General features: G+C 63.8%; 52 protein-coding genes and 6 tRNA genes (1 of these 58 cut by a window edge). 21 read left to right on the top strand and 37 right to left on the bottom strand.

The window, feature by feature from the left end; genetic code table 11:
* From AAC640_RS00290 to aroA, 7 genes are all read right to left on the bottom strand, one after another.
* A protein-coding gene (locus AAC640_RS00290) for a cation:proton antiporter domain-containing protein (protein ID WP_340264078.1) crosses the window boundary here: on the bottom strand, window positions 1-1286 show its 5' portion. 496 nt of this gene lie to the left of the window's left edge; only the first 1286 of its 1782 coding nucleotides appear in the window; it begins with the start codon at window positions 1284-1286; its stop codon lies off the left edge, out of view.
* A 71-nt stretch (window positions 1287-1357) separates the two neighbouring features.
* Window positions 1358-1443: transfer RNA gene (locus AAC640_RS00285), tRNA-Leu, on the bottom strand.
* A 55-nt stretch (window positions 1444-1498) separates the two neighbouring features.
* Window positions 1499-1786, bottom strand: a complete 288-nt coding sequence (locus AAC640_RS00280; protein ID WP_340264077.1) for an integration host factor subunit beta — start codon at window positions 1784-1786, stop codon at window positions 1499-1501.
* 164 nt (window positions 1787-1950) lie between these two features.
* Window positions 1951-3663, bottom strand: a complete 1713-nt coding sequence (rpsA, locus tag AAC640_RS00275; protein ID WP_340264076.1) for a 30S ribosomal protein S1 — start codon at window positions 3661-3663, stop codon at window positions 1951-1953.
* A gap of 172 nt (window positions 3664-3835) precedes the next feature.
* Window positions 3836-4471 (bottom strand): (d)CMP kinase, encoded by a 636-nt coding sequence (locus AAC640_RS00270; protein WP_340264075.1) that lies wholly within the window; start codon window positions 4469-4471, stop codon window positions 3836-3838.
* On the bottom strand, window positions 4468-4719 hold the full coding sequence (locus AAC640_RS00265; RefSeq protein WP_340264074.1) for a CBU_0592 family membrane protein: 252 nt from the start codon (window positions 4717-4719) through the stop codon (window positions 4468-4470). Before AAC640_RS00265 ends, AAC640_RS00270 begins: the two co-directional genes overlap by 4 nt.
* A complete protein-coding gene (aroA, locus tag AAC640_RS00260) occupies window positions 4716-6056 on the bottom strand; it encodes a 3-phosphoshikimate 1-carboxyvinyltransferase (protein ID WP_340264073.1) in 1341 nt (446 codons plus the stop codon). Before aroA ends, AAC640_RS00265 begins: the two co-directional genes overlap by 4 nt.
* Window positions 6057-6204: 148 nt before the next feature.
* Between aroA and AAC640_RS00255 the strand changes: the two genes are divergently transcribed.
* The 3 genes from AAC640_RS00255 to AAC640_RS00245 all read left to right on the top strand — a co-directional run bounded on the left by AAC640_RS00255 (window position 6205) and on the right by AAC640_RS00245 (window position 6854).
* The gene (locus AAC640_RS00255; RefSeq protein WP_340264072.1) at window positions 6205-6540 is read left to right on the top strand and encodes a TIGR02300 family protein; all 336 of its coding nucleotides are present in this window, start codon (window positions 6205-6207) and stop codon (window positions 6538-6540) included.
* 90 nt (window positions 6541-6630) lie between these two features.
* Window positions 6631-6706, top strand: a tRNA-Ala gene (locus AAC640_RS00250).
* Window positions 6707-6778: 72 nt separating this feature from the next.
* A tRNA-Ala gene (locus AAC640_RS00245) sits at window positions 6779-6854 on the top strand.
* Between the two features lie 107 nt (window positions 6855-6961).
* Here AAC640_RS00245 and AAC640_RS00240 read toward each other — a convergent pair.
* Window positions 6962-7435, bottom strand: a complete 474-nt coding sequence (locus tag AAC640_RS00240) for an Lrp/AsnC family transcriptional regulator (protein WP_340264071.1) — start codon at window positions 7433-7435, stop codon at window positions 6962-6964.
* A 184-nt stretch (window positions 7436-7619) separates the two neighbouring features.
* On the opposite strand from AAC640_RS00240, the gene AAC640_RS00235 reads away from it, so the two are divergent.
* The 4 genes from AAC640_RS00235 to AAC640_RS00220 all read left to right on the top strand — a co-directional run bounded on the left by AAC640_RS00235 (window position 7620) and on the right by AAC640_RS00220 (window position 12746).
* A complete protein-coding gene (locus tag AAC640_RS00235; RefSeq protein ID WP_340264070.1) occupies window positions 7620-9398 on the top strand; it encodes a histidine kinase dimerization/phospho-acceptor domain-containing protein in 1779 nt (592 codons plus the stop codon).
* Window positions 9399-9454: 56 nt separating this feature from the next.
* Entirely contained in the window at window positions 9455-10492 is a 1038-nt protein-coding gene (locus AAC640_RS00230) for a polysaccharide deacetylase family protein (protein ID WP_340264069.1), read from the top strand.
* Between the two features lie 25 nt (window positions 10493-10517).
* Window positions 10518-10593, top strand: a tRNA-Ile gene (locus AAC640_RS00225).
* Between the two features lie 734 nt (window positions 10594-11327).
* Window positions 11328-12746, top strand: a complete 1419-nt coding sequence (locus tag AAC640_RS00220; protein ID WP_340264068.1) for an FAD-binding oxidoreductase — start codon at window positions 11328-11330, stop codon at window positions 12744-12746.
* 16 nt (window positions 12747-12762) lie between these two features.
* On the opposite strand, the gene AAC640_RS00215 is transcribed toward AAC640_RS00220, so the two are convergent.
* Window positions 12763-12939 (bottom strand): hypothetical protein, encoded by a 177-nt coding sequence (locus AAC640_RS00215; RefSeq protein WP_340264067.1) that lies wholly within the window; start codon window positions 12937-12939, stop codon window positions 12763-12765.
* 552 nt (window positions 12940-13491) lie between these two features.
* Here AAC640_RS00215 and AAC640_RS00210 point away from each other — a divergent pair.
* Both AAC640_RS00210 and AAC640_RS00205 read left to right on the top strand, forming a co-directional pair.
* Entirely contained in the window at window positions 13492-14763 is a 1272-nt protein-coding gene (locus tag AAC640_RS00210) for an alginate export family protein (RefSeq protein WP_340264066.1), read from the top strand.
* A gap of 251 nt (window positions 14764-15014) precedes the next feature.
* A tRNA-Pro gene (locus AAC640_RS00205) sits at window positions 15015-15091 on the top strand.
* A 326-nt stretch (window positions 15092-15417) separates the two neighbouring features.
* On the opposite strand, the gene AAC640_RS00200 is transcribed toward AAC640_RS00205, so the two are convergent.
* Both AAC640_RS00200 and AAC640_RS00195 read right to left on the bottom strand, forming a co-directional pair.
* Window positions 15418-15642, bottom strand: a complete 225-nt coding sequence (locus AAC640_RS00200) for a hypothetical protein (protein ID WP_340264065.1) — start codon at window positions 15640-15642, stop codon at window positions 15418-15420.
* Between the two features lie 158 nt (window positions 15643-15800).
* Complete coding sequence (locus tag AAC640_RS00195) at window positions 15801-17141, bottom strand: M28 family peptidase (RefSeq protein ID WP_340264064.1); 1341 nt, start codon at window positions 17139-17141, stop codon at window positions 15801-15803.
* 98 nt (window positions 17142-17239) lie between these two features.
* Here AAC640_RS00195 and ettA point away from each other — a divergent pair, with 98 nt between their 5' ends.
* Window positions 17240-18925, top strand: coding sequence for an energy-dependent translational throttle protein EttA (gene ettA / locus AAC640_RS00190; RefSeq protein ID WP_340264063.1), 1686 nt, complete (start codon window positions 17240-17242; stop codon window positions 18923-18925).
* 163 nt (window positions 18926-19088) lie between these two features.
* Here the strand turns inward: ettA and AAC640_RS00185 are convergent, their stop codons facing one another.
* Window positions 19089-21365: an ATP-dependent helicase gene (locus AAC640_RS00185; RefSeq protein ID WP_340264062.1), complete on the bottom strand. Its 2277-nt coding sequence runs from the start codon at window positions 21363-21365 to the stop codon at window positions 19089-19091.
* A gap of 274 nt (window positions 21366-21639) precedes the next feature.
* Here AAC640_RS00185 and AAC640_RS00180 point away from each other — a divergent pair, with 274 nt between their 5' ends.
* The gene (locus AAC640_RS00180) at window positions 21640-22047 is read left to right on the top strand and encodes a Fe-S oxidoreductase (protein WP_340264061.1); all 408 of its coding nucleotides are present in this window, start codon (window positions 21640-21642) and stop codon (window positions 22045-22047) included.
* Here AAC640_RS00180 and AAC640_RS00175 read toward each other — a convergent pair.
* Window positions 21992-22483 (bottom strand): RrF2 family transcriptional regulator, encoded by a 492-nt coding sequence (locus AAC640_RS00175; protein ID WP_340264060.1) that lies wholly within the window; start codon window positions 22481-22483, stop codon window positions 21992-21994. The genes AAC640_RS00180 and AAC640_RS00175 overlap by 56 nt on opposite strands.
* A 116-nt stretch (window positions 22484-22599) precedes the next feature.
* On the opposite strand from AAC640_RS00175, the gene AAC640_RS00170 reads away from it, so the two are divergent.
* Window positions 22600-23049, top strand: coding sequence for a globin domain-containing protein (locus AAC640_RS00170; RefSeq protein ID WP_340264059.1), 450 nt, complete (start codon window positions 22600-22602; stop codon window positions 23047-23049).
* A 48-nt stretch (window positions 23050-23097) separates the two neighbouring features.
* Here the strand turns inward: AAC640_RS00170 and rsmD are convergent, their stop codons facing one another.
* Both rsmD and AAC640_RS00160 read right to left on the bottom strand, forming a co-directional pair.
* Window positions 23098-23637, bottom strand: coding sequence for a 16S rRNA (guanine(966)-N(2))-methyltransferase RsmD (gene rsmD, locus AAC640_RS00165; RefSeq protein ID WP_340264058.1), 540 nt, complete (start codon window positions 23635-23637; stop codon window positions 23098-23100).
* A 60-nt stretch (window positions 23638-23697) separates the two neighbouring features.
* Window positions 23698-24624 carry a pseudouridine synthase gene (locus AAC640_RS00160; RefSeq protein ID WP_340264057.1) on the bottom strand — a complete coding sequence of 309 codons (927 nt, stop codon included), beginning with the start codon at window positions 24622-24624 and terminating at the stop codon, window positions 23698-23700.
* A gap of 170 nt (window positions 24625-24794) precedes the next feature.
* On the opposite strand from AAC640_RS00160, the gene AAC640_RS00155 reads away from it, so the two are divergent.
* Complete coding sequence (locus AAC640_RS00155) at window positions 24795-25262, top strand: response regulator (RefSeq protein WP_340264056.1); 468 nt, start codon at window positions 24795-24797, stop codon at window positions 25260-25262.
* A gap of 49 nt (window positions 25263-25311) precedes the next feature.
* Here the strand turns inward: AAC640_RS00155 and AAC640_RS00150 are convergent, their stop codons facing one another.
* The gene (locus tag AAC640_RS00150) at window positions 25312-26004 is read right to left on the bottom strand and encodes an energy transducer TonB (protein WP_340264848.1); all 693 of its coding nucleotides are present in this window, start codon (window positions 26002-26004) and stop codon (window positions 25312-25314) included.
* A 222-nt stretch (window positions 26005-26226) separates the two neighbouring features.
* Window positions 26227-26514, bottom strand: coding sequence for a YMGG-like glycine zipper-containing protein (locus AAC640_RS00145; protein ID WP_340264055.1), 288 nt, complete (start codon window positions 26512-26514; stop codon window positions 26227-26229).
* Window positions 26515-26716: 202 nt separating this feature from the next.
* On the opposite strand from AAC640_RS00145, the gene AAC640_RS00140 reads away from it, so the two are divergent.
* Window positions 26717-28039, top strand: a complete 1323-nt coding sequence (locus AAC640_RS00140; protein WP_340264054.1) for an AmpG family muropeptide MFS transporter — start codon at window positions 26717-26719, stop codon at window positions 28037-28039.
* Here the strand turns inward: AAC640_RS00140 and AAC640_RS00135 are convergent.
* From AAC640_RS00135 to gyrA, 8 genes are all read right to left on the bottom strand, one after another.
* A complete protein-coding gene (locus AAC640_RS00135; protein ID WP_340264053.1) occupies window positions 28027-28467 on the bottom strand; it encodes a DUF6628 family protein in 441 nt (146 codons plus the stop codon). The genes AAC640_RS00140 and AAC640_RS00135 overlap by 13 nt on opposite strands.
* A gap of 73 nt (window positions 28468-28540) precedes the next feature.
* Window positions 28541-29866: a bifunctional folylpolyglutamate synthase/dihydrofolate synthase gene (locus tag AAC640_RS00130; protein WP_340264052.1), complete on the bottom strand. Its 1326-nt coding sequence runs from the start codon at window positions 29864-29866 to the stop codon at window positions 28541-28543.
* A gap of 28 nt (window positions 29867-29894) precedes the next feature.
* Window positions 29895-30746 carry an acetyl-CoA carboxylase, carboxyltransferase subunit beta gene (accD, locus tag AAC640_RS00125; protein ID WP_340264051.1) on the bottom strand — a complete coding sequence of 284 codons (852 nt, stop codon included), beginning with the start codon at window positions 30744-30746 and terminating at the stop codon, window positions 29895-29897.
* The gene (gene trpA / locus AAC640_RS00120; RefSeq protein ID WP_340264050.1) at window positions 30743-31573 is read right to left on the bottom strand and encodes a tryptophan synthase subunit alpha; all 831 of its coding nucleotides are present in this window, start codon (window positions 31571-31573) and stop codon (window positions 30743-30745) included. The genes accD and trpA overlap by 4 nt, the downstream gene beginning before the upstream one ends.
* Window positions 31570-32811 carry a tryptophan synthase subunit beta gene (trpB, locus tag AAC640_RS00115; protein WP_340264847.1) on the bottom strand — a complete coding sequence of 414 codons (1242 nt, stop codon included), beginning with the start codon at window positions 32809-32811 and terminating at the stop codon, window positions 31570-31572. Before trpB ends, trpA begins: the two co-directional genes overlap by 4 nt.
* Before the next feature lie 89 nt (window positions 32812-32900).
* On the bottom strand, window positions 32901-33545 hold the full coding sequence (locus AAC640_RS00110; protein ID WP_340264049.1) for a phosphoribosylanthranilate isomerase: 645 nt from the start codon (window positions 33543-33545) through the stop codon (window positions 32901-32903).
* Window positions 33546-33696: 151 nt separating this feature from the next.
* Window positions 33697-34044 (bottom strand): DUF952 domain-containing protein, encoded by a 348-nt coding sequence (locus AAC640_RS00105; protein WP_340264048.1) that lies wholly within the window; start codon window positions 34042-34044, stop codon window positions 33697-33699.
* Window positions 34041-36740 (bottom strand): DNA gyrase subunit A, encoded by a 2700-nt coding sequence (gene gyrA / locus AAC640_RS00100; protein ID WP_340264047.1) that lies wholly within the window; start codon window positions 36738-36740, stop codon window positions 34041-34043. The genes AAC640_RS00105 and gyrA overlap by 4 nt, the downstream gene beginning before the upstream one ends.
* Window positions 36741-36972: 232 nt before the next feature.
* Between gyrA and AAC640_RS00095 the strand changes: the two genes are divergently transcribed.
* The 3 genes from AAC640_RS00095 (at window position 36973) to AAC640_RS00085 (ending at window position 40255) form a co-directional block, all read left to right on the top strand.
* Complete coding sequence (locus AAC640_RS00095) at window positions 36973-38238, top strand: hypothetical protein (protein ID WP_422794935.1); 1266 nt, start codon at window positions 36973-36975, stop codon at window positions 38236-38238.
* 117 nt (window positions 38239-38355) lie between these two features.
* The gene (locus tag AAC640_RS00090) at window positions 38356-39630 is read left to right on the top strand and encodes a tetratricopeptide repeat protein (protein ID WP_340264045.1); all 1275 of its coding nucleotides are present in this window, start codon (window positions 38356-38358) and stop codon (window positions 39628-39630) included.
* A gap of 79 nt (window positions 39631-39709) precedes the next feature.
* Window positions 39710-40255 (top strand): hypothetical protein, encoded by a 546-nt coding sequence (locus tag AAC640_RS00085; protein WP_340264044.1) that lies wholly within the window; start codon window positions 39710-39712, stop codon window positions 40253-40255.
* Window positions 40256-40267: 12 nt separating this feature from the next.
* On the opposite strand, the gene AAC640_RS00080 is transcribed toward AAC640_RS00085, so the two are convergent.
* The 10 genes from AAC640_RS00080 to AAC640_RS00035 all read right to left on the bottom strand — a co-directional run bounded on the left by AAC640_RS00080 (window position 40268) and on the right by AAC640_RS00035 (window position 48807).
* A complete protein-coding gene (locus tag AAC640_RS00080) occupies window positions 40268-40732 on the bottom strand; it encodes a MaoC family dehydratase (protein WP_340264043.1) in 465 nt (154 codons plus the stop codon).
* Window positions 40733-40776: 44 nt separating this feature from the next.
* Entirely contained in the window at window positions 40777-41124 is a 348-nt protein-coding gene (locus tag AAC640_RS00075; RefSeq protein ID WP_340264042.1) for an alkaline phosphatase D family protein, read from the bottom strand.
* A 191-nt stretch (window positions 41125-41315) separates the two neighbouring features.
* On the bottom strand, window positions 41316-41813 hold the full coding sequence (locus AAC640_RS00070; RefSeq protein ID WP_340264041.1) for a DNA-deoxyinosine glycosylase: 498 nt from the start codon (window positions 41811-41813) through the stop codon (window positions 41316-41318).
* A 61-nt stretch (window positions 41814-41874) separates the two neighbouring features.
* Window positions 41875-42975, bottom strand: a complete 1101-nt coding sequence (gene ychF, locus AAC640_RS00065) for a redox-regulated ATPase YchF (protein WP_340264040.1) — start codon at window positions 42973-42975, stop codon at window positions 41875-41877.
* A 70-nt stretch (window positions 42976-43045) separates the two neighbouring features.
* Window positions 43046-43720, bottom strand: coding sequence for a DUF2490 domain-containing protein (locus AAC640_RS00060; protein WP_340264039.1), 675 nt, complete (start codon window positions 43718-43720; stop codon window positions 43046-43048).
* A gap of 107 nt (window positions 43721-43827) precedes the next feature.
* Entirely contained in the window at window positions 43828-45456 is a 1629-nt protein-coding gene (locus AAC640_RS00055; RefSeq protein ID WP_340264038.1) for an alpha-D-glucose phosphate-specific phosphoglucomutase, read from the bottom strand.
* Window positions 45457-45568: 112 nt separating this feature from the next.
* Window positions 45569-46144 (bottom strand): aminoacyl-tRNA hydrolase, encoded by a 576-nt coding sequence (pth, locus tag AAC640_RS00050; protein WP_340264037.1) that lies wholly within the window; start codon window positions 46142-46144, stop codon window positions 45569-45571.
* 139 nt (window positions 46145-46283) lie between these two features.
* Complete coding sequence (locus AAC640_RS00045) at window positions 46284-46898, bottom strand: 50S ribosomal protein L25/general stress protein Ctc (protein WP_340264036.1); 615 nt, start codon at window positions 46896-46898, stop codon at window positions 46284-46286.
* Between the two features lie 113 nt (window positions 46899-47011).
* Complete coding sequence (locus AAC640_RS00040; RefSeq protein WP_340264035.1) at window positions 47012-47896, bottom strand: TraB/GumN family protein; 885 nt, start codon at window positions 47894-47896, stop codon at window positions 47012-47014.
* Window positions 47893-48807: a TraB/GumN family protein gene (locus AAC640_RS00035; protein WP_340264034.1), complete on the bottom strand. Its 915-nt coding sequence runs from the start codon at window positions 48805-48807 to the stop codon at window positions 47893-47895. Before AAC640_RS00035 ends, AAC640_RS00040 begins: the two co-directional genes overlap by 4 nt.
* A 164-nt stretch (window positions 48808-48971) precedes the next feature.
* Between AAC640_RS00035 and AAC640_RS00030 the strand changes: the two genes are divergently transcribed.
* The 3 genes from AAC640_RS00030 (at window position 48972) to ppdK (ending at window position 54702) form a co-directional block, all read left to right on the top strand.
* Entirely contained in the window at window positions 48972-49844 is an 873-nt protein-coding gene (locus AAC640_RS00030; protein ID WP_340264033.1) for a glycine--tRNA ligase subunit alpha, read from the top strand.
* Window positions 49844-51901, top strand: coding sequence for a glycine--tRNA ligase subunit beta (gene glyS, locus AAC640_RS00025; RefSeq protein WP_340264846.1), 2058 nt, complete (start codon window positions 49844-49846; stop codon window positions 51899-51901). The genes AAC640_RS00030 and glyS overlap by 1 nt, the downstream gene beginning before the upstream one ends.
* A 101-nt stretch (window positions 51902-52002) precedes the next feature.
* On the top strand, window positions 52003-54702 hold the full coding sequence (gene ppdK / locus AAC640_RS00020; RefSeq protein ID WP_340264032.1) for a pyruvate, phosphate dikinase: 2700 nt from the start codon (window positions 52003-52005) through the stop codon (window positions 54700-54702).
* Window positions 54703-54748: 46 nt separating this feature from the next.
* Here the strand turns inward: ppdK and AAC640_RS00015 are convergent, their stop codons facing one another.
* Window positions 54749-55189: a hypothetical protein gene (locus AAC640_RS00015; RefSeq protein ID WP_340264031.1), complete on the bottom strand. Its 441-nt coding sequence runs from the start codon at window positions 55187-55189 to the stop codon at window positions 54749-54751.
* Window positions 55190-55328: 139 nt separating this feature from the next.
* On the opposite strand from AAC640_RS00015, the gene AAC640_RS00010 reads away from it, so the two are divergent.
* A tRNA-Arg gene (locus AAC640_RS00010) sits at window positions 55329-55405 on the top strand.
* Between the two features lie 405 nt (window positions 55406-55810).
* Here AAC640_RS00010 and AAC640_RS00005 read toward each other — a convergent pair.
* A partial coding sequence (locus AAC640_RS00005; protein WP_340264030.1) for an IS3 family transposase occupies window positions 55811-56041 on the bottom strand: 231 nt, incomplete at its 5' end.

The raw sequence follows: 56041 nt of genomic DNA, 5'->3' as shown, positions 1-56041 counted from the left end.
CGTCCCACCCGGCCGAAACCGATGACGACTGCTGCCGCCTCGGTGCTTTCCGGTTCTCCCTCGGCCTCTTCGCCCAACGCCATTTCCAACCGTCGCGCGAAGTCGTGGCCGATGCGCGCGAGCAGCGGGGTTATGGTAAGTCCGATTGCGGTCACGATCTGCCAGAAAGCAGCGGTCGAAGGGAGGATCAGCTTGGCCGCCGCCGCCGTCGACAGCACGATGAGGGTGGTTTCCGAGGGGCTGGACATCAACACCCCGACTTCCAGCGCCAGGCCCTTGCGCGCTCCGGAGAAATAAAGAAGCGCAGCGGTAACCAGCGTCTTGGCCAGGACGACGCCGACTACCGCAAGAACGAGGCCGGGCCAGTTGGCCAGGATAACGCGGACATCCAGGCTCATCCCCACCGTGATAAGGAAGACGCCCAAAGCCAGGCCCTTGAACGGCGACGTCATCACCTCCACCTCGCCGTGATAGTCGGTCTCGGCGATCAAAAGTCCGGCCAGCAGCGCACCCACTATCGGAGACAATCCCGCGAGCGAAGTCGCGAGGCTCGAGATGATGACCACAAGCAGGCTTGCGGCCAGGAAGACTTCCGGGCTTTTGGTGCGCGCGGCCTGGCTGAAGATATGCGGCAGGAATATCCGGCCCAGCACCAGCATGACGGCGATGGTGATGCCGCCCTTGAGCAAGGTGCTCGCCAGTTCGGCCCAGGCGCCGTCCGGACTCGTCGCGACGGAAGGCGCGAGAGCCCCAAGCATGAAGATGATCGGAACCAGCGCCAGGTCCTCGAACAGCAGCATGGAAAATGCCGCTCGCCCCACGGCGCTTTGGGTGCCGACCATTGGTAGCACGACGGCCGTCGAGGAAAGGGCCAGCGCGAGCCCCAGTCCGAAGGCGCCGGAGGGCAGTTGCCCCAAGAGGTAGAGCCCGCCGCCGATCAGGGCCGCGCTACCGATCAGTTCGGCAGCGCCAACGCCGAACACCTGCGCGCGCATCGTCCACAGCCGGCGGAAGCTCAGTTCCAGGCCGATCGAAAACAGCAGCAATATGACGCCCAGTTCGGCGAAGGGTTCGATCGCGGCTCTGTTCGATATCGTGACATGATAAAGCCAGGGATATTCGCTGACGAGCGCCCCGAGCCCCGACGGGCCGACGGCCAGCCCGACGAGGATGAAGCCGATCACCGGACTGATTCGGAAGCGCGCGAAACCCGGTATGACCAAGCCGGCCGCCCCCAGGATCACGAGGGAATCGCTGAAACTCGAAGGATTGATCGCGCCGGCCATCGCGTATCATTGCGGGATATTGGGCCGCCGCGCCAGCCTTATGCTGCCGCACGATTCCTTCCGCTGATCTTTGGTGCGGACGGCGGGACTTGAACCCGCATTCCCAGGGGGAGGCGGATTTTAAGTCCGCTGCGTCTACCGATTTCGCCACGTCCGCTCGCAGCCGCTATCCCCTGACGGCTAAGGCGGCGCAGGTCAAGGAAGCGCGCTGCTCAATGCGCCTTGTCGTTGAGGCGCTCGCGCATTTCCTTCCCCGGCTTGAAATAGGGCACCCGCTTGGCCGATACCGGCACCTGTTCCCCCGTTCGCGGATTGCGCCCCGTCCTCGCATCCCGCGCGCGCGTGGTGAATGCGCCGAAGCCGCGCAGTTCTACTCGGCCGCCACTGGACAGGCGGTCGACAATTTCCTTGAAGAAGAGGTCGACAATTCTTTCGACCTCCTGAAGCCCCAACTCCGGATTTTCCGCAGCCAGAGTCTGAATCAACTCAGAGCGTATCATTGGTCCTCCAGCTCCCCCTTCTGGTTCCCAACTGATTTTATACTGACTTAACCGTCTCCTGACAATTATCCAATATCGGTATTCGGTTCTCATTTTGGGAATTAAAAAGCCCACCGGAAAGTGTTCCGGTGGGCTCTATTACTTTAGTTAGGTGTCGAAGAGGATTAACCCTCGCTCTTCGCCTTCAGCGCTTCGCCCAGGATGTCGCCCAGCGATGCGCCGCTGTCGGACGAGCCATATTGCGCCACGGCCTGCTTCTCTTCGGCGATCTGCATCGCCTTGACCGAGAAGGTCGGCTTCTTGGCACGGTCGAAGCCGGTGACCATGGCGTCGAACTTCTGGCCGATCTGGAAGCGTTCCGAACGCTGTTCGTCGCGGTCGCGGCCAAGGTCGCTGCGCTTGATGAAGCCGGTGGCGCCATCTTCGCCGGCCTGGACTTCCAGACCGCCGTCGCGAACTTCCAGAACGGTCACGGTGACGATCGCGTTCTTGTTCAGGCCAGCAGCAGCGGCAGTGGTGCCGCCGGCGGCCGGGCCGCCACGCTCAAGCTGCTTCATGCCGAGGCTGATGCGCTCCTTCTCGACGTCGATGTCAAGAACGACGGCCTGAACCGTCTCGCCCTTGCGGTGCAATGCCAGCGCGTCTTCGCCCGAAATGCCCCAGGCGATGTCCGACATGTGGACCATGCCGTCGACGTCGCCGTCCAGGCCGATGAACAGGCCGAACTCGGTCGCGTTCTTGACTTCGCCTTCGACGGTCGACCCGATCGGGTGACGTTCGGCAAAGCTGTCCCAGGGGTTGTTCTGGGCCTGCTTGAGGCCGAGCGAGATGCGGCGCTTCTCGGGATCCACTTCGAGGACGATGACGTCGACTTCCTGGCTGGTCGAAACGATCTTGCCAGGGTGGACGTTCTTTTTGGTCCAGGACATTTCCGAAACGTGGACCAGGCCTTCGATGCCCGGCTCCAGTTCGACGAACGCACCATATTCGGTGATGTTCGTGACGCGGCCCGACAGCTTCGCGCCGACCGGATATTTGGCGGCGGCGCCTTCCCACGGATCGCTTTCCAGCTGCTTCATGCCGAGGCTGATGCGCTGCGTGTCGCGGTTGATGCGGATGATCTGGACACGGACGGTGTCGCCGATGTTGATCATCTCGTTCGGGTGATTGATGCGCTTGTAGCTGAGGTCGGTGACGTGCAGCAGGCCGTCGATGCCGCCCAGATCAACGAACGCACCGTAATCGGTGATGTTCTTGACGACGCCCTCGATGATCTGGCCTTCGGCCAGCGTCTGGATGAGACCGCTGCGCTGTTCTGCGCGGGTTTCTTCCAGGATGGCGCGGCGCGACACGACGATGTTGCCGCGGCGGCGATCCATCTTGAGGATCTGGAAGGGCTGCGGAATGTCCATCAGCGGGGTGACGTCGCGCACGGGGCGGATGTCGACCTGCGAACCCGGGAGGAACGCGACGGCGCCGTCGAGATCAACGGTGAAACCACCCTTGACGCGGCCGAAGATGACGCCTTCGACGCGGGCGTTTTCGGTGAATTCGCTTTCCAGCTTGTCCCAGGCGGCTTCGCGGCGCGCGCGGTCGCGCGACAACATGGCTTCACCATGGGCGTTTTCGACGCGGTCGACATAGACTTCGACTTCGTCGCCGACCTTGAGGTCAGCCTTTTGACCCGGCGCGGCGAATTCACGCAGCGGCACGCGGCCTTCCGACTTCAGGCCGACGTCGATCAGCGCCATGTCGTTTTCGATGCCGGTAACGGTGCCCTTTACGACGCGGCCTTCAAAGCCGCCGTCTTCGCCACCGAGAGATTCATTGAGAAGCGCGGCGAAATCGTCGCGCGAGGGGAATGCCGTAGAGGCCATGTCTAAGTCCTTCACTCGTCATTGCTGGCCTACCGGTTGTATCCGGTGGTCTTTCAGGCCAAACCGTCCGCAGGGCCGAATACCCATGCGAACATCCGTTCGGCCACGACGAGTCGACGCCCGCATGGTTAAGCGAAAAGGGCGCCTGGGAATCCCAAGCGCCGCCACCGCGTCAGGCCTGTCGCCGACGTTCCAACTGGGCGTCCACCAGTGCAATGGCCTGCTGGACGGCGGCGTCTATAGTCAAATTGCTGGTATCGAGCAAGTCCGCTCCGTCCGCCACGCGCAGCGGCGCGTGGTCGCGGCTCATGTCCCGCGTGTCCCGCGCCTGGATGTCCGCGATCAGGCTGTCCATGTCTGGGTGGCCGCCGTGGCTCATCGCGTCCTGATAGCGACGCTGGGCGCGAACATGCACGCTTGCGGTGACGAAGATCTTGGCGTCGGCATCGGGCGCGATGACCGTCGCGATGTCGCGGCCGTCGAGTATGGCGCCGCCCGGCCGGCTGGCGAAGTCGCGCTGGCGCTTGACCAAGGCCTGGCGGACGCTCGGGTGGACCGAGACGCGCGAGGCGAGCGAGCCGACCGCTTCGTTGCGCAGCGCGGGGTCGCGAAGCATCCCCTCGTCGAAATCGCAAGCAGCGAGGGCGTCCTCTTCATGGTCCGGATCGCCGCTGGCCTTGAGAACGGCGAGTCCGACCGCTCGATAGAGCAGGCCCGTGTCAAGCACAGGCAAGTTGTAATGATGGCCAAGCGCCTTGGCGATGGTGCCCTTGCCTGACGCGGCGGGGCCGTCGACGGCGATGATCATGATGCTTTGCCTTTCCGCAAGGCCTTGGCGAGGCCGATGAGGGCGATGAAGGCCCAGGCGGTTTCCAGTGCCATGGCGGCGACGTTGAAATGAATCGTGAGAGAATAGATCAACAGCAGCGCGCCGAGGAGGTTAAGCAGGTTGAAGAGCGCGAAATTCAGCACTTGCGCCATGTTGCTGTATGCATAGGCGATGACCATCAGTCCGCTTCCGATAAGTCCGGCGGTGTTGGCCAGGTCGAATGTCATGCGATTGCTCCGAGCGATCGAAGTAGAGTGGTGAAGCCGGGGAGGCTGGTAGCGACAGGACGCATGTCATCGATGGTGACGCCATTTTTGGACATGAGGCCCGCCACGGCGAAGCTCATGGCGATGCGGTGATCGAGCCTGGTGGCTATTGGGCCGCCCCCCGGCAGGAGCGCGCCGCCGCTGCCTTCGACAATGATGCCATCTTCGAGTTCCTGAACGGTCACGCCGATGGCGCGCAGGCCCGCCACCATGGTGGCGATGCGGTCGGATTCCTTGACGCGCAGTTCCTCAAGGCCACGGAAGATGCTGCGTCCCTCGGCGAGAGCGGCGGCGATGAAGGCCACCGGATATTCGTCGATCATCGAAGGGGCGCGGGCCGGATCTGGTTCCACGCCTCTGAGCGCGGAGGCAGTGATGACAAGGTCGCCCACGGGTTCGCCACCCACTTCGCGCGGCTTTTCGACAACGATATCGCCGCCCATTTCCCGCAAAAGGTCGATAAGCCCCGCGCGGGTCGTGTTCAAGCCGACATTGGCGATGGTCACCTGCGATCCGGGCACGATCAAGGCGGCGACCATCGGGAAGGCTGCGGACGAGGGATCGCCGGGCACCACGATCGATTGCGGCCGGAGTTCGGCCTCGCCCCTTAGCGTGATGACGCGCGTTCCGTCGTCTTCGACCGCGACCTCAAGATCCGCGCCGAAGCCCTTCAGCATTTTTTCGCTATGGTCGCGTGTCGGGATCGGTTCGACCACGCGGGTGACGCCCGGGGCGTTGAGACCAGCGAGAAGGACGGCGGACTTGACCTGCGCCGAGGCGACAGGGAGTCGATAGTCGAGCGGTACGGCAGGGTACAGCCCGCGCATCGTGAGGGGAAGTCGATCGCCGGGGCTGGTCATGAAGCTCGCGCCCATACGGGACAGGGGTTCGGTCACGCGCGCCATGGGGCGCTTGCTCAGCGAAGCGTCGCCGACGAAGGTGGCAGTGATCGGATGACTGGCGACCAGCCCCATCAGCAGGCGGGTGGACGTTCCACTATTGCCCATGTCGAGCGCTGTCTGGGGCTGTAGCAGGCTGCCGACGCCGACACCGTTGATATGCCAGATGCCTTCATCGTCCCGCCGTATATCCGCGCCCATCGCGCGCATGGCGGCTGCGGTCGCCAGGACATCCTCGCCCTCCAGCAGCCCTTCGACACGGCTTTCCCCGATGGCGAGAGCGGAAAGCATGAGCGCGCGGTGCGAGATGCTCTTGTCCCCCGGAACGGTGACGCAGCCCCGCATTGGCGGAGCGCTGGTAAAGGTCATCGGGCGGGGCTGATCTGAAGAAGCGGTCACAGTGCGATCCGGTGCAAAGAAGCTGAAAAAATGCGCCCGGCTTTTGACAGGGCGGCCATGCTATGGCAAGGCGCCCGACGCTTCGCGGACGACGATGTCGTGCCGCGTGATTTTCGTTTGAGCACTCGCAAGAAGGACAAGGCCGGACATGGTCAAGGCTGAATGGGGCACGAAGCGTACCTGCCCGAAATGCGCCACGCGCTTCTATGACCTGGGCAAGGACGACCCGGTTACCTGCATCAACTGCAGCACGGCCTGGGAACCTGAGCCGGTGCTGAAGTCCAAGCAGCCGCTGCCTTATGAAGAGGCGCCCAAGAAGGTGATCGAAACCGCCGATGGCGAGATCGAGACGGCGGACGACGATCTGGACCTCGATCTGGACGTGGATGATGACGGCGATTCGCCGGATAATGACGTCGATCTGGGGGGCGATGACGACCTCGGTGTCGACGCGGCCGGAGATGATGATGGCGACGATAGCTAACTGAATTTTCTGCTTGCCAGCGAGGTCGCCGCCGCCTAATGGCAGCGACCTCGCGAGGCGCCGGACCCAAACGGCGCCTGCACTGGATACGGGGCCTTAGCTCAGCTGGGAGAGCGCCTGCATGGCATGCAGGAGGTCAGCGGTTCGATCCCGCTAGGCTCCACCATATATAAGGCCGATGGCATCACGCCGGACATGGTCTGATCCATTGGGGTGCGGTATGATGCCGCCCGACGATGGGGCCTTAGCTCAGCTGGGAGAGCGCCTGCATGGCATGCAGGAGGTCAGCGGTTCGATCCCGCTAGGCTCCACCATTTTCCTGTTTCCGGTATAAGCTGGCGACGCGGCCAGCATGCCCTTCCGAGCACCGCCATCCCAATCCTTGCATAAGGATAATTCGGGCGACATTTTCCCGCGAACCTCAGATCGGCAGGGGGACGCCAGGCAGATTCTTGGACATGCGGATGGTCAGCGATGTCTTGACGCTTACCACATTAGGGGCCGGGGTCAGCTTGGAAGTCAGGAACTGCTGGAAGCTCTGCAGGTCCCTGGCGACGACCTTCAGGATGAAGTCGATCTCTCCATTCAGCATGTAGCATTCCCGTACTTCGGGCAGTGTCGCCACATGGTCTTCGAAGGCCTTGAGATCGGCTTCGGCCTGGCTTTTGAGGCTCACCATCGCGAAGACCGTGATCGTATAACCCAGTATCGCTGGATTGACGACGGCGTGATAGGAACTGATGGCGCCGCTTTCCTCCAGGGCGCGCACGCGGCGCAGGCAGGGCGGGGCGGTCAGCCCCACCTTGCGGGCCAATTCCACATTGGTCATCCGCCCGTCCTGTTGCAGTTCGCCCAGGATGTGCATGTCGATATCGTCAATGTTGGGGCCAGCCACAGTCCGCTTATTTCCTTTCTCATCTTAGGCCCGATAGCATAATATTATTTCAGGCCAATGCAATTGTCCCACTATGCGACGTTCCGAAATGACAGACCCGGCCCCCTTTCCCTTCGACCGGGGAAGGCTTATTCCAAAGGCATGATCCTCCCGAGATGAGATGCTGGGCGTCGCGGGAATCCTGATGGGGAATAGGGTGCGCTTCAACGATCTGATGCAGACGGTCCTGGCCGCGGAAAACCGGAGCGGCCTTGGCGCGGTGACGCTATGGCGACAGTGCGTGGACCTGCTGGCGCAGAATGATCGGACCGACAGGAGCAGCCTGCCCGTCGAGGAGCGGTCTATGCTGCTCGACAGACTGGCGGGGCTGCGGACGCAGTTGTCCGAAACGCAGCGGATCGCAACCGTGGTTGAACTGGGTGGACGGCTGCGTTCCCCCACCCTCGTCGAATTCTTCGCCAATGATCGGCCGTCGATCGCGGCGGCGGCGATGTCACGCGCCCGGCTACCGGACGACGCCTGGATCGGGCTGTTGCCGCGCCTCACGCCTACCGCCCGCGGCGTGCTGCGCGGCCGCCGAGATTTGGGACTGACCGTGCAGCAGGCGCTGGAGACCTTCGGGCCGGCCGATTTCGTGCTGACCACAGACCGCGATGACGCGTTCGCCGTTGAAGATGCCGGTGGAATGCTGTTGACGCCGGACATGGTAGCGCCCGACGCCCCGGCGGGCCAACAGGACGAATATGACGCCGGCTCAGGTCCGGAGCATCAGAAAAACGAAGACCGGGGCGAAGAGGAGACGGTCGGGGACGACCAGATCCGCAACCTGGTCGACCGCATCGAGCGCTTCACCAGTTCGCGCCGGATACCGGACGTCGTCGCGCCGCGTCCCGAGTCGAAGGACGAGGCGCATGTCCGTTCCTTCGCTTTCGAAACCGACGCGACCGGGATGATCATCTGGATCGACCAGGGACCGCGTGCCGCGTTGATAGGTCTTTCGCTGGGCGAAACGGCCTTGACCGGAATCAGTGGTCCCGATGGCAGCGTCGCCGGCGCCTTCATGCGGCGCAGCGGCTTCCAGAATGGCCGCTATACGATCGTGGGAGGGGCCATGGCCGGAGAATGGCGGCTGTCGGCGACGCCTTTCTTCGATCAACGATCCGGCCGTTTCCAAGGCTATCGGGGACAGGCGCGCAGGCCATATCTGCACGAGGTGGCCGCGCCTCCTCAAGCAGAGCCGGTGTCCGTCGCGGGCCTGTCGGCAGATTCCTTGCGACAATTGGTGCATGAACTGCGCACGCCATTGAACGCGATTCTGGGTTTCGCCGACATCATAGAGCAGGAGCTTTTCGGCCCGAGCAGCCCCGAATATCGGGAGATGGCCGGCAAGATCGCGCTGGATGCACGGCATCTGCTGGCGGCGTTCGACGATCTGGACCTGGCGGCCCGCGTTTCGCGTGGGGAGGGGGCGGAAGCACCGACGGCCGTTGATCCGGCGCTGCTGATTGCGCAGGTTTCCGCGCGCTTTCGGGAGCAGGGCGAAGGCAATGGCGCACAGATCGATATCAACATTGCGCGCAACTTGCCGCTGGTGCGGATCGACCCAATCCAGGGTGAACGCATGGTCCAGCACCTTATGCGCACCGTCGTGTCGGTCGGGGCGCCTGGCGAGGAGCTGACAGGGGTCTGCTGGTTCCAGTCCGACGCGGGGCAGGGCATGGTCATGCTGGCCGTCGACCGGCCGGCCACCCTGGCCGGCATGGACGAGGAACGGATGCTCGACCCTGGTTATACGGCTGAGGGCGATTGGGCTGACGGGCCGTTGTTGGGTCTTGGTTTTTCGCTGCGGTTGATACGGAGCCTGGCCTCTGGATGTGGCGGCGCCCTTTTGATTGAGCCGGATCGTTTCCTGCTCTCGATGCCCGCGATGACGCTGGCCGAGGATGTGGCAGGCAGCGTCTGACGTGCCCGAGGCGCCGGGGCAACCTTATCGCAACCTTATCGCGATAGGCGGCAGATATGACCTCATCCTCGAATGACGACAGCCTGCTTCGCCCGCCGACCTCCGCGGACCGGATAGTTCTCAATCCTGCATTCGGCACGCGTTTCATGCTGTTCGTCGATACCGAGGAGGAATTCGACTGGGCTGCCCCCTTCAGCCGCAGCGGTCACGCGGTCAGTGCCTTGGCCGGCATGGCAAGAGGTCAGGCTTATTTCGCGGCGGCAGGCGTTAAGCCGGTCTATGTCACTGATTATCCGGTTGTGGATAGCGATGCGGCGGCGGACATGATGGGGCGCTGGGCCGCTGACGGCGCGGCTGATATCGGCGCGCATCTTCACCCGTGGGTCAATCCGCCGCATGTCGAGGAAGTGACGGACCGAAACAGCTATGCAGGCTTCCTGCCGGAGCCGGTAGAGCGCGCCAAGCTGGAGGCCTTGTGCCAGCGCATCGCTGAACGCTTCGGGCGGCGGCCCGTCGCTTATCGAGCCGGTCGCTATGGCGTGGGGCCAAACAGTGGCCGCCTGCTCGAAGAGGCGGGATTCCGGCTGGACAGCTCGGTGCGTAGTCGCTTCGACTATAGCGGCCAGCATGGACCCGACTTCACGGGCATGCCGCTGCACCCCTACTGGGTGGGGCCGCGCCGTTCGCTGGTCGAACTGCCGCTGTCTACAGCTTTTGTGGGGCTGCTGCGCGGGGCCGGCGAAGGACTGTATCGGGCGGTGCACGGCAAGGGCGCGCTGACTGGCGCGCTGGCTCGGGCACGGGTGCTCAGCCGCGTGCCGCTAACGCCCGAGGGTGTGCCTCTCCGCGACGCTATCCGTGCGATCGATGCGCTCGTCGAAGAGCGTGTGCGGGTACTGAATTTCAGCTTCCATTCCCCGACCCTGGAGCCGGGGCATACGCCCTATGTGCGGACGGAGGAGGACAGGAAGGCCTTTTATCGCTGGTGGGATGGAGTGTTGGCACATCTCGCGCGGCGGGACATCCGTTCCGCCACCCTTGAGGACTTGCTGGCAGCCGTGCCGGAGCGTCGAGAGGCTTGCCAAGCGGCGTGATGCTGCCTATCCGGACCAGCAGGTGGGGCCTGTAGCTCAATGGTTAGAGCTGGCCGCTCATAACGGCTAGGTTGCGGGTTCGAGTCCTGCCGGGCCCACCAGTTCTTCAATTCATCGCGCTTGCTTTGCTCGACGGAATAAGATCCCCTTCTTGAGAAGAAGCGGGACAAGCCGCGCAGGCGCGAAGCGGCCGGAGCGACATTCCGCACACTTGCCGATGAGTGGCTGGTTGATAACGCGTCCCTCTGTCCACCCCTTGAACCGGCGCACGATCATCTTGGCCGCGGACGCAGAGGCCTTTTCGGATCATACAGCGCTGTAACCCAAGGGGTTTGCCACGAAGTCGTCATCAACTGTTCGCGCTTCGGAAACTCGTCGCGCAGCTCGCGGCGATAGATCGTGGTCCTCGACCACCCAGCGCGCGCGATTACGGGATGGATCAAAAAGTCTGCCCGCGTCAGTCCGCTCGCATTCGAAGCCAGGGTGACAAAGGAGATAGGTGAACGGCGCAAAACCGTGACAAGCCCACGGAGACATAAGCGACCCCGTCGTGAAAGGGCTGATTGCTGACATGTACGAGACCATGCATGGTGCCACCCATGTCCGCTATCGCCGCGCGGGAGGACAGCCGCAGGATCGAGCGGGGGGCATGGCTCTCACGCCCGGGTCTTTCAGGATGAGTTCGATCACCTATATGGCATGCCATACCCGGAGCGAATCAGGGACATGACGCAATTCGGCTTCCTCGGGGCCTTGTTGCCGACAGCAAACTGGCGACGCTCGAAGGGGAACGATACAAATCCATGCGGCGCGCAGGCAGGAGCGGAGCGAATTGATGGCGAGGAGAGCGGCGCAGGAACGAACCGAAGGGCGCTCCACCGGGCTGGATGTATCCGCTGCCCAGGCGCTGGTCCAGCTGCTCGGCGATCGTTTCACGACGTCCGCCGCGGTTCGTGCGCAATATGGCCGGGGCGAATCCTACCCGATTCTGCTACCGCCCGATGCCGTGGCGTTCCCGAAAACCACCGATGAGGTCAGCCGCGTCGCCGCGATCTGTTCCGCTTATGACGTCCCGATGGTGCCGAGCGGCGCCGCTACCTCGCTGGAAGGGCATATTGCCGCGCCGAGCGGCGGGCTCGCCATCAACCTGATGCGCATGGACCGCGTCGTCGAGGTAAACGACGCCGATCTTGACTGCGTCGTCGAAGCGGGCATCACGCGCGAACAGCTCAATCATCATCTTCGCGACAGTGGCCTCTTCTTTCCGATCGATCCGGGCGCAAATGCCAGCATCGGCGGCATGGCGTCGACCCGCGCCTCGGGCACCAACGCCGTGCGCTACGGCACGATGGCGCATAATGTGCTGGGGCTGACGGTCGTGCAGCCAGACGGCACCGTGATCCACACCGGTGGCCGGGCGCGGAAGTCGGCAGCGGGCTATGACTTGACGCGCCTTTATGTCGGGTCGGAAGGGACGCTGGGGATCGTTACCGAAATCCGTCTGCGCCTTTACGGCATTCCCGAGACCATGGCTGCAGCAACCTGCGCATTTGACGATCTGGCCGGCGCGGTGAACACCGTCACGCAGCTGATCCAGATCGGCGTGCCGGTTGCGCGGGTGGAACTGCTCGACGAGGTTCAGGTGCGCGCCTGCAACGCTTATTCGGGCCTCGGTCTGCCGGAAAAGCCGCATCTCTTCTTCGAATTTCACGGATCGCAGGCGGGCGCGCAGGAACAGGCTGAAACCGCGCTGGTGATAGCGGCCGGAGAGGGCGGTTCCGGATTCGAATGGGCGACCGCGACCGAGGACCGCAACCGGTTATGGAAAGCGCGTCACAACGCCTATTTCGCGTCGGTCGCACTTCGCCCGGGCGCTGAAGTCTGGTCGTCCGACGTCTGCGTGCCGGTGTCGCGCCTTGCCGACGCGGTGCTGGCGGTGCGCGCCGACATCGATCGCAACGGGCTCACCGCGCCAATCGTCGGTCACGTAGGCGACGGCAATTTCCATGTCCTGTTCGCAATCGATCCTTCCGATCCGACCGAGCGTGAGCGCGCCGAAGCGGTCTACGAGGCGATGATCGAACGCGCTATCGCCGCGGGCGGCAGCTGCACCGGCGAACATGGCATCGGCATGGTTAAACGCGAACATCTTCTCACCGAGCATGGCGCGTCGGCCGTCGGCACGATGCGGGCGATCAAGAAGGCGCTCGATCCCAAGGGCCTCATGAACCCCGGCAAGATCTTTCTTGAGTGACCGAAGGGCGCGCCGGTCAAGCCTGAAACGCTGTGACCTGTCCATCGGTCCGGCGCTGCACGGCGTCCTGCGGGACGGGCAATGCCAGGGCCTTGTCGGGCGGCAAAGCGAGATAGATACCGCGAATGATCCGGCTGGGGAGCCCGTGCGAAATCGCGATGACGGCACGCTCCAGAGCCGATAGCCGGGCCATCGCGTCATCATCGCTTTCTCCGTCGGGCGAGCGAAAATACCAGCCGAAAGGGGAAGTGCCGTCAAGCCGTCCCCGATATCGATGTCGGTTAGACCATCCCAGGCGCCCAAGGAGACTTCGCGCAAGCTGCGCTTTCATTGCGCATGGGGACAGCCTCGGGACAAGGCGTGGGCCACGGCGGCGAGCGATTGCATTTTGTGCAACGCAATAATTTTGCTTGCGCCTCGGTCAAATCGATGACAGCTTCATTTCAGTCGAAGCAGGGTCGCTTCGGCACATAGGTCGGAACCCGTCGCTGACGGCGGGAACTGGCTGCGGTCGATCACCGATCGCATGGCAAAGACGCCGCCCGGACAGGTCTTAAACGACCTTTGTTCAGGCGGCTTTTTTATTGGTTTTCTGCCGTGGGTGCGAAGATGTGCTCCGGCTTGCCATCATCGCATCACGCACGCCGCGGCGCGCTTTCGGCGAGGGCTGGCTGCGCGCCGTCGCGGCGGGACCAAGGATGCCCAGAATGGCCCAAGCCATCGGGTACACAAGAAAGGGGAATTCATGAAGAAGCTTTGTTGTCTGTTGTCCGCATCAGCTCTGTCGACGTTCGCGGCACCGGTTCTGGCGCAGGATGTTACGCTGAAACCCATTATCGAGGCACGGCTTCGTTATGAAACGGTAGAGCAGGACGGACCCTTGCCATTGACCAAAGACAGGGACGCCGAGGCCCTGACGATCCGTCTGCGCGCCGGCGGCGAGTTGTCCAGCGGGCCCTTCGCCTTTCTGGCCGAGGCGGAAGGCACGCTGGCGATCGACGGAGGGTATAACAGCGGCGTCAATGGAAAGGCGCTCTATCCGATCATCGCCGACCCGGAGAATGTTGAAGCCAATCGCGTTCAGCTTCAGTATCGGACCAAGCCTTTGATAGTCACGGTAGGTCGTCAGCGCATAAACCTGGACGACCAGCGCTTTGTCGGCTCCGTCGGATGGCGCCAGAATGAACAGACGTTCGATGCGGTGCGCGTCGAATATATGGGCATTAAGAATTTGAAGGTCGACATGACCTACGCCATATCCGCCCGCACTATCTGGGGCATCGACGGCGGCAAGTTCGGGGCCAGCAATCGGCCGACCCAGATCGACGGCGACGATGTCTTCGCTAACATTTCATACAAGACAAAATATGGGACGCTGACGGGCTTTGCGTATCTGGTCGATGAGGACGAAGCAGTTGTTGCCCTGCGTCGCAACAGCAGCCAAACCTATGGCGCGCGCTTTGCCGGCGTTCTGCCGCTGAACAAGATGGTCAAGGTCAGCTATCTCGCGAGCTATGCGCACCAGAGCGACTATGCCAAGAACCCGGTCGCTTATTCCGCAGACTATGCTGCCGCAGAACTGGGCGTGGACGTTTCGGCTTTTAGGCTGAACGCAGGCTACGAACTTCTGGGATCGGACTCACATGCGACCGGGATCGCCGGGGGCTATGCCTTCCAGACTCCCTTCGCGACGCTGCATAAGTTCAACGGTTGGGCAGACAAGTTTCTGATCACCCCGGCCACGGGCATTCAGGACTATTATGCGGGCGCGGCATATACGGTGCCGAAGGTCGGCAAGATGGGGCCGCTGGTGGCGTCTTTTACCTTCCACCATTTCAGCAGCGACCGGCTGTCGATCCACTATGGCGACGAATATGATGCGCAGGTGACGCTCAAGATCGACAAGCGGTTGAGCGGGCTCATCAAATATGCCGACTATGAACGCAAGGGTATCGCCAGCTTTGCGGGAGACGCCGACACGAAGAAATTCTGGGCGCAGATCGACTATTCGCTCTGACATTCCCGTAGAGGAGAGGGGGCGCCGTCCTCGGGGCTATGGGCCTCGGGGCGGCGTTCTCCGGACGGGGCGGGCTGAGTTGTCGCCCGGCTCTGCCATGGAGCGCGGTAAACATCGCGGGGCGTTCGTCTGTTCCGGGGCAACAGCGCGGCTACTCACCTATTCCAGTCGCCCATGACGGTGACGTTGAGATTATGGTGGCTGATGTTCGATTGACGGCTCGCATATTTCGCCGCTAAGGCCGCAAATGTCGGGGAGTAGCGCAGCCTGGTAGCGCATCTGCTTTGGGAGCAGAGGGTCGCAGGTTCGAATCCTGTCTCCCCGACCAACCTTCTGCAAAATCTGCTATCTCAGCATGCGACCGTTTTTGGCCCGTGCCGCTTAATCGGTATGCTGCCCGCCTTGGTCGCGAGTAGCTTCGCCCAGGCGAACTGGATCAACCGCTTTCCGATCTGCAACTGTCCCGGGGAGATGTGTGAGGCCGTCGGGTAGACATTCCCGGCGGTCGTTGCCGCCAGGAATCCCGCATCCAAAGCGCGGAGCCGATCGACAGGCTCGCGGATCGCGGCGAACCAATATGCTGGCGATATCACCCATAGAAAAAGGGCGGACCGTTCAACGGCCCGCCCTCTTGAATTCTCGCTGACGCGAAGATTACTTGGCGTTCGCAGCGTTAGAAGCAGCGTTCGCCGCGCTTGCTGCGTTATCAGCAGCAGCGTTGGCGGCATTCGCGGCGTTGCCGGCAGCGTTGGCAGCGTTTTCGACAACGTTTTCGACAACAGCGTTCGAAGCGTTCGCGGTCTCGTTGGCCGGCTTCTCACCGCAAGCGGCGAGGGCCATCAGGCCGGCCGAAGCGAAAACAACAGCGATCTTCTTCATTGTGTACGGCTCCCATAGCATATTGCCGCGTCTGACATGCCAATGAAACATGACCTACGCGAGCGACCCGCATTAACGTGTGCGCTGCACAAATCAATGCTTTTCTGTGCCGGTGAAGCGATGGAATCACGCGACGGAATGTTGTCTACAACAGAAGTTCACTTAATTGCCAGCGATTCCGGAGCGTTCGCAATCTCGCGAAGCACGATTGCCCAGGCTGCCACATTTTGCTGAAGTTGAGCGGAATCGATCTTGTCCAGAGTGTCGTCGGCGGTGTGGTGGATGTCAAAATAGCGGGTACCATCCTGCTGAAGATCGACGACCGGCACGCCCGCCTTCACAAGCGGTTCTATGTCCGATCCGCCGTTGGCAGGCGACGTGCCGGGCGCAATGCCGAGCGGCGCGAGACCGGCTGTGATGCGGCGGCGGAGTGGCTCGAGCGCGGCGGGCAGCTTGAAATCAACCCGCCAGACCCGGTCAGCACCGAAGTCCGATTCCAGTGCCGCGACGTGGCCCTCTTGTCCATGATCCGCGAAATAGGCCCGCGCGCCGTCACCGCCCACTTCTTCCGCTCCAGCCATCAACAGTCGGATCGTCCGCCGCAGCGGTTTGTCTTCGCTCGCCTTCAGCGCGGCCGCCGCGATGATGCCGCAGCCTGCCGCATCGTCGATGGCGCCAGTGCCCTGGTCCCAACTGTCAAGATGGCAGGCGGCGAGCACGATGCCCGCTGCGGGATCGGTCCCGGGGATTTCAGCGATGACATTTCCGGAGGGTTGGTCCTTCAGAAGTCGGGAGATGAGCGTCAGATGCACACGGACGGGTTTGCCCCTCGCCAGGATGCGGCCGAGCTGGTCGGCATCCGGAATGCTGAGGGCCGCCGCGGGGATGGGCTTGACGCCTTCGGCCCACATCTGGACGCCGCTATGGGGCAGCCGATGATTGTCCGTGCCGATGGAGCGGATGAGAATGGCGATCGCGCCCTTGCGTGTCGCTATGCTGGGTCCCTGTCGACGGGTCGCGCCGAAATAGCCGTAGGAGGAGCCGTCCTGCGTCGCATGCATGGCGTGGTCTATGAAGACGATCTTGCCCCTGACGGCAACGTCCGGGGCGGCTTCCAGCGCAGCGAGCGTCGGGAAATAGATAATATCGCCGGAGATGCCCTTCGCGGGCGTTGAGGCGCTGTTGCCGAGCGCGGCCAGCACCAGCTTCTGGGGAAAGGGAGAGATGACCTCCACCTCGTCCTTGTCCCTTTGCCATACCGGCATCACATAAGGCTCGGCGCGTACCTGGGAGAAGCCCAGCGCTTTGAGGCTGTCAACGGCCCAGTCGCGTGCGCGTGCTTCTTGCGCAGTGCCGGCGGGGCGAGGTCCTATCTCAGTGGTGAGTCCTTCGACAAAACGCCAGGCCGCATCGTCGACCTGAGCAGCAGTCGAGCTGATAGAAGACAGAATGCCGGTGACAAATATGGCCGCGATGGCGGCCGATCGGTTTTTCTGCATGGATGAAGGCTTAGCCAGACAGGACCCATTTGCCAATGGCGTCTGCCTCCGCTAACCCGCGGCAAATTTCACTTCAGTCTTTCGGAGTTGCTTCGGCCATGTCCGCCTCGTCTCAATATGCCTTCGTCATGAAGAACATGACCAAGAGTTTCCCCGGCGCCCAGAAACCGGTTCTGAGCAACATCAATCTCCAATTCTATCGCGGAGCAAAAATCGGCATTGTCGGCCCTAACGGCGCCGGCAAGTCGACCCTGATGAAGATCATGGGTGGCATCGACAAGGATTTCACCGGCGAGGCCTGGCCGGGCGAGAATATCACGGTCGGCTATCTGCCGCAGGAGCCGCAACTCGATACCAGCAAGAACGTGCTTGAAAACGTCAAGGACGGTGCGCGCGAGATTGCGGACAAGATGGACCGCTTCAACGAGATCAGCATGATCATGGCCGATCCGCCGGAGGACGTCGATTTCGACGCCCTGATGGAGGAAATGGGCACGTTGCAGGAGCAGATCGACGCGGTCGATGGCTGGACGCTCGACAACCAGCTCGAAATCGCGATGGAAGCGCTGCGCTGCCCGCCGTCGGACTGGCCCGTCGACAGCTTGTCGGGCGGTGAAAAGCGCCGGATCGCCCTTACCCGATTGTTGATCCAGAAGCCGGACATCCTGCTGCTCGACGAACCGACCAACCATCTCGATGCGGAAAGCGTCGAGTGGCTGGAAAACCACCTGAAGGAATATGCCGGTGCGGTGCTGATGATCACCCACGACCGATATTTTCTCGACAATGTCGTGGGCTGGATTCTTGAACTCGATCGCGGGAAATATTTCCCCTATGAGGGCAATTACTCCACCTATCTGGAAAAGAAGGCGCAGCGTCTGGATCAGGAATCCCGTGAGGAATCCGGCCGCCAGAAGGCGATTAAGGACGAGCTGGAGTGGATTCGGGCCGGCGTCAAAGGCCGCCAGACCAAGTCCAAGGCGCGCATCAAGAAGTTCGAGGAACTGGTCGCCGCCCAAGAGAACCGCACGCCCGGCAAGGCGCAGATCGTCATCCAGGTGCCCGAGCGTCTGGGTGGCAAGGTGATCGAGGCGAAGAATATCAGCAAGGCCTATGGCGACAAGCTGCTGTTCGAAAACCTCTCCTTCATGCTGCCTCCGGGCGGCATTGTCGGCGTGATCGGGCCGAACGGCGCGGGCAAGTCGACCCTGTTCAAGATCATTACCGGACAAGAAACGCCGGATTCTGGTGAGATCGATATCGGTTCGACCGTGCGCCTTGGCTATGTCGACCAGAGCCGCGATCATCTCGACCCGTCGAAGAATGTTTGGGAAGAAGTGTCCGACGGGCTGGACTATGTAAAGGTCAACGGCCACGACATGTCGACGCGCGCTTATGTGGGCGCTTTCAACTTCAAGGGGCAGGACCAGCAGAAGAATGTCGGCAAGCTGTCGGGCGGTGAGCGCAATCGCGTCCATATCGCCAAGATGCTGAAGAAGGGCGGCAACGTGTTGCTGCTCGACGAACCGACCAACGACCTCGACGTCGAAACCCTGGCGGCGCTTGAAGAAGCGATCGAGAATTTCGCTGGTTGCGCCGTGGTCATCAGCCACGACCGCTTCTTCCTGGATCGCCTCGCGACCCACATTCTGGCGTTCGAAGGTGACAGCCATGTCGAATGGTTCGAGGGCAATTTCGAAATGTATGAAGAGGACAAGCGCCGCCGTTTGGGTGACGCGGCCGATCGACCCACGCGCCTTGCCTACAAGAAACTCACGCGCTGAGCGTCCGTCGCTTAGGTTGCAAAGGTTGCAACAGAGATGAGCATTTCGCAATTGCAGAAAAATTTGTTGCAGCGCACATAGAAGGGGCCTTTCAGGCATCCTCTCCTAAAAACTTCCGGGCCGGCCTCTTGGGGTCGGCCTTTTTTTGATCCGGAGGCAAACGTCAGGCCGGTTGGACAAAGCTGTCCATGACGCGCTTCCGCCCGGCGGTCTCAAAATCGATTTCCAGTTTGTTGCCCTCGATCTCGGCGACCGTGCCGTAGCCGAACTTCTGGTGGAACACGCGCAGCCCGACGCTCATATCGTCTCGTCCCTTGTTGCCCAGCGATACCGCTGACGCTCGCGCCTCCACGATACGGACGGGTTCTCGGGTGAACTGCCCGCTCTGCTGCGCGCGTTGCCAGCCCGGCCCCCGGCCGTTGCCGCGCTGCACATTGGCGAAGGGGTCGGCTCGTTCCGACCAATTTGCTCGCCAAAGGGAGGCGCCCCCCGCCATGCTGCTTTCTTCCTCCACATGTTCGGGCGGCAATTCGCCGACGAAGCGCGAGGGAATGGAACTGGTCCACTGGCCGTAGATCCGCCGGTTGGCCGCGTGCAGGATGATGCAGAGCTTGCGGGCGCGGGTGATCGCGACGTAGGCGAGGCGGCGCTCTTCCTCCAGCGAATTGAGGCCGCCCTCGTCGAGCGCCCGCTGCGAGGGAAAGATGCCTTCCTCCCAGCCGGCGAGAAAGACCGTGTCGAATTCGAGCCCCTTGGCGGCGTGGATGGTCATGATCGTGACCTTGCGTTCATCCTGCTGGGCGTCATTGTCCATGACAAGGCTGACATGCTCAAGGAACGCGCCTAGCGTCTCATATTCCTCCATCGCGCGGGTGAGTTCGTTGAGGTTTTCCAGCCGTCCCGCGCTTTCCGCGGTTCGTTCCGCCTGAAGCATGGCGGTATAGCCGCTCTCGTCCAGAATCTGCCGGGCAAGTTCCGCATGAGGCAGTTGCGCCGCGCGGTCGCGCCAGCGAGCGAGATCGCCGATGAAGGCGCCCAATGACCGGCGGGCCTGCGGCGTCATCTCATCGGTGTCGAGGATGCGCGCGGCCGCCAGCGCCAGCGGAGTCCCTTCGGCTCTGGCGAGGCGATGGAGCTTTTCGAGCGCCTTGTCGCCGAGTCCCCGCTTGGGCATGTTGACGATCCGCTCGAAGGCGAGGTCGTCGGCTGGCTGGTTGACGAGGCGCAAATAGGCCAGCGCATCACGGATTTCGGCTCGCTCGTAGAAGCGGAAGCCGCCGACGATGCGGTAGGGCAGGCCGATCTGGATGAAGCGGTCTTCGAATTCGCGGGTCTGGTGCTGTGCACGGACGAGGATGGCGATCTCTTCCAGCGATCGGCCGGCCCGCTCGATCGACTCGATCTCCTCGCCCACGCGGCGGGCTTCCTCCGGCCCGTCCCAGACGCCGACGACACGGACCTTCTCGCCCACGTCGATGTCGGTCCAGAGCGTTTTGCCGAGACGGTTGCCGTTCTCGGCGATGACGCCTGACGCCGCGCCCAGGATGTGCGGCGTCGATCGGTAATTCTGTTCCAGGCGGACGATCCTGGCGCCGGGAAAATCCTTTTCGAACCGCAGGATGTTGGCGACCTCTGCGCCGCGCCATGAATAGATGGACTGATCGTCGTCACCAACGCAGCAGATATTCTTCCGCGTCTGGGCAAGCAGGCGCAGCCAGAGATACTGGCTGGAATTGGTGTCCTGATATTCGTCCACCATGATGTAGCGGAAGCGTTGTTGGTAGCTTTCCAGAACGTCGCGATGGCGCTTCAAAATGGTCAGAACGTGAAGCAGCAAGTCCCCGAAGTCGCAGCCATTCACGTCACGCAACCGGGCCTGATAGGCGGCGTAGAGCTTCTGCCCCATGCCGTTTGCGTAGCCTTCGCTTTCGCCCGCCCCGATTTCCTCTGGCGTCAGGCCCTTGTTCTTCCACTGATCGATAAGGCCGGCGAGTTGCCTTGCTGGCCAGCGTTTTTCGTCAATACCCTCAGCCTGAATCAACTGTTTCATCAGGCGGAGCTGGTCGTCGGTGTCCAGGATGGTGAAGTTGGACTGCAGCCCGACCAGCTCGGCGTGGCGACGCAGCATCTTGGCGGCGATGGCGTGGAAAGTGCCAAGCCAGGGCATGCCCTCGACCGCCGGACCGATCATTCGGCCGACGCGCTCGCGCATTTCGCGCGCCGCCTTGTTGGTGAAGGTGACAGCCAGGATTTCGGAAGGATAGGCGCGTCGCGTCGCGATCAGATGCGCGAGCCGGGCCGTCAGCGCCGCCGTCTTGCCGGTGCCGGCGCCAGCGAGGACCAGCACCGCCCCTTCGGTCGTTAGCACCGCTTCCCGCTGGGGCTCGTTCAAACCCTGAAGATACGGAGGATCGTCTGGTGAGGGGGCAGGCAGGGTCATTGGCTACAACTAGGGAGCGCTGGGAAGGTGGACAAGGCCGTGGCAACCTTGTGGCTAAGGATCGACCTATGAGAACAAAGGAGGACTGAAGCAAGCGAAATGGGCCGCCGGGCGGGCTCCTCGCGGTTAGCCATTCCCGGCGCGGCATTTTGGCACTTCGTCTCACGGCGGGTTCGGCACGGCTCGTCGTCGGGATGGAACGGCTGCGTCACCGTTCCGGTTCTATTGCGGCTCGAATGACGAGAGGGGCGAGAAAAAGGAAAGGACGATCCCGATGAAATCGATCATGCTTGCAGGTGCCGCGATGCTGGCTTTCGCCAGTGGCGTAACAGGCGTTGCGATCGCCCAGGACGCACAGGGCACAATGTCCCAGCCTCCAGCGGCTGGCAACCCTGCCGGTGATCCGGCCATGCCCGCTACGCCTGCTGATCCCAACGCGGGACAGCCGAGCGGTGCTGTGCCGTCTGACCCGGGCATGGCGCCCGCGCCGGCCGGGGTGCCCAAGGATGCAACAGCGCCTGTCGGGAGTTCGGCGAACCCCGTCACCGTGGGTGGCAATATGACGCCTCCGCCGGCGGAGGCCAAAAACTATCCGCTGTGCAGCAAGACGGTGCAGGACAGCTGCATCAATCCGGGCGAGGCTCGGGGCATGAAGAAGATGACGCATCGTCGCCATCGCTAGATGAAGGGGCGGGGCCGGGGAGCGCGGCGATCAGCGCTGCGAGCCCGGCTTTGTCCCTCGCCGCATCGGCCAGGCTGTGCCGGTCGAGGACGGCGAGGAAGGCGGCGGTTGCCGCCTTCAATATGCCTGAAAGTCCGCAGGCGGGGCGCAGCAGGCAGTTGCCGCAGTCGGCGAGGTTCATGTCGGGTTCGGTGTGGCGAATGACGGCGCCCACTGTGACATGGTCCGGGGACCGGGCGAGGCTGAAGCCGCCGTTGCGGCCGCGCTGGGTGTCGAGAAAGCCGCCCTGGCCGAGTTGATGAACCACCTTCATCAGATGATTGCGCGAGAGGCCGTAGGCGTCCGCGATCTCGCCGATGGTCGCGCGGTTGGTCGGCGATACGGCGAGGTGGATGAGGACGCGCAGGGCGTAGTCGGTGTGGCGGGTCAATTGCATGAGCGAAGTCGTTAATAGAGCGGCGTTGTATTTTCAAAACATGTATCCAGTTTACATGTTCAATCATGCATCGTAAATGCACCTTCACCGAGTCTCCAGCCAAGAGGGGTGCATCCATGAACCAGCTGACCGCCGACACCATCGCCATCGTCAAGGCCACCGCGCCCGCGTTGCGGCAGCATGGCGTCGCCATCACCACCGCCATGTACGAGCGGTTGTTCGAGGATGCGTCGATCAAGGACATGTTCGATCAGGCCGCGCAAGAAAGCGGTGAGCAGCCCAGGCGGCTGGCGGCGGCGATCCTGGGATATGCGGAAAATATCGACAAGTTGCAGGCGCTGGGCGGCGCGGTTGAGCGCATGGTGCAGCGTCATGTCGAAACGGGCGTGAAGGCGGAACATTATCCCAAGGTGGCGGCGGCCCTGCTCCCTGCGATCCGCGATGTTCTGGGTCCTGAAGTCGCGACCGACGCGGTACTGGACGCGTGGGGCAAGGCCTATTGGTTCCTGGCCGATATCCTGATCGGCAAGGAAGCGCAGGCCTATGAGGATGCCGAGGCCGCCTGAGCGGGATTTCACCAGCCCGTCCTCACAGGGAGAGGGCTGCCGTGGTGTTCAGCTTTCGCTTCGGAGTAACGTCAGTCGCGCCTTGCCGATGTCGCGGGCGGCGTCGATGGTGAAGCCCTTCACCTCAACATCCTCGCGGCGATCGGTTTCGATGCTGATCCAGGTGGCGGGGCCGGTCCAGCCGAGGCGGGCGAGCTTGTCCAGCGCCACCGCGCCCGCGCCGCTGTTATAAGGCGGGTCCATGAAGATGAGGTCCAGCGCTTTGGCTGCGGGGCCGAGCGACAGGACGCTCCCCTGCCGAATGTCGGGACGTAGGCCGAATTTGTCGCCATTGGCGCGGATCACGTCGATGGCGGCGCGATCCTGTTCCACGAACAGGCAGGTGGCCGCGCCGCGCGACAGGGCTTCAAAGCCCAGCGCGCCCGAGCCGGCAAAGAAGTCGCCCACAGCCAGACCTTCGAACGATCCGATCCGGCTCAGCAGCATGGAGAAGAGCGTTTCGCGCGTGCGATCCGCGGTCGGGCGGGTGGCGTCACCCTTGGGAGCAAGGAGGGGGCGGCCCCTCCACTGGCCTGCGATGATTCTCATGGATGGCTCATATGAACAGGAATGCGTTTCAACGGGCTGCCAAGGGCGAACAGGACGCCGCTATCTGGTTGGTTTGAGGCTTTTGCGGAAGACGATGAGGTCGTGCTGGCGCACCTCCTCGACCGCGCCCACAGCCAGTTCACCGAGGTGGAAGGGCCCATAGCTGGTGCGGATAAGGCGGCTGACCTGCAGGCCGAGATGTTCGAGCACGCGACGAACTTCACGGTTCTTGCCTTCGGTCAGGGTCATTTCGATCCACTGGTTGCGACCGGTGCGCCGTTCCAGATTGGCCTCGATCGGGCCATAGCGGATGCCGTCAATCTCCAGCCCGTCGAACAGGTCCTCAAGCTGCGCCTGGCTGATGTCGCCAAAGGCGCGGGCGCGATAGGTGCGCGGGACACCGGTGGCGGGCAGTTCCATCTGCCGCTTGAATTCGCCGTCGGTCGTGAGCAGCAGCAAGCCTTCGGTGGTCATGTCGAGCCGGCCGATCGGCATTACTCGGGGCAAGTCGGCGGGGAGCCGATCATAGATGGTCGCCCGACCGCGCGGGTCGCGTTCGGTCGTGAGGCAGCCAGAGGGCTTGTGGAAGAGGAACAGCCGCGCGGGCGCCGGGGCGGCCACCGCATTGCCGTCGACCGCCACGCCATGAAGCGAGGTCAGCAGGGTCGCGGGCGTGGCGACAGGGTCGCCATGAAGGGTGATGCGGCCTTCCTCGATCATCCGTTCGATTTCCCGGCGCGAGGCAACACCGGCCCGCGCGAGCAGCTTGGCGATGCGCTGCGGTTCCTGCGCGCCGCCGGACGCTGCCGCGGTCCGCGCGGGATGCGGATTGGCCGGCTTGGCGGGAACGGCCGGCTTCTTGCGGGCGGGCGGGCGAGCGGGGCGTGATCCGGGACTGGTGGCGGCACCGGGCCTGCCAGCGGGCGGCCGCCTGACGCCTCCGGCTCCTCCCCGGCGAGGGGGTCCCGATTTTTTCGGCGGTTCCACGCGGATGTTCCTTTTCAAGCAGCGGCGGCGTTCCCATATCGGGCGTGCCTTGAAGTGACGAATGGTGCTGTCCCGTCGCCCATGCGGAGGTGCGTTGCCACGCGTTCCGCAACCGGGGCGGGATGTTGCGCGTTTGTGGGCTGAATGGCGCAAATGGGGCGGATCGGCAAATGTTTTTCGGGCTTGTCAAAGGGGAATCCACGCTGAAGCGCTCGCGCAGGGCGATCCGCAGCGTCCTGGTGGTGGAGGACGAACCGCTGGTCGCGTTCGACAATGAGCATGGGCTGGAGCAGGCCGGCTATCGCGTCGTGGCTACGGTCGATGATTATGACCATGCCATCAGCGTGATGGAGGAGGAAGCGGTCGATCTGGTGATCGCCGATATTGCCCTGCATGGCGACAAGAACGGCATCGACGTGGCACGTTATGCCCATGGTCGCGGGCTGCCGGTGCTGTTCGTGACAGGCGCCTGCCCTGTCGACGCGCATGAAATAGCCGTCGGCTGCCTTGCCAAACCCTATCTGCCGCGGGATCTGGTGGCGGCGATCAAGGTGGTCGAGGCGGCGTTGCAGGGACGCGAGCCGCCGCGCTTTCCGGCGGGGCTGCAATTGTTCGACGGTAAAACGCCAGCGGGGTGATCGCGCACCTGTCCGCACGTCGCGCAAGGAGGGCGGCTGGATGGCGGGTTCAATGGACTCGCCAGCGATAATCCTCCTCCCGGACTTCCGTCACCGGGTAGCCGTCGGGATCGCGGGCCGGGCGGAAGCGGTAGCGTTCCATGATGATCCGGCAGGTCATGGCATCCACTTCGCCATAGCCGCTTGATTCTATGATGTCGCACCTGTCGACGCGCCCGGACGGGCCGATGGCATAGCGGACCCCGATTTTCAGGCGTCCGGCGCCCTTTACGGACGGAGGGAAGTCGGAATTGCGGAACCGTCCATCGGTCTGTCGCGCGTGTGCGAACGAGCCGCCATCGCCTTCGCCGCTCCCTGTGCCCCGGCCGCTGCCGCCCGATCCTGTTCCGTTCCCTTGTCCGCCGGCGCCCGCGCCGTCGGCGGTATCGCCGGTTCCAGCGCCGCCGCCCGCAACCGGTGCAGTCGGCGGGGCGATGGGTTGCGGGAGCGGTATCAGCGGCGGGGGTGATATAATTCGCGCCGGAGGCGGTCTGTCCGCTTTGATCGCGCGAGTGCGCGCGGCGGGAGCGGGGTGCCCACCACCTTCATGGCGGGGGGCGCGCGGCTTGGGCGGCTGCACAGCGTCGGGCCGTTTGGGCGGCGGGGGCTTCAGATTGAACAGGGCGAGCGGGGAGTCGTCGGCGAGCGCCCGCAACAGCGGCGCGGCGCGCAGTCCCATAACCAATGCATAGCCAATCAGCATTGTCACAAGAAGCGCCGCGACCCCACAGGCCAACCGTTCCGGCCTACGCCATCGCTGCGCTTCAAAGCCCGCCATGCCATTGACCTGCGCCAAAGGGCGCCGCGCCAGACCCGTCGACGTTCAGTCCTGCCGGGCCCGCAGATGCCGAATTTCGCAGCATGCCGCGCTCCGACAAGGCGAAGGCGCCTGCCAGACCCGAGCTGGACTGAATGTCAGAGGATCTTAGCGATAAACCCGATTGCCGTAGCGATCGATATAATATTCGCGGCCTCTGCGATCACGCTCCCACCGGCGATTTTCCGATGTCGCCGCACCCACGACCGCGCCACCGGCGGCACCGATCGCAGCGCCTTCGGCAACGCCAAGACCAGGGATGATCGCGCCTGCCACCGCGCCGCCGACCGCACCGATTCCGGCGCCGCGCAGCCCCGATCGCGTCGTTTCGCGCGAACAGCCGCCAACGCTTACCGCTGCAGCCAAGGCCGCCGCCACCATAAGAGCATTACGCATGATAGACCTCCATTTTTGCCTGTGACTGAAACGAGCCAGCGGGCATTTAGTTCGACTTCGTCATGATAAGGCGTGGCGCCGCAGAGCATGAGGCGCAGAAGATGCCGACATGCGAATGCGTTGGCATGGCGCACAGGCTTGTTTCCGCCGCATTTGCCCATATGCTGGGCGGCAATGACAACCGCCGGGGGCGCTCCTTTTCATGACTGACATCGCCGTGGGCACCCGGAGCTGGCTGGACGCGGTGAAACCCTATGTGGAAAAGGCGCCGTTGGCGGCGCTGTTCCTGGGTATCTCCTCCGGCTTTCCTTTCGCCATGATCGGCGCGAACCTGGCGTCCCGGCTGGCGCAGGACGGGATCGACAAGAAGAGCGTGACCGCCTTCAGCCTGGTGCTGCTGGCCTATAATCTCAAATGGCTGTGGGCCTGGATGGTCGAGGGCGTAAGGTTGCCCCTGTTGCACCGGCTGGGCCAGCGCCTGTCCTGGATGCTGCTGGCGGGGCTGCTGGTGATGGCGGCGGTGGTCAATCTGGCGCTGGTCGACCCGGGCGCCGACCTGATGGGAACTGTGCGCGCGGCGATCCTGCTGGGCATTGCGGGCGCGACCTTCGACATCATCATCGACGGCTATCGCATCGAGATATTGCGGCCCGATCAGCTGGGCGTCGGCGCTGGCATGTCACAATATGGCTGGCGCATCGGCGCGGCGGCGGCGGGCGCGCTGGGACTGATCCTGGCGCAGCACTGGGACTGGACGGTGGCCTATCTCGCCTGCTCGCTCTTTGCCCTGCCGGCCATGGCGGCGGCACTGATCGTCGGCGAGCCGCCCCGGCACCGGGAGATTGCGGCGCGGAAAAGCGGCAGCGAACTGGTGCAGGCGATCACCGGGCCGTTCGTCGACTTTTTCCGGCGCAAGGGCGCGCTGCTCGTGCTGCTGTTCATCATCGTTCACAAGATTGGCGACACGCTGGCCAACCTGACCTTCCGGCTGTTGTTCAATGACCTGGGCTACAGCAATGACGAAATCGCGCTCTATGACGTTGGGGTGGGCTTCTGGGCCCTGTTGGCCGGCATTTTCGTGGGCGGCATGCTGTACACGCGGTTGGGGCTCAAACGCTCTGTGCTGATCAGCCTGGTGCTGATGGCGGTGTCCAATTTCAGCTTTGCCGCGCTGGCGGCGGTGGGGAAGAGCAATATCGGCATGGCGGGCGCGATCGGGTTCGAGAATTTTTCGAGCGGGATCGGCGGGGTCGCGGTGGTCGCCTATTTCTCCGCCCTGTGCGATCTGCGCTTTACCGCCGCGCAATATGCGATGATATCGGCGGCGGCGAGCATCGTCGGACGGTTCCTGACCGGGACGACGGCCGGGGCGCTGATCGAACGGTTCGGCTATGCCGACTTCTATCTGCTGACGACGGTGCTGGCCATGCCGGGCATCCTGCTGTTCTGGCTGATGATGCGGGCCGGGCTGGTGGAGACCAGCGTCGGCAGCGCGGCGACGGACGAGGCGGATCAGCCGGCGTAGAGATCCAGCGGGCGGCCGAGATCGGCGTGGGCCTGCGCTACGGCCTGGAGGCAGGTGAGCGCGCCGAGCGCATCGTCGCTCCGCAGCAGGCCGGTCAATCGGGTAAAGGCGTCGTCGGGTTGGGCGAGCGCGGTCCCGATCGCCTGCATCAGCGCGGCTTCGTCGCCGGTCATGCGCGCGCAGCAGCACGGCGCGACCAATATCTTGTGCCGCGCCGAGCGCGCCAGTTCCAGCATCATGGCGCGCATCAGCACCAGCGGCCGTCGATAGCTGCGCCCGAAGGCGCCGATCATGGCGTTTACGGCATGCGCGTCGTTGACCCCGGCGGTGGCCATGCGGCGCAGGACGTAGAGACAGAGGCGGTGGCCATACCCGCTCGGCACGGGACGGGGGAGGAGAGCGAGACGGGGTGTTTCCTGGTGAATCATCTGCGGGGGCGCCTTCATCCGTTATCGTGACGGACGGCAGATTACGCTATTGATATTCATTCGCAAGAATAATTCAGTCGGGATATTGCCCGTTCAGTCGCAAAATCTCGCCGGCCAGGTAGAGCGAGCCGGCGATAAGCAGGTGCGGCGGCTGGGTATGGCGCTCGGCGGCGATGGCGGCGATCGCTTCGGTGGGCGTGGCGTGGGCGGAGCAGCCTATCCCCCAGCGCGCGGCGATGGCGGCGAAGCGGTCGGCGGGATGATGATCGTGGCCCGGGACAGGCAGGGCGTGGATATGTTCGACGCGACCGGCGAAGGGGGCGAGATAGGCGTCGACATCCTTGTTGGCGAGCATGCCGATGACGAGCGTCAGCTTGCGCCCCGGCAGTCGATCCGGAGAGAAGAAGGCGCTGATCGCTTCGGCGGCGCCGGCATTATGGCCTCCGTCGAGCCAGGCTTCGCTTTCGGGGGGGAGGGGGCCAAGCAGCGGCCCGTGGTCGAGATGCTGAAGCCGCGCGGGCCAGTGCGCCCACAGGGGGGCGGCCTTCAGCGCGGCGTCGCTGATCGGCAGGGCGCTCTGGTGGCGCAGCATGGCGAAGGCGAGGGCGGCATTCTGCACCTGATGCGCGCCGGGCAGGCGCGGGAGCGGGGTGTCGATGCGGCCCTGCTCGTCGCGATAGTGAAGGCGACCGCGATAGGCGGCGGCGTCCCAATCCTTGCCCATCGGGTGCCAGACCGTGCCGGCGCGGTCGGCCGCCTCCTGCATGACGGGGAAGAGGATTTCGGGATAGCGCTGCGTGACGAGCGGCGCGCCCGGCTTGGCGATGCCGGCCTTTTCGGCGGCAATGGCTTTCAGCGTGTCGCCAAGAAAGCTCTGATGATCGAGGCCGAGTTGGGCGATGCCGCAGACGAGCGGATTGTCGATGACGTTGGTCGCGTCGAGGCGGCCGCCCAGGCCCACTTCGAGGATGCAGGCGTCGGCGGGATGTTCGGCAAAGGCGAGGAAGGCGGCGGTGGTGGTGACCTCGAAGAAGCTGGCGCCGACCCCTTCGGCGACGTCGAGGACGCGCTGGAGATACTGGGCGAGCGCTTCGTCGCTGATGAGTTGGCCGTTCAGGCGGATGCGTTCGTTGAAGCGGACGAGATGGGGGGAGGTGAAGACGTGGACACTCTTGCCATCGGCCTCAAGCGCGGCGCGGAGGAAGGCGCAGGTCGAGCCTTTGCCATTGGTGCCCGCGACGTGGAAGATCGGCGGCAGCGAACGGTGCGGATTGCCGAGGCGGCCCATCAGGCGGGTGACGCGGTCGAGGCCCAATATATCGGCGCCGGGTGACAGGATCGTCAGCCGGTCCAGCTGGGCCTGGACGCCGGGATCGTCCGAGACGGCGTGGTCGGGCATGGCCCTTTAGATCCTTTTGAGCGAGCGGTCAGGCGGCAGCGCGCGGCGCCAGATAGCCGATCACCCGCGCCAGCGTGTCGCGCAGCTCGCTGCGATGGACAACCATGTCGATCATCCCATGTTCCAGCAGATATTCCGCGCGCTGGAACCCATCCGGCAATTTTTCGCGGATCGTGCTTTCGATGACGCGCTGGCCGGCGAAGCCGATGAGGGCGTTGGGTTCGGAAATCTGGACGTCGCCCAGCATCGCATAGCTGGCCGTCACGCCGCCGGTCGTCGGGTCGGTGAGCACGACGATATAGGGCAGCCCGGCTGCATGCAGCTTCTGGATGGCGACGGTGGAGCGCGGCATCTGCATCAGCGACAGGATGCCTTCCTGCATGCGCGCGCCACCAGCGGCCGTGAAGATGACATAAGGGCATCGATGGCCGATGGCTTCGTTGACGCCCTGGATGAAGGCGGCGCCGACGCCCATGCCCATCGATCCGCCCATGAAGGCGAAATTCTGGACGCCCATCACCAGCGGCACGTCGTCGATCGCACCGCGCGCGTTGATGAGCGCGTCCTGATCCCCGGTCTGTACGCGGGCGGCGCGCAGGCGATCGGGATAGCGTTTGGAATCGCGGAACTTGAGCGGGTCCTCCTGCACGGCGGGCGTGGGAAGAAGGATGAAGCCGGGATCGAGGATCTGCTCGAACCGCTCCGACGGACCGATGCGGCCGTGATGGTCGCAGCGCGGGCAGACCGAGAGATTGTCCTCCCACTCCTTGATGAAGATCATCTCGGTGCAGGACGGGCATTTGTGCCACAACGTCTCGGCCGTGGTTTCCTTCTTCGCGATAAAGGGGATGGCCTTTCGGACGCGGTTGATCCAGCTCATGCTGCGGTCTCCCGGAAATGGGGGCTGTTGGCTTTGAGTGCGGCGCTGAGCGCGGCGACGAATTCCTGGACGAAGGGCGCGGCGGCATCGCCGTGCGAGCCGACAATGTCGACGATGGCGGAGCCGACGACCACGCCATCAGCGACGCGGCCGATGGCGGCGGCCTGATCGGCGGAGCGGACGCCGAAGCCCACCGCGATCGGCAGGTCGGTAGCGGCCTTGAGTTTGGCGACCGCCAGTTCGACGGCGGCTTGCGCCGCCTGCTGCTTGCCGGTGATACCAGCGACCGCGACATGATAGAGGAAGCCGCTGGCGCCGTTGAGGACGGCGGGGAGGCGCACGGCATCGGTGGTCGGCGTCGCGAGACGGATGAGGTGAATGCCGGCCGCGCGCAGAGCAGGGCCGATCTCGCCGTCTTCCTCGGGCGGGACATCGACGCAGATGACGCCATCCACGCCTGCTTGCCTGCACTGGTCGGCGAACCATTCGGACCCGCGCACCAGCATGGGGTTGGCATAGCCCATGAGGATCAGGGGAACATGCGGGTGGCGCGCGCGGAAGGTTGTGGCGAGCTGAAAGATATCCCTGGTCTTCGTGCCCGACCCGAGGCTGCGCAGGTTCGCCAGTTCGATCGCGGGGCCATCCGCCATCGGATCGGTAAAGGGCATGCCGAGTTCGATGATGTCGGCCCCGCCCGCTACCAGCGCGTCGAGAATGGCGGGCGTAGCGGCAACGGTCGGATCGCCCGCCGTCACGAAAGTGATGAGGGCGGCGCGGCCGGCTTTCCTGCAAGCGTCGAAGCGGGTGGCGAGGCGATCAGCGGTCATATTTCGACACCCAGGGCGCTGGCGACGGTGAAGATGTCCTTGTCCCCACGGCCAGAGAGATTGACGATCAGGATCTGGTGCGCGTCCAGGGTCGGCGCGACCTTTTCCGCGCTGGCGATGGCGTGGGCGGATTCGAGCGCGGGGATGATGCCTTCGAGCGCGGAGAGATTGCGGAAGCTGGCCAGCGCCTCGTCATCGGTGATCGGCATATAGTCGACGCGGCCGATATCGTGCAGCCAGCTATGTTCGGGACCGATGCCGGGATAGTCGAGGCCGGCGGAAATGCTGTGGGCTTCGGTGATCTGCCCGTCATCGTCCTGCAGCAGATAGGTGCGGTTGCCGTGCAGCACCCCCGACTTGCCGCCGGCAAGCGACGCGGCATGCTTGCCCTGAAGTCCCTCGCCCGCGGCTTCCACGCCGATCATTTTGACGTCCGGGTCGTCCAGGAAGGGGTGGAACAGGCCGATGGCGTTGGAGCCGCCGCCGACGGGCGCGATCAGCATGTCGGGCAGCCGGCCTTCCAGTTCCAGGATCTGCGCCCGCGCTTCCTTGCCGATAATCGACTGAAAATCGCGCACCAGTTCGGGATAGGGATGAGGGCCGGCGGCCGTGCCGATGATGTAGAACGTGTCGTGGACGTTGGAGACCCAGTGGCGAAGGGCGTCGTTCATCGCGTCCTTGAGCGTCTGCGAGCCCGAGACGACCGGGATCACCTCAGCCCCCAGCAGCTTCATGCGGAAAACGTTCGGCTTCTGCCGTTCGACATCCTTCGCGCCCATGAAGATCTTGCATTCCATGCCGAACAGCGCGGCGACGGTCGCCGTGGCGACGCCATGCTGGCCTGCGCCGGTTTCGGCGATGACCTTCTTCTTGCCCATGCGGCGGGCGAGCAGGGCCTGGCCGATACAATTGTTGATCTTGTGCGCGCCGGTGTGGTTCAACTCCTCGCGCTTGAGGTAGATTTTTGCGCCCTTGCCCGGCGCGGCGTCGGCGCGAAGGGCCTCGGTCAGGCGGCTCGCGTAATAAAGCGGGTTGGGGCGGCCGACATAGGAGTGCAGCAGTTCGGAAAATTCGGCGTCGAAGGCCGGGTCCTGCCTGGCTTCCTTATAGACCTTTTCCAGCTCCAGGATCAGCGGCATCAGCGTTTCAGCAACGTAGCGGCCGCCAAAGGCGCCGAAATGGCCGGACGCGTCGGGCTGCGAACGCAGGCTGTTGGGCAGGGTAATGCTATCGGTCATCGCTTCACTCTCGTCAGGCATGGATGGGATCACTTGGGCAAGTGATCAACGCCATCGACGGGCGATGTGTTCTGGGAAGGCGATCTGCGTCAACATCTCGACGCCGCATTACAGAAGGCCATGATCTTGTCCACACTCTTGATGCCCGGGGCGCTTTCCACGCCCGAGGACACGTCGACGAGGGGCGCGCCGGTGATCCGGATGGCTTCGGCGAGATTGTCGATACCAAGACCGCCTGACAGGCCCCAGGGCATGGATATGGGTGCGCCGCGCAGCAGCGTCCAGTCGAAGCGCAGGCCCATGCCGCCGGGAAGCGTCGCGCCGTCCGGCGTCTTGGCATCGAAGAGGAGCAGGTCAACGGCGCCGGCATAGGCTTGGGCGGCATCGATATCGGCGCGCGTCTTGACCGAGATGGCCTTCCAGACGGGGAGATTGAAGCGGTGGCCTATGGCGGCGGCGCGTTCAGGGCTTTCCTTGCCGTGAAGCTGGAGGGCGGTGACGCTGTCCGTCAAGGCAATTTCGGCGAGGATGTCGTCCGTTGGATCGACGAGGACGGCGACCCGTTCGACATGCGAAGGGACCGATGCAGTGAGGGCGCGCAGTTGGGCGGCTTCGACATGGCGGGGGCTTTTGGGGAAATGGACGAAGCCCAGATGGGTCGCGCCCGCGCGCAGGGCGGCACCGACAGTATCAGGCGTCGAGAGGCCGCAAATCTTGATGGCGAGTCGGGACATGGGGCGGCTTTAGCGGGTGCGGGGCGATCATAGAACCGTTCGTTTCGAATGAGGTCGGGCAGACCCGGGAGCCGGGGTCAAGCTTCCCGCAAGTGGCGATTCGAACGCAGGCAGTGACGTTCGGAGAAGGCCGGCCAGAAACGAACGAAAGCTAGAAACCAGCCGGAAACAGGTGTCTGCCCCGCTCGTCCAGCCGCAAAACCACTTTGCCCGCGACCGCGCTTAGAGGGAGGTCGCCATAGAGGTGAGGAAACAGCGCGCCGCCGCGTGACTCTTCCCATTTGAGCGTGTCGCCGAAGGGGGCGAGGTCGACCATGACCATCACCAGATTGTCCTGGGCCGCGAAATGCTTTGCCGCCGTCTCGGCGGCCTGTTCGCGGGTGGACAGGTGGATATAGCCGTCCGCGAGGTCGACGGGCGCGCCCTTGAACGTGCCGTCGGCCTTGAACTGGTCATACTGATCCTTCGTCAGGATCTTGTAGGCGAAGAGGTCGGTCACGCCTCGCCAGATTCCGGGGGCGCCGCCGCTTCCGCCGCGTCTTCAGCTTCATCGCTTTCCTCGATCTTCGCGGCGCTGACGACATGTTCGTCATCGGCCACGTTGAAGAGACGCACGCCCGCAGAGTTGCGGCCAATGACGCGCAGGGAGTCGAGGCCCATACGGATGAGCTTGGCCTGGTCGGTCACCAGCATCAGATGATCGCCATGACGCGCGGGGAAGCTGGCGACGACCGGGCCGTTGCGGCCGATATTGTCGATGTTGGTGATGCCCTGACCGCCGCGTCCGGTGCGGCGATAGTCATAGGCGGAGGACAGCTTGCCATAGCCATTGGCGCAGACGGTGAGGATGAACTGTTCCTTCGCCTGGAGGTCGGCGAAGCGTTCCTCGCTCATCTGCGGCGCGCCTTCCTTTTCCGGCTTCCACGGGGCGAAACGGAGATAGTCGTCGCGCTCCTCCTGATTGGCGCCGGAGCGGGTGAGGATGGAGAGGGAGATGACCTCGTCATCCTTCTTGAGCGTCATGCCGCGCACGCCGGTTGACGTGCGGCTCTGGAATTCGCGCACGTCGGTCGCCTGAAAGCGGATCGCCTTGCCCTGCCGGGTGGCGAGGAGGACGTCATCCTCCTCGGTCAGCAGCGCCACGCCGATCAAACGGTCTTCGCTGTCGTCGTCGAAGCGCATCGCGATCTTGCCGTTGCTGGGCACATTGGCGAAGGCGTCCATGCTGTTGCGCCGCACGGTGCCGTTCGCGGTCGCGAACATGACGTGCAGGTCCTTCCAGCTCTCCTCATCCTCGGGCAGCGGCAGCACGGTCTGGATCGTTTCGCCGGGTCCGAGCGGGAGCAGGTTGACCATCGGGCGGCCGCGCGTCGCCGGGCCGCCTTCGGGCAAGCGCCAGACCTTCATGCGATAGACCTTGCCCGCGGTCGAGAAGAACAGGACCGGCGTGTGCGTGGACGTCACGAACAATTCGGTGATCGCGTCCTCATCTTTGGTCGCCATGCCGGAGCGGCCCTTGCCGCCGCGCGCCTGGGCGCGGAAGCTCTCTAGCGGGGTGCGCTTGATATAGCCCTGCACCGTGACGGTGACGACCATCTCCTCGCGCTCGATCAGGTCTTCATCGTCGATGCCGTCGGCGGCGGCGGTGATTTCCGAGAGGCGGGGGGTGGCAAAGTCGCGTTCGATCGCCTCGAACTCCTCGCGCATGACCGCGTAGAGCTTCTGACGGTCGCCGAGGATGGCGAGATATTCGGCGATGGCGGTGGCGAGTTCGGCAAGCTCATTCCCGATCTCGTCGCGGCCCAGCGCGGTCAGACGGTGCAGGCGCAGGTCGAGGATGGCGCGAACCTGGGTGTCGCTGAGCCGATAGCTGTGGCCGCTGGCCTCAGTTTCGATTGCTTCCACGAGGCGCAGATAAGGCGCGATCTCCGCGACGGGCCAGTCGCGGGCGAGCAGCGTTTCGCGCGCTTCCGCCGGGCTGGCGGAGCCACGGATGATGCGCACGACTTCGTCGAGGTTCGTGACCGCGATGACGAGGCCCAGCAAGATATGCGCGCGGTCGCGGGCCTTGTTGAGTTCATATTTGGTGCGGCGGGTAATGACCTCTTCGCGGAACTTGACGAAGGCCTCGATAATGTCGCGGATATTGAGCAGTTCGGGCCGCCCGCCGCGAATGGCGAGCATGTTGGCCGGGAAACTCGACTGGGCGGGCGTGTTGCGCCAGAGCTGGTTGAGGACGACTTCGGGCGTGGCGTCGCGCTTGAGATCCATGACGATCCGCACGCCTTCGCGGTTCGATTCGTCGCGGATGTCGCTGATCCCTTCGATCCGCTTGTCCTTGGCCGCTTCGGCGATCTTTTCGACAAGGCCGTTCTTGCCGACCTGATAGGGGATGGCGGTCAGCACGATCGACTGGCGGTCGCCGCGCCCTTCCTCGATCTTGTAACGCGAGCGCATCATGATCGAGCCGCGCCCGGTGTGATAGGCGCTCCGCGCGCCCGACTGGCCGAGAATGAGCGGCGCCGTCGGGAAATCGGGCCCGGGGACGATCTGGATGATGTCGTCCACGCTGATCGCCGGATTGTCGATATAGGCGAGGCAGGCGCGGATCACTTCGCCAAGGTTGTGCGGCGGGATGTTGGTCGCCATGCCGACCGCAATGCCGCCAGCGCCATTGACCAGCAGGTTCGGAAAGCGCGCGGGCAGAACCTGCGGCTCGCTTTCCGAGGCGTCATAGTTGGGCTGGAAGTCGACAGTGTCCTTGTCGAGATCATCGAGCAGGGCATTGGCCACTTTGGCGAGGCGCGCTTCGGTATAGCGCATCGCTGCAGGCGGATCGGGGTCCATGGAACCGAAATTCCCCTGCCCGTCGATCAGCGGGACGCGCATCGACCAGTCCTGCGTCATCCGCGCCAATGCGTCATAGATCGCGCTGTCACCATGCGGGTGATATTTACCGATCACGTCACCGACGATGCGCGCCGACTTGCGATAGGGCTTGTTGTAGGTGAATCCCGATTCATGAGCCGAAAACAGAATGCGGCGATGCACAGGCTTAAGGCCGTCGCGCACGTCAGGGAGGGCGCGGGCGACGATGACCGACATGGCATAGTCGAGATAGCTCGCCTTCATCTCCTCCACGATGGAGATGGGGCTGATGTCCGAAGGGTCGGCGAGGGCAGTCTCGTCGGTCAAAGCGATTCTCTTTTTGGATGGAACTGTTTCGTTGCTGATGCACTAGCCGAGCGAAACAAATCTGTCACCCCTCGCGCGCGCACGCGCTCGCGACAAATCAAGCTGCAAGAAGGGGCTGACAGGCGCGAAACTGCTGCATATACGCTGTTCAAACATCATTCACGCGCCACCCCCTAATTGGCGCTCAACCAAGGTCGCCTGTCCCCCCGGGCGCGCAGAGGAGAAGATGATCATGCGTTTTGTTACCCCCGTGGCGCTTGCGATGGCGCTGGCGCTGACCGGCGGCGCCATTTCGGCTCCCGCGATGGCGAAAGACAAGCAGGCGAGCGCCCCGAAACTGAATGTCTCTCCCGAAGTGATCAAGGCGCTGCAGGCGGCGCAGGCGGCCACGCAGAAGAAGGACTTCGCCGCCGCCAAGGCGGCATTGGCTGAGGCGGATGGCAAGGCCAAGTCGAACGACGACAAATATCAGATCGGCGCGGTCAAGCTCAACGCGTCCATTGCGTCGAACGACAACGCATTGCAGGGCGAAGCCTTGACGCAAATGCTGGACAGCGGGTTGACCCCCCCGAGCCAGGCGGGGCAGTTCAACGCGGCTGCCGCCGAACAGGCCTATCAGTCCAAGAATTACGACCTCGCCATACGTCGGGCGCAGGCCGGGTTGCAGGCGGGGTTCAAGCCCGACGCCCTGAACGTCATCCTAGCTCAGGCTTATTTCGGCAAGGCGGGGTCGGGCAACGGTTCGGCGGAACCCGCGCGTAGCCTGAACCAGCAGGGTCTTGCGGCGCTGAAGGCCGCGATCGATGCCAGCAAGGCGGCGGGGGTACAGGTTCCGCCGTCATGGTATCAGATCGGCGTCAGCCGCGCGGTGGCTTCGCGCCTGCCCGAAATGACGCAATGGGCGACATCTGCCTATCAGGCACAGCCCAGCGGCGAAAATCTGCGCACGCTGATCCGGCTGTTCCAGCAGGCCAATCCGAACATCTCAAACCGCGAAAACCTGGACGTGCTGCGCCTGATGGCTGTTTCGGGCGGTCTGGTCGTCGCGGGTGACTTCCTGGAATATGGAGAGATGGCGTCCAAGACCGGAATCTATGGGGAAGTCAAATCGGCAATCGAGCAAGGGCGCGCCAAGGGCGTGTTGAGCGGCTCGGCTGGCGCTGAACTTTATCAGTCGGCCACGCCCAAGATCGCGGGCGACAAGGCTTCGCTGCCATCGGCCGAGGCGGACGCCCGGAAGGGTGCCAACGGCAAGATCGCGGCGGCGACGGGGGATGCCTATCTTGGCTATGGCGATTACGCGAAGGCGTCGTCGATGTTCGAGCTGGCCAAGCAGAAGGGTGGCGTCGATGCTGATGAGGTGAATACCCGCCTGGGCATTGCAAAGGCGCTGGCTGGCGACGTCGCGTCGGCCAAGGCCGCGTTCCAGTCAGTACAGGCCGGCAATCGCAAGAAGATCGCCGACCTGTGGCTGGCATATCTGTCCACGAAGGCCTGACGAAAAAGAGGCGCGCGGACGGGTAACCCGCGCGCCTTTCTGGCGTTTCATGACGGCAACAAGGGGTCGGCGCTATCGCGCGTCGGCATGACAATCGGAAAAAAGGGGACGGCTGGCATGGCCAGGCTGCGATATTCGACGCTGACATTCGGACTGTTGGCGATGACCGGGGCTATCGTGGCGGTTTCGCCCGTGTCGGCCAAGAAGCCGGTTTCCAACAGCCCAGTGATTGAGATGTCGCCCACATTCCGGGAGGCCGCGCAGGCCGCGGACAACGCCATCAAGGCAGGCGACGTGGCGACGGCTCAGGCGCAGATCAGCGGCCTGATGCCGGCCACGGATTTCGAAGCCTATACCGCCGCCGGGCTGCGGTTCGAGCTGGCAGTCCTGAAGCGCGACTTTCAGGCCCAGCGCGTGGCGTTGACTGACCTGTTCAAGACCGCGTCGGTGCCCAAAAAGGACGCACCACGTTTGCGTTATGTCGCCGGTTACCTGTCCTATGTCGTTGGCAATAATGACGATGCGCTGGCGCAGCTCGATTACGCCAAAACGCTGGGCTATGACGGTATCGACGCGACCATGTTGCGAGCCGATATAGCGTTGCGCAAGAACAAGGCGCGGGATGCGCGACCCTATGTGCAGGAAGCAATCGCGCGCCAGCGGGCATCGGGTCAGCCTGTGCCTGCTGCGTGGTATGATCGGGCGATCTCGCTTGCCTATGCGTCGGGAGATTGGGCCGAGGTGGGGACGCTCTATCGCGAGCGGCTGAGCCATTATGATTCGGCGGGTGAATGGCGGTCGGCGCTTGCCAATTACCTGACGGCCCCCGGCATGGATGCCCAAGTCCAGCTCGACCTGTATCGGCTTCAGGCGGCCAATGGCGCGATGGCGAGTGAGCGCGACTATCAGGCCTATGCGCTTTTGGCTGAGAAGGCCGGCAATTATGCCGAGGCGAAGTCCATCATCGAAGCCGGGCGATCGGCGGGCAAGCTGACCCAGACTCAGGCCACTACGGCGGCGCTCATGAAGAGCGTGACGCCCAAGGCGGCCAAGCAGATCGCTGGCCTGCCGGCCGCGGGCAAGAAGGCGGCCGGAGCGAAGGACGGAGCCGCGGCGCTCGCCGTGGCGGACGATTATTTTTCGCTGAGCCAGTTCCCGCAGGCCGTGGAATATTACCGGTTGGCGCTGAGCAAGGGGGGCATCGACCAGGGCAAGGCGAACGCCCGGCTCGGGATCGCGCTCGCACGGTCGGGGGATCTGGCCGGTGCCAAGGCAGCGCTGGCGCAGGCGAGCGGCAATTGGGCGAATGTGGCAGGCTTCTGGAGCATATGGGTGGATCAGCAGGGCCGCAAGACGGCGTTGCAGCCGATGGGCGTGACGCCGGTGAGCTAAAGGAGCAGGGCCGCTTTCGCCAGCGGCGCGGATCGGGCAAGCTGGCGATCTGAGCAGGGTGATGCCGGGGAGAATGAGGATGCGTTGGATCGCCTGCCTGCTGGCCATGAGCCTGGTGCCGGTTCCGGCCCGGGCGGTCACGAATGCTGTCGACGCCTGTCGGCAAGCGCCGCCCCCGCCCGAGCCGTGGACAAGCTGGAGCCAAAAGGGGCGCGCGGCCGCGGGTGGAGAAGCGGCCACGGCGCCGCGCCTCATCCTGGGCAAGCCGGTGGTCGCAACACTGCGTCCGCAGGCGCAGGTCCAGTATCCGGTCAAACCGCCGCAGCGCGAGCGGAGCGCGCAGGGCGGACTGTTCACTCTGGCGCTCAAGGACCCGGCGCGGGTAGGCATCGCGCTGTCGGGTCCGGCCTGGGTCGACATCTTCACCGGCAGCACAATCGCCAGCGCGGTGGATCATGGCCACGGTCCCGACTGTTCGGGCATCGCCAAGATCGTGTGGTTCGACCTGCCGCCAGGGCTGCATCTGGTGGCGCTGTCGGGCGCGTCGCAGCGGGACATCCGTGTCATGGCGGCCGATGCCCGCGCCAACAGGCCCGTGCCGCCGACGCCGGGCGCGGGCTTGTGACGGAGGACAGGATCAGGCGGGGCGCGTGCGGACCATCGTGATCGGCAGCATCGTCATGACGATTTCGTCCAACTGATTGCGCAGCGTCACGCGTGACTTCACGATGCCCATTTCGGGTCGGCTACGCGACGCTTTTTTCTCGATGACCTCCGACGTGCCGCCCAGCGTGTCGCCGGCTCGCACCGGCCTTAGCCAGCGCAATTCGTCAATGCCGATCGCCCCGAGGCTGGCTTCCTGCGCGCCGGGGACCTTCCGCAGTTCGGCAAGGAACATCTTCATGAACAGAGCGGTGACCTGCCAGCCGCTCGCCGCGAGGCTGCCGAAATGGGTGGCGGCGGCGGCTTCATCGGACAGGTGGAAGGGCTGGGGATCATATTCGCGCGCGAATGCGATAAGCGAATCGCGCTCCAGCGTAAGCGGGCCGAAGCGCAGGATGTCGCCGATCTTCATATCCTCGAAATAATATGGCGTGGTCATGCACGGTCGCTCTTTGCCAATGGATCGCCACAGGTAGCCACAGTTTACGTTAACGTCAAATTGATCTCGCCCCGCGCCATCGTCGCCGTGGCCCGGCGGGCGATCGCGCCGCCGGGTGTGGAGACCTGTTCCATCACCATGAAGTGCGTCGCCCAGGCTTCGGGCGTGACATCGCACAGGAGATAGCCGCGCTGGTCGTTCATGAAACGGAGCTGAGAATTGTTTCGGAGCATCACGTCACTGCCGCGACGCAGATCAGACCCATCGCCACCCGATGAGATCGAGGTGGAGACGAACTCCGCCGCGACGGGGCGGTCGCCATTGTCGAGAACGCCGGCGAAATTCTGATGGTCGTCACCGGTCAGGACCACGACATTGTCGAGACCCTTCATGCGACCGAGAAGCCGGCGACGCTGCACGGCATAGGCGGCGCGCGCAGGATCGCGGCTGTGCCGAGCGCCGGAGCGGCAAGAGCAGTGGAGAGAATCTGTCGGCGGGTGAACATCACGAAGCCTTTCCTTGGGCCAGCCAAGACCAGATAGCTTCCCAATATGTCAGGCGGATGCAAGCCGCTGCGCAGCGGTCAGTCGATCCACTGCCGCAGCGCGCGCCAGGCCTGCGCCTTTTTCTCGCGCGAAAGCATGGCATAGGCGCCGCTGGACGAGGGGAGGTCGAGCAGCGCAAGGTTGGTGTGCACGCCGATCTGGCGCCGCCCGTGCAGCGCGGCGGTCTTGCCGTTGAAGGCGACCGTTTCCAGCCTGGGGAGGCGCGCGACGAAGGCGGCGAGATCCCGCAGTTCGGCGCCACGGATGGCGCTGTCGAGGCTGCCCTGCCGGTCGGCGCTTTCGATGACGTCCCAAAGGCCAACGCCCCGCCCGCGCAGCCGCTTCAGGCGCAGCGCATAAGGCTTGGCGCGCAGGTCTTCGTCGAGGACGTCGCCCATCAGCGTCCAGAAGGCGTTGCCGCGATGGGCATAATATTCGCCCTGCCGGATCGATGCGTCGCCGGGCAGGCTGCCAAGGATGAGCAGCCGGGTCGATTCATCGACGCTGGGAGGGAAGGCGAGTTTGCGTTGCGACATTTGCTTCCGTCACGCGGGGTGCTTCGACAGGCTCCGCACGAACGGGGTCGGAAGATATTGGTCAGACATTGAAGCGGAACAGCATGATGTCGCCATCCTGCGTCACATAATCCTTGCCTTCCGAACGCCACTTGCCGGCTTCCTTGGCGCCTGCTTCGCCATTGAACTGGACATAGTCGGCATAGGCCATGGTTTCCGCGCGGATGAAGCCCTTTTCGAAGTCGGAATGGATCGCGCCGGCTGCCTGCGGGGCCTTCGATCCCCTGGTCACGGTCCAGGCGCGGGCTTCCTTCGGCCCGACGGTGAAGAAGGTGATGAGGCCGAGCAGTTCGTAGCCGGCGCGGATGATGCGGGCGAGGCCGGCTTCGTGAAGACCGAGCGCTTCGAGATATTCGGCGCGCTCCTCAACCGGCATTGTGACGAGCTCCGCCTCGATCGCGGCGGAGACGATGACCGCCTTTGCGCCCTCTGCCGCAGCCTTTTCGAACACGCGGGCGGAGTGGGCGTTGCCTTCGGCAGCGGCGGCTTCCTCGACATTGCAGACATAGAGGACGGGCTTGGCCGTCAGCAGTTGCGCCTGGCGGAAGATGCGATCTTCTTCCACGTCCTTGGGCGCGGTGAGGCGCGCGGGCTTGCCGTCGCGCAGCAGGTCGAGCGCCTGGCCGAGCACGGATGCGGCGGCCTTCGCCTCCTTGTCGCCCTGCGCGGCCTTCTTGGCGAAGGCGGGAACGCGCTTTTCCAGGCTTTCAAGGTCGGCGAGCATCAGTTCGGTCTCGACCGTCTCGGCGTCCGCGATGGGATCGACCTTGCCTTCGACATGGGTGATGTCGTCATCCTCGAAGCAGCGCAGCACGTGGACGATGGCGTCCACCTCGCGGATGTTGGCGAGGAACTGGTTGCCCAGGCCCTCGCCCTTGGACGCGCCGCGCACGAGCCCCGCAATGTCGACGAAGGACAGTTGGGTTTCGATGATCTTGGCCGATCCGCCGATCTTCGCAATGGTCTGGAGCCGATCGTCGGGGACGGCGACGCGGCCTTCATTGGGCTCAATCGTGCAGAAGGGATAGTTGGCCGCCTGTGCCGCCTGTGTTTCCGTCAGCGCGTTGAACAGGGTGGACTTGCCCACATTGGGGAGCCCGACGATACCGCAACGAAAACCCATGCTTCTGCCTTCACGTCAATAGGAATTGGCGCGCCGATAGCCTGTTCCGTGAGCGAAGGCCAGAGCGTGGTCAGCGGCGGAAGAAGAGGCTGAGCGAGGCGACATGGTTGACGCGGCTGTTGCCGCCGCGTTGGTCCGCCAGCTGGTTGAGATAGCCGATTTCCATCGTCGACTTGCCCATCAGCGCGATCTCTGCCCCGACGAAGCTGCGGAGCTGGTCGAAGCCGGCCCTTGCGCCCCAGTTGGTGCTGTTGAGCGCGGCGAAGCCTTCGAGAGAGACGAGAGCGTTGATGGCCTGGCTGTCCGCCTTCAGCGGCCTTTCATAGCGCAGCATCTCGCGCAGCCGCCATCCCAGGTCGCCGCCGTTCGATCGCCAACGCTGTTCGAGCCGGGTGCGCGATGAGAGTTCGCCGCCCCAGGGATTGCCTATGGTCCAGCTGATTTGCTGGAAGCCGCGTTCCTCATCGGCGTCGCCTACGGTGATGTGCGCATAGCCCTGATAGACCGAGACTTTGGGGGAGAGTTTCCACCCGATCGCACCGCGCAGGATGGTCTGGTCCACCTGACTGATGCCATTGCCCAGGCGGGGCTGGATCTCGGCGAAATAGATGAGGTCGCCGCTCATCCGACCCATCGCCGTCAGGTTGAGCCAAAGCTGCTCATCCTGCGTCGTGCCGGCTCGGGCGGGCAGGGCGGGCGCGAGCAGGCAGGCGCAAGGGATCAACAAGCCAGGCAGGCGAGGCATCATCATCATCTCCAGAAGCGCGCCCCGCATGGTTTGGGCGCGCCCCCGGCTTACGCCGCTCCGGTTGCCGGCTTATGTCTGGCGCGTAAGGCTTTTTGGCTGAGCGGTCAGGTGATGACGCTGGGGCGGTCCATGCCCGTGAAGCCATGGATGTCCGCTACCTCCTGCGCGGCCGCGACCAGCGGCGCCAGTGCCTTGCCGCTTTCCTGCTGGAGGTCGCCGCCGGTATCGACATAGCGTTCGATATAGACGCGCAGCGTCGCGCCTTCCGTGCCGGTGCCGGACAGGCGGAAGATGATGCGCGATCCGTCCTCGTACAGGATGCGAACCCCCTGGTTGCGGCTGACCGACTGGTCGGTCGGGTCGGTATAGGCGAAGTCATCGGCTGTGCCGATCGTGCCCCCGCTGTTCTGCGTGCCGGGAAGGCCGGGCAGCTTTTCGCGCAGGGCTGCCATAAGGGCATCGGCCTTATCCTTGGCGATCGCCTCATAATCGTGACGTGCATAATAGTTACGGCCATAGGTCGACCAATGATCGGCCATGACCTGCACCACGCTCTGGCGGCGGACCGCAAGGATGTTGAGCCAAAGCAGCACGGCCCAGATGCCGTCCTTTTCGCGAACATGGTCCGACCCGGTGCCCGCGCTTTCCTCGCCGCAGATGGTGGCCATGCCCGCGTCGAGAAGATTGCCGAAGAATTTCCAGCCCGTCGGCGTTTCGTAAAGGGGAATGCCGAGCCTGGCCGCCACCCGATCGGCCGCGCCGCTCGTCGGCATGGAGCGGGCGATGCCCTTCAGGCCCCGCGCATAGCCCGGCGCCAGATGCGCGTTGGCGGCAAGGACTGCGAGCGAATCCGAGGGGGTGACGTAACAATGCCGGCCAATGATGAGATTACGGTCGCCATCGCCGTCCGATGCTGCCCCGAAATCGGGCGCGTCCGGCGCCATCATGCGGTCATATAGCTCTTTGGCATGAACGAGATTGGGATCGGGATGATGATGGCCGAAGTCGGGGAGCGGCGTGCCGTTGCGGACGGTGCCGCCGGGCGCGCCCAGGCGGCGCTCGAAAATCTCGATCGCATATGGACCTGTCACGGCGCTCATCGAATCGAAGGAGAGGGTGAAGCCATCCGCGATCATCCGGGCGATGGCGGGGAAATCGAACAGGCGTTCCATGAGGTCTACATAGTTCGCGACCGGGTCGATCACTTCAACCGTCATGCCTCCAAGCTGGCTGGTGCCGGGCGCGTCAATGTCCACGTCTGCCGCTTCAAGGATGCGGTAGCTGTCGATCGTGAGCGTGCGAGCATGAATGGCGTCCGTCACCTTTTCCGGCGCGGGGCCGCCATTGCCGACATTATATTTGATGCCGAAATCCTCGTCAGGCCCGCCCGGATTATGGCTGGCCGACAGGACCAGTCCCCCGAAGGCGCCGCTTGAGCGGATGAGATGGGATGCGGCGGGGGTGGACAGGATGCCGCCCTGTCCCACTAGAACACGGCCGAAGCCATTGGCCGCGGCGATCTTCAGCAGGATCTGGATGACCTCGCGATTGAAGTAGCGGCCGTCGCCGCCGACCACCAGCGTCTGCCCCTCATAGCCTTGCAGGCCGTCGAACACGGATTGCACGAAGTTCGCGGCATAATGCGGCTGCTGGAACACACGCACCTTCTTGCGAAGACCGGATGTCCCCGGCTTCTGGTCGTCGAAGGGCTTGGTCGCGACGGTCTGTATCACCCGGATCCCCTTGGAAAAGTGGAAGTCAGTCGCTCTTTATGGCCTGCGATTGCGACATTGGGCAATGTGCTTGGGTCACTTTGCCGCGTCTGGGGGGCGGTCAGGCGTGGGATCAGCGGTCGGCGGCCAGGCGCAGCGCTACCTCATTCATGAAGCGGGCATCGTCGCCCCTGGCGAGCCATTCCGCCTCCGCGCCGATGGCGCCCAGCATGTCGGCAAGCGGATCGGTCTCGCTCTTGTGGTAATTGCCGAGCACATAGCCATGGACCCGCTCCTTATGCCCGGGATGGCCGATGCCGATTCGCACGCGGCGAAAATCCGGCCCGATATGCGCGTCGGTGGACCGCAGGCCGTTGTGCCCGGCATTGCCGCCGCCGCGCTTCACCTTCACCTTCATGGGTGCGAGGTCCAGTTCGTCATGAAAGACGGTCACGTCCTGCGGCGTCAGCTTGTAAAAGCGCATCGCATCGCCGAGCGAACGACCGCTTTCGTTCATGAAGGTGGCAGGTTTCAGCAGAATGATCTTTTCCGGGCCGATGCGGCCTTCCTGCACCCATCCCTGGAACTGCTTCCTGGGCGGAGAGAAGCGATGCATGTCGGCGATGACGTCGACCGCCATGAAGCCGACATTGTGCCGGTGCATGGCATATTGGGTGCCAGGATTGCCCAGGCCGGCCCAGATCTGCATCCCTTATCTCCAAACAAGCAAACCCCCGTTCGCCTGAGCCTGTCGAAGGGCTCCACTTCCCTTCCATCGGAAGAGCAGGGCTTCGACAAGCTCAGCCCGAACGGGGGTGAGCAAACCGCAAGAACGGCTGGCGTTGGGCTTATGCGCCTTCCGCCGGGGTCTCGTTATCGCCTTCGGCGCTCTTCAGGGCCGAGGGCGCAACGATCGTCGCGACGGTGAAGTCGGCGTCCGCCTGGGCGGCCTTGGCGCCCTTGGGCAGCTTGAGCGCACCGATGTGGATCGATTCACCGACTTCCAGGCCGGTCAGGTCGACGACGACATCGTCCGGAATTTCCGCGGCGTCGACGATCAGTTCGATCTCGTGCGCGACGATGTTCAGCACGCCGCCCTTCTTGAGACCGGGCGATGCGTCTTCATTTTCGAAACGCACCGGCACGTTGACGTGGACGGTGGCATGTTCCGAAACGCGCAGGAAGTCGGCGTGCAGCGGACGATCGGAGACGGGGTGGAATGCCACGTCCTTGGCGAGCGTGCGGACTTTCTTGCCGCCGACTTCGACCATGATGACCGAATTGAAGAAGTGGCCGGTGCCGAGCTGCTTGTTGAGGAGCTTTTCCTCGACATGGATCGACAGGGGTTCTTCGTTCATTCCATAGATGACGGCGGGTACGCGGCCCTCACGGCGGAGGGCGCGGGAGGCTCCCTTGCCTGCCCGATCGCGTGCCTCGGCCGACAGCGTAAGCTGCTCGCTCATTGCGTGTCTCCAAAAGCAGATTGTTTCATTTTCCCGCAACGCCTCCAGGGATGACCATCACGGGAACGCGGCCCTGTAGCAGAAATATGGGAGAAGGCAAGGGTTGGCGCGGACTATTGCACCCGCGTGACCCTGTAGCCGTTGGCGCCTAGCAGTTCGATGAGGTTGTCGTGGCCGGTGAGGTGGGCGGCGCCGACAGCGATGAAGGGGTGGCCGCGCAATCCGTCCATCGCCTTTGCCCAATCGCGATTGCGAGCGACGAGCACGGCTTGTTCGACCCGCGGATCGGGCGCCCCTCCCGCCTGATCTTCGCGGGCGATGGCGGCAAGATCGCCCCTCAGCCACGCCATGAGAATCCGATCGTACAGCACGGGCAGCTGCTTTGCTTCCTTGACAGTCTGAACCAGAAGCCGCTGCTGGGCGGCTGGCGGGAGCGTGTCAAAGGCGCTGAACTGGCGCGCGACCGTTTCAAGTCCGCCGACCGGCTTGCCGGCTTGGGCGAAACTTTCGATGAGCGCCGGCTCGACGCCATCGGCCGGACTGAGGTGCAGCGATTGCTGGGCGGCGGCCGACAGCAGCATGGCGGCGGCCCAGTCTTCATAGGCGGAGAGTACCCGGACGCGAGGCGCGTCGGCGATCTGTTGCAGGGCGGGACGTTCGGCAGAGGGCAGGCGCGCCTCGATCGGCGGGAGGCCGGGGGTGCGTCCCATCTTCTCGAACAGCGCCATGGTGCGTGCCTGATCCTGGATCTCAGAGGATTCCAGCACCAGGCGGTCGGCTTGGCCGATCGCCTGACGGATCTTCTCTGTGCGCCATGCCACATGGCCGGGGAGCACATGGATGGTGCCGAACAGCCACCCGTCAAGGCCCTGCCGCTGAACCCGCCAGAGGGCTGGTCCTCCGCCCGGCGGCGGCGCAGGCGGAGCCTTGCCGCAGGACGCCGTCAGGAGCAGCGCGCACAGGCCCAGCCGTCGCAGGAGGCGGCCGAGCGCTTTCATTCGGTGACGCGCGTGGAAGCCACTCCCAGCGTCTTCAGCTGATCCTGCACACTGCCTTTGCCGGCGAGGTGGCCGGCGCCAACGGCGATAAAGACCGTGCCGGGGCTGGCCAGCCGCTGCTTGATCCACTTTGCCCAATTGGCGTTGCGCTGGATCAGCAGCACCTGAGCCAGTTCCGGCGTGGCTTCAAGGGACTCATTCATTTCCGCCGCCAGCTTGTCAGGATTGCCTTGCTGCCAGTTGACGATCAGCTGGGCGAATTCCTTTTCCATGTCGGGCAGCCCCTCAACGGTCGCGTTGAGGAAGCTCACCTGCTGCGCCATCGGCAGGCCCGCGAAATAGCCGATCTGCTGCTGCACCGTCTCTAGCGCATCGACCCGCTTGCCGGCGGCTTTCGCGGCCGCTGCAAGCGTCTTTTCCGCGCCGAGGTCAGCCTTGTACCCCAGCTTTTCCAGCGGCTGCACGGATAGCGCCATGCCAGCCATCCAGGGATTGAATGGCTCGAACATCTGCCAGGGCAGGCCGTTGGCCGCCATCGCATCCTGATAGGGCGCCCGCTTTGCGGGGACTAGACGATCCGACAGCTTTATCCCGTCCTGCGCCAGCGCGGCGCCGGCCAGAGAGGCGGACATCGCCTGTGGATCGTCAGGCTCGACAATTTCCAGCACCAGCTCGTCCGAACTGTCGAAGGCGCGCTTCACGCCATCCTTGAACCAGATGGTGCCGGGCTTGAGCACATGGACGGTGCCAAAGAGATAGATGGTCGTGTCATCATCCTGCACGCGCCACAGGGCTGGGGTCACAAAGCTGGCGCGGGCGGAAGGGTCGCGCGCCTGGGCGGGACGATCCTGCGCGCAACCGGCCAGCAGCAACAAGCCGGCAGCGAGCAGGCGGGATAGGGGCCATTTCATGTCGGATGTCGATCCACTTCTTCGCTCAAGTGCTATCCATGCGGTGCGCGAGACGACAGGGCAAGGGGAGTTTCACCCCTGCGCCCGACCTCTTTTCCTTGACCCTTTCGCCCGGCTGCGCCAAGGCGCGCCGCAAAGAAACCGTCACATCCAAGGGACCTTCCGTGGCCACAGGCACAGTGCTTTCCTTTCAGGACCTGATCCTGACCCTGCACGCCTATTGGGGAAAACAGGGCTGCGTCATCCTGCAACCGTATGACATGGAAGTCGGCGCGGGCACGTTTCACCCCGCCACCACCCTGCGCAGCCTTGGCCCTGACGCCTGGAACGCCGCCTATGTGCAGCCCAGCCGCCGGCCCACGGATGGCCGCTATGGCGAGAATCCCAACCGGCTCCAGCATTATTACCAGTATCAGGTCATCATGAAGCCGAGCCCGGCAAACCTGCAGGAGCTGTATCTCGGGTCGCTGGCGGAGATCGGCATCGATCCGCTGGTCCACGACATCCGTTTTGTGGAGGACGACTGGGAAAGCCCGACGCTGGGCGCGTGGGGTCTTGGCTGGGAAGTGTGGTGCGACGGGATGGAAGTCACGCAGTTCACCTATTTCCAGCAGATGGGCGGCTTTGACTGCAAGCCGGTCGCGGGCGAGTTGACCTACGGGCTTGAACGCCTCGCCATGTATATTCAGGGCGTCGACAGCGTCTATGACCTGAAGTTCAACGATGCGGGCGTCACCTATGGCGACGTGTTCCTCGCCAATGAGCAGCAGATGTCGAAATGGAATTTCGAGATCGCCGACACCGAAAAGCTGTTCCGCTGGTTCAAGGACGCCGAGGCCGAGTGCAAGGCGTCGCTGGAGGCTGGCGTTCCGCTTGCCGCCTATGATCAGGCGATCAAGGCGAGCCACGTGTTCAACCTGCTGCAGGCGCGCGGCGTCATTTCGGTGCAGGAACGCGCCAGCTATATCAGCCGCGTGCGTGACCTCGCCAAGGGTGCCTGCGAAAAGTGGATGGAAGTGAACGGGTGGGCCGCGTGATGACCGATTTCCTGCTCGAACTGCGCTGCGAGGAAATCCCGGCGCGTATGCAGCTCAAGGCATCGGAAGACCTTGCCCGCCTCTTCACGGAAGAACTGGCAAAGGCAGGCCTGAACCCGCAAAGCATCGACAGCTTCGTCACGCCGCGCCGGCTGGCCCTGGTCGCCCGCAATCTGCCGCCGGAAACCGCCGCCGTCAGCGAGGAGTTCAAGGGCCCGCGCACATCGGCGCCCGCGCAAGCGCTCGAAGGCTTTCTCCGCAAGACCGGCCTGACCCAGGACCAGATCGAAGACCGCGACGGAGTCTGGTTCGCCACCGTCAACAAGCCCGGGCGCGCCACCGCAGAAGTCCTCGCCGATGCGGTTCCCGCCGTCGTGCGCGCCTTCCCGTGGCCCAAATCCATGCGTTGGGGCGCCGCTTCCCAGACGACCGAGAGCCTGCGCTGGGTGCGCCCGCTGCAAGGCATCGTCGCGATCCTCGGCGAAGACCTGGTCGATATCGAGATTGAAGGCATCCGCAGCGGCTACGCCACGCTCGGCCATCGCTTCCATCATCCCGGCGAGATCACCATCGGCGGCGCGCACGACTATGTCGAAAAGCTGCGCGCCTGTCATGTGATCGTCAGCCACCAGGAACGCCAGGCGATTATCGAAGCGAAGGCGAATGAAGCTGCTGCCGCGCACGGCTATACGGTGATCGAGGACAAGGGCCTCATCGCGGAGAATGCGGGCCTGACCGAATGGCCAGTGCCGCTGCTCGGTGATTTCGACCCGGCCTTTCTTGAAGTGCCATCTGAGGTTATCCAGCTAACTCTACGTATCAACCAGAAATATTTTGTTCTGCGCGACGCATCGGGGAAGCTTGCCCCGGCCTTCATCTGCACCGCCAATATCGAGGCGAAGCATGGCGGCGCGGCGATCATCGCGGGTAACCGGAAGGTCCTCGCCGCGCGCCTGTCGGACGCGCGCTTCTTCTGGGAGCAGGATCGCAAGGCGACGCTTGAGGACCACGCGAAGAAGCTGGAGCGGATCACCTTCCACGAGAAGCTGGGCACGGTGGCCGACAAGGTCGAGCGCGTTGCCAAGCTTGCTCGCTGGCTGGTGGAAGAAGGCATCGTGAAGGGCGCGGACGCCGACCAGGCCGAACAGGCGGCGCGGCTAGCCAAGGCCGACCTTGTTACGGAGATGGTGGGAGAGTTCCCAGAACTTCAGGGGGTCATGGGCGGCTATTATGCCCACGCCGAAGGTCTGCCCGATACTGTCGCCGACGCCATCCGCGATCATTACAAGCCGGTCGGGCAGGGGGATGAGGTGCCGACTGCCGCCGTGACGATGGCGGTGTCGCTGGCGGATAAGCTGGATACGATTGCAAAATTCTTCCAACACGACATGAAACCCAGCGGTTCGAAAGATCCGTTCGCATTGCGCCGAGCGGCCCTCGGGGTCATCGCAACTGTTCTTCAGAATGATGTTAGGCTGCCCCTTGCTGAGGTCACGGCCGTTGCGTCGGCGGAAGCACTGCAGGCCACCGGCCTGTTTCCGGCCAATGATGCGATCGACTTCTTCGCCGACCGCCTCAAGGTCCAGCAGAAGGAAGCGGGCGTCCGCCACGACCTGATCGACGCAGTGTTCGCGCTCGGGGGCGAGGATGACCTTGTCCGCCTGCTCGCGCGCGTGACGGCGCTTCAGTCCTTCATCGCCACCGACGACGGCGTCAACCTGCTTGCCGGTTACAAGCGCGCGGCCAACATCCTGAAGAAGGAAGGGGTTGAGACTGCCGAGACGGTGGAACTGACCTACGCGCCCGAACCGGCGGAGGCCGAACTGATCGGCGCGCTCGATACCGCCGAACCGCGCGCCGCGGCGGCAGTCGCGGCGGAGGATTTCGAAGGCGCGATGGCCGCGCTGGCAAGCCTGCGGGCGCCGATTGACGCTTTCTTCGACAAGGTCACGGTCAACGATGCCGATCCGGTCAAGCGAGCAGCCCGATTGGCGCTGCTTGCGCGGGTGCGGGCTGCGGTGCATGCCGTGGCGGATTTTTCGAAGATAGGCGGCTGAGCGCGGGAAGATATCGCGAAAGCAGGTGCGTCCGTCGCCTGCTGGTTGTTTGAAGATTGTTGCAACGCACAATGAGCGGCTGCATTATAGGAGCCGTAAATATGTTGACGATGGAAGAGACCAGGATGAGCACCACGGCTACTCGTTATGTCTATCGTTTTGGCGGCGGCGTGGATGACGGCGGCAAGGGGGACAAGAATCTTCTTGGCGGCAAGGGGGCCAATCTGGACGGAATGGCCGCGATCGGCCTGCCGGTGCCACCGGGCTTCACCATCACGACCGAGATGTGTACCCGCTATTATCAGGACGGGGGCCTGTTCCCCGATAGCCTCAGGGCGGAAGTTGCAAGCGGCATCGCCCACATTGAGGGCGTCACGGGCAAGAAGTTCGGCGATGCGTCCGACCCGCTGCTGGTGTCCGTTAGGTCCGGCGCGCGGATTTCGATGCCGGGCATGATGGACACGGTGCTGAACCTTGGCCTTAATGACGAGACGGTGCTTGGCTTGGCCACCGCCAGCGGTGACGAGCGTTTTGCCTGGGACAGCTATCGCCGCTTTATCCAGATGTATTCGGATGTGGTGCTGGAACTCGACCATGGCGCGTTCGAGGAAGCACTGGAAATCGCGAAGGAAGATCAGGGCTACACGCTCGATACCGAGATGACCGCCGACGATTGGAAGGCACTCGTCAGCGAATATAAGGCTCTTGTCTCAAAGCTTTGGAATAAGCCATTCCCGCAGGATGTGAACGACCAGTTGTGGGGCGCGATCAGTGCCGTGTTCGGATCCTGGCAAGCCGATCGCGCGAAGGTTTATCGTCGCCTGAACTCGATCCCGCATGACTGGGGCACCGCCGTCAACGTGCAGGCGATGGTGTTTGGCAATATGGGCGATACTTCGGCGACGGGCGTTGCCTTCACGCGCGATCCGGCGACCGGCGAAAATGCCTATTATGGCGAATATCTGATCAACGCGCAGGGCGAAGATGTCGTCGCCGGCATCCGCACGCCGCAATATCTGACCAAGGCCGCGCGCGAGCGGGCGGGGGCCAAGCCGCTGTCGATGGAAGAAGCGATGCCGGAGACCTATGCCGAGCTGGCGCGGGTGTTCCAGATCCTGGAAACTCATTATCGCGATATGCAGGACATCGAGTTCACGGTGCAGCAAGGCAAGCTCTGGATGCTCCAGACGCGATCGGGCAAGCGCACCGCCAAGGCCGCGCTCAAGATCGCGGTCGACATGGCTACCGAGGGCCTGATCAGTGAGCAAGAGGCGGTCGCCCGCGTCGATCCGGCCGCGCTCGACCAGCTGCTCCATCCGACGCTCGACCCCAAGGCGCCCCGCGATGTGTTGACCAAGGGCCTGCCCGCCTCGCCGGGCGCGGCTTCGGGTGCGATCGTGTTCGACGCGGACACCGCCGAGCGTCGCAACGAGCTGGGTGATTCGGTGATCCTCGTTCGTGTCGAGACCAGCCCCGAGGATATTCATGGCATGCATGCGGCCAAGGGCATCCTGACCGCGCGGGGCGGCATGACCAGCCACGCCGCCGTGGTGGCGCGCGGCATGGGTCGTCCCTGCGTGTCGGGCGCGGGCAGCCTGTCGATCGACAATGCCGCAAGGACGCTGCGTATCGATGGCCGGACGCTCAAGGAAGGCGACATCCTGACCATCGACGGTTCGACGGGCGAGGTGATGGCCGGCGAAGTGCCGACCGTGCAGCCCGAACTGGCCGGCGACTTCGGCGTGCTGATGGCCTGGGCCGACAAGGTTCGCCGCCTCAAGGTTCGCGCCAATGCGGAAACTCCGCTGGACTGCCAGACCGCCCGCGATTTCGGCGCGGAAGGCGTCGGCCTGTGCCGCACCGAGCATATGTTCTTCGACGCCGCGCGCATCACCGCCGTGCGCGAGATGATCCTGGCCGACAGCGAGAAGGGCCGGCGCGCCGCGCTTGAGAAGCTTCTGCCTGAACAACGCGACGATTTCGCGCAGATATTCATGGTGATGGCTGGCCTGCCTGTCACCATCCGCCTGCTCGACCCGCCGCTGCACGAATTCCTGCCCCATGGCGAGGCGGAGTTCGAGGAGGTGGCCAAGGCCGCGGGCGTGGGCGTCGACGCGCTCAAGCGCCGCGCCGCCGAACTGCACGAATTCAACCCCATGCTCGGTCATCGCGGTTGCCGCCTTGGCGTCACCTATCCCGAAATCTACGAGATGCAGGCCCGCGCGATTTTCGAGGCGGCGCTGATCGTCAAGCAGCGTTCGGGAGATGCGCCCATTCCGGAAATCATGATCCCGCTCGTCGCGACGAGGAAGGAACTGGAGTTGATGAAGGCGATCGTTGACACGGTCGCCAGCGAGGTGTTCGCCGAACAGGGCGCCAGCGTCGAATATCTGGTCGGCACGATGATCGAACTGCCGCGCGCCGCGCTCAAGGCGGGCGAGATCGCGGAAGTCGGCGAATTCTTCTCCTTCGGCACCAATGACCTGACCCAGACGACGATCGGCATCAGCCGCGATGATGCCGGCCGCTTCCTGACGCAATATGTCGACAAGGGCATCTTCGCCCGCGATCCGTTCGTGAGCATCGACGTGGAAGGCGTGGGCCAGTTGATCGAGATGGCGGCTGAGCGCGGCCGCGCTACCCGGCCCGGCATCAAGCTCGGCATCTGCGGCGAGCATGGCGGCGATCCGGCCTCCATCGCCTTCTGCGAGGTGATCGGGCTCGATTATGTGTCGGCTTCGCCCTATCGCGTGCCGATCGCCCGTCTCGCCGCCGCCCAGGCAGCGCTCGCGAAAAAGTAGGACAGGGAAGGGCGGGGCCAACTCCGCCCTTTTTCGGTGCTATCGGTCAGCCGCCCCGATAGCGACGCTCATGCTCGCGGACCTTTCCGCTGTCGAGCAGCCGTGCCTGCAGCGGCCATTCCTCGCGCGCGATGGTTCCGGGCTGTCGTCCCAGCCGCCGTTCGAGCGCGCCCTGTTGCTCCTCGTTCAGGGCTGCGATCTGGCCGTAGCGGGCATAGCCAGCCTCGTTCAGCGCAGCTTCGTCCCGTTCCGAAATCGTACTGATCCGGGTGAGGTCGTTGCGCGCGCCAGCGACGTCCGCCTCCCGCGAAGGGAGGGCGGCGGCGGGCATGCGCGCGTCGCGCTCCCTGACGGCCTGGCGGTGGGCGATCTGTTCCTCACGCCACAGCCGTTCGTACTTGCCCCGGCCGCTGATCATGAGACCGATCAGGAAGCCCCCGCCCAGGGCGATCAGAAGCAGGAGAAATTCATTCGGAGTCAAAGCCATCGGTGCATCCTTTCCGTCCCGGCAAAACGAAAGGAGGACGGCAAGGTTGCCTGGGAGCGGCGGGGGAGGCGCGTGACCAAAAAAGGAAAAAAAAGGGCTTGCCCAATCACTCACCCCCCTCTATCTGCCGCTCCACAACGCGCCCGTAGCTCAGCTGGATAGAGCATCAGACTACGAATCTGAGGGTCGGACGTTCGAATCGTTCCGGGCGCGCCATTATTTCAATGGCTTACGGCTGAAAGCCGGACTTTAGGGTCCGGCTTTTTTTGTTCAGCAATCGCATAGCAATCACGAGGTGGTTCAGCGTGCAGCATCTTACCGAACGCTATATCCACATCTCCTGCGCCGTGCCGGCGTGAGGCTTCGAAGCGCTGCATGCGATGGCCCGAAGCAGTGGGGAAGAGGCGCGAGTTGGCCCTCGTTGAATTCCAGGCGATGCGTAGTGCGTTGCCGGACACGCATCGTGATTTCGAAAAGCGCCCCGGATATTGTGTGATTACACCTCCGGCGAATTTCAGCCTTGGCTCCGACTACGCCCACATGCTGGCATTCATAATGGATATGCGGGCGCCTCTCTTCGGGTGTGGACTTGTAATGATTTTGTGCCGGTCACCTATTTCATTATGCCACTTTGGCGTCGAACGCGAGCGGGCTGATTCCGCCCAGATATGAACGTCTGCGGCGGGTGTTGTAGAAGCCGTTGACGTACTGGACGATGGCAGCCCCTGCTTGTCGCCGGGTTGGCCAGCTCTTCCGCCAGATCGTTTCCGCCTTTAGAGGCTGTCTCGAAACGGCGGCGTAATGACGGTGGACGATCGAGCTCCGGTATGATTCCAGAGGGTTGCGACACCT

The organism is Sphingobium mellinum (assembly GCF_037860795.1).
GTDB lineage: Bacteria > Pseudomonadota > Alphaproteobacteria > Sphingomonadales > Sphingomonadaceae > Sphingobium > Sphingobium mellinum.
The sequence above is the reverse complement of the archived record's forward strand: the minus strand, read 5'-3'. Positions and strand labels throughout refer to the sequence as shown.

Excerpts from the sequence above, each read along its gene's own strand:
- AAC640_RS00280 (WP_340264077.1), bottom strand. The coding sequence starts at position 1,786 with ATGATACGCTCTGAGTTGATTCAGACTCTGGCTGCGGAAAATCCGGAG.
- rpsA (WP_340264076.1), bottom strand. The coding sequence starts at position 3,663 with ATGGCCTCTACGGCATTCCCCTCGCGCGACGATTTCGCCGCGCTTCTC.
- AAC640_RS00270 (WP_340264075.1), bottom strand. The coding sequence starts at position 4,471 with ATGATCATCGCCGTCGACGGCCCCGCCGCGTCAGGCAAGGGCACCATC.
- AAC640_RS00265 (WP_340264074.1), bottom strand. The coding sequence starts at position 4,719 with ATGACATTCGACCTGGCCAACACCGCCGGACTTATCGGAAGCGGACTG.
- AAC640_RS00255 (WP_340264072.1), top strand. The coding sequence starts at position 6,205 with ATGGTCAAGGCTGAATGGGGCACGAAGCGTACCTGCCCGAAATGCGCC.
- AAC640_RS00235 (WP_340264070.1), top strand. The coding sequence starts at position 7,620 with ATGGGGAATAGGGTGCGCTTCAACGATCTGATGCAGACGGTCCTGGCC.
- AAC640_RS00230 (WP_340264069.1), top strand. The coding sequence starts at position 9,455 with ATGACCTCATCCTCGAATGACGACAGCCTGCTTCGCCCGCCGACCTCC.
- AAC640_RS00220 (WP_340264068.1), top strand. The coding sequence starts at position 11,328 with ATGGCGAGGAGAGCGGCGCAGGAACGAACCGAAGGGCGCTCCACCGGG.
- AAC640_RS00215 (WP_340264067.1), bottom strand. The coding sequence starts at position 12,939 with ATGGCCCGGCTATCGGCTCTGGAGCGTGCCGTCATCGCGATTTCGCAC.
- AAC640_RS00210 (WP_340264066.1), top strand. The coding sequence starts at position 13,492 with ATGAAGAAGCTTTGTTGTCTGTTGTCCGCATCAGCTCTGTCGACGTTC.
- AAC640_RS00200 (WP_340264065.1), bottom strand. The coding sequence starts at position 15,642 with ATGAAGAAGATCGCTGTTGTTTTCGCTTCGGCCGGCCTGATGGCCCTC.
- AAC640_RS00195 (WP_340264064.1), bottom strand. The coding sequence starts at position 17,141 with ATGCAGAAAAACCGATCGGCCGCCATCGCGGCCATATTTGTCACCGGC.
- ettA (WP_340264063.1), top strand. The coding sequence starts at position 17,240 with ATGTCCGCCTCGTCTCAATATGCCTTCGTCATGAAGAACATGACCAAG.
- AAC640_RS00185 (WP_340264062.1), bottom strand. The coding sequence starts at position 21,365 with ATGACCCTGCCTGCCCCCTCACCAGACGATCCTCCGTATCTTCAGGGT.
- AAC640_RS00180 (WP_340264061.1), top strand. The coding sequence starts at position 21,640 with ATGAAATCGATCATGCTTGCAGGTGCCGCGATGCTGGCTTTCGCCAGT.
- AAC640_RS00175 (WP_340264060.1), bottom strand. The coding sequence starts at position 22,483 with ATGCAATTGACCCGCCACACCGACTACGCCCTGCGCGTCCTCATCCAC.
- AAC640_RS00170 (WP_340264059.1), top strand. The coding sequence starts at position 22,600 with ATGAACCAGCTGACCGCCGACACCATCGCCATCGTCAAGGCCACCGCG.
- rsmD (WP_340264058.1), bottom strand. The coding sequence starts at position 23,637 with ATGAGAATCATCGCAGGCCAGTGGAGGGGCCGCCCCCTCCTTGCTCCC.
- AAC640_RS00155 (WP_340264056.1), top strand. The coding sequence starts at position 24,795 with ATGTTTTTCGGGCTTGTCAAAGGGGAATCCACGCTGAAGCGCTCGCGC.
- AAC640_RS00150 (WP_340264848.1), bottom strand. The coding sequence starts at position 26,004 with ATGCTGATTGGCTATGCATTGGTTATGGGACTGCGCGCCGCGCCGCTG.
- AAC640_RS00145 (WP_340264055.1), bottom strand. The coding sequence starts at position 26,514 with ATGCGTAATGCTCTTATGGTGGCGGCGGCCTTGGCTGCAGCGGTAAGC.
- AAC640_RS00140 (WP_340264054.1), top strand. The coding sequence starts at position 26,717 with ATGACTGACATCGCCGTGGGCACCCGGAGCTGGCTGGACGCGGTGAAA.
- AAC640_RS00135 (WP_340264053.1), bottom strand. The coding sequence starts at position 28,467 with ATGATTCACCAGGAAACACCCCGTCTCGCTCTCCTCCCCCGTCCCGTG.
- AAC640_RS00130 (WP_340264052.1), bottom strand. The coding sequence starts at position 29,866 with ATGCCCGACCACGCCGTCTCGGACGATCCCGGCGTCCAGGCCCAGCTG.
- accD (WP_340264051.1), bottom strand. The coding sequence starts at position 30,746 with ATGAGCTGGATCAACCGCGTCCGAAAGGCCATCCCCTTTATCGCGAAG.
- trpA (WP_340264050.1), bottom strand. The coding sequence starts at position 31,573 with ATGACCGCTGATCGCCTCGCCACCCGCTTCGACGCTTGCAGGAAAGCC.
- trpB (WP_340264847.1), bottom strand. The coding sequence starts at position 32,811 with ATGACCGATAGCATTACCCTGCCCAACAGCCTGCGTTCGCAGCCCGAC.
- AAC640_RS00110 (WP_340264049.1), bottom strand. The coding sequence starts at position 33,545 with ATGTCCCGACTCGCCATCAAGATTTGCGGCCTCTCGACGCCTGATACT.
- AAC640_RS00095 (WP_422794935.1), top strand. The coding sequence starts at position 36,973 with ATGCGTTTTGTTACCCCCGTGGCGCTTGCGATGGCGCTGGCGCTGACC.
- AAC640_RS00090 (WP_340264045.1), top strand. The coding sequence starts at position 38,356 with ATGGCCAGGCTGCGATATTCGACGCTGACATTCGGACTGTTGGCGATG.
- AAC640_RS00085 (WP_340264044.1), top strand. The coding sequence starts at position 39,710 with ATGCGTTGGATCGCCTGCCTGCTGGCCATGAGCCTGGTGCCGGTTCCG.
- AAC640_RS00080 (WP_340264043.1), bottom strand. The coding sequence starts at position 40,732 with ATGACCACGCCATATTATTTCGAGGATATGAAGATCGGCGACATCCTG.
- AAC640_RS00075 (WP_340264042.1), bottom strand. The coding sequence starts at position 41,124 with ATGAAGGGTCTCGACAATGTCGTGGTCCTGACCGGTGACGACCATCAG.
- AAC640_RS00070 (WP_340264041.1), bottom strand. The coding sequence starts at position 41,813 with ATGTCGCAACGCAAACTCGCCTTCCCTCCCAGCGTCGATGAATCGACC.
- ychF (WP_340264040.1), bottom strand. The coding sequence starts at position 42,975 with ATGGGTTTTCGTTGCGGTATCGTCGGGCTCCCCAATGTGGGCAAGTCC.
- AAC640_RS00060 (WP_340264039.1), bottom strand. The coding sequence starts at position 43,720 with ATGCCTCGCCTGCCTGGCTTGTTGATCCCTTGCGCCTGCCTGCTCGCG.
- pth (WP_340264037.1), bottom strand. The coding sequence starts at position 46,144 with ATGCAGATCTGGGCCGGCCTGGGCAATCCTGGCACCCAATATGCCATG.
- AAC640_RS00045 (WP_340264036.1), bottom strand. The coding sequence starts at position 46,898 with ATGAGCGAGCAGCTTACGCTGTCGGCCGAGGCACGCGATCGGGCAGGC.
- AAC640_RS00040 (WP_340264035.1), bottom strand. The coding sequence starts at position 47,896 with ATGAAAGCGCTCGGCCGCCTCCTGCGACGGCTGGGCCTGTGCGCGCTG.
- AAC640_RS00035 (WP_340264034.1), bottom strand. The coding sequence starts at position 48,807 with ATGAAATGGCCCCTATCCCGCCTGCTCGCTGCCGGCTTGTTGCTGCTG.
- glyS (WP_340264846.1), top strand. The coding sequence starts at position 49,844 with ATGACCGATTTCCTGCTCGAACTGCGCTGCGAGGAAATCCCGGCGCGT.
- ppdK (WP_340264032.1), top strand. The coding sequence starts at position 52,003 with ATGTTGACGATGGAAGAGACCAGGATGAGCACCACGGCTACTCGTTAT.
- AAC640_RS00015 (WP_340264031.1), bottom strand. The coding sequence starts at position 55,189 with ATGGCTTTGACTCCGAATGAATTTCTCCTGCTTCTGATCGCCCTGGGC.